This window comes from Candidatus Falkowbacteria bacterium (assembly GCA_018674305.1).
GTDB lineage: Bacteria > Patescibacteriota > Patescibacteriia > UBA11705 > JABHMO01 > JABMRF01.
In genome coordinates, this window is the sequence record JABHAL010000002.1 from 1 (window position 1) to 57671 (window position 57671).

Consider the following 57671-nt stretch of genomic DNA (forward strand, 5'->3'; position numbering starts at 1 on the left):
CCACAATTTGTTCTTTCTTCGCAATATAATCGCGCATCACTTGAAGCGCTTCTTTATCACCAGCTTCAGCTTTTACTTTAAGTTCAGCAAAGCCTAAGCCACCTGAAAGCACTTCCAACTCAGACATTAATTTATCAAAATGTCGTTGCTGACTTTCAGTGAAGTTAGCGTGGAGAGATTTTTCAGTTAATTGTTGGGATTCTGGGTTTAGCATGTGAGGTAAACGTTAACCAATCTCCTGCTGATTATCAATATACGGCTGAAGAACTTCTGGAACTTGAATTTTACCATCCTTGGTTTGATAAATTTCCATTAACGGAATCAAAACTCTTGGTGTAGCTACAACTGTATTATTTAATGTATGACAAAAATGAATTTGACCTTCACTGTCTTTATATCGAAGATTTAATCGACGTGATTGAAAGTCCAGCAAAGCTGATGCACTATGAGTTTCACCATAGCCCTCTCGACTAGGCATCCAGGTCTCAATATCATTCATATAATATTTACCTTGTCCCATGTCACCAGTACAAATATTCAAAACTCGGAATGGTAACTTTAGACTTTGCATAAACTCTTTTGAATTGTTCAATAATTCAGCATGCATTTCCATAGATACCTTCTCATCATTTTTGCAAATAACAAACTGCTCAATCTTCATAAACTGATGAACTCTGTACAAACCATGAGTATCTTTTCCATAAGAACCTGCTTCACGGCGAAAACAAACTGAAAAGCCGGCGTAACGAAGTGGTAAATCTTCTTCTTTTAAAATCTCATTAGCATGATATGAACCAATAGCAACTTCAGATGTACCAACTAAATATTTGTCATCTTTTTCCAGGTGATAGGTTTCATCCTCTGATCCAGGGAAAAAGCCAGTGCCTCTCATAGCAGCTTCATTAACAATCACTGGTACATTCATCAGAGTATAACCTTTGCGAGAAATGAAATCTTCTGCATATTTAAGAACTGCGGCTTCCAATCGCGCGCCATCACCTTTCAATAAGTAAGATCGACTACCTCCAATTTTTACAGCGCGTTCATTGTCAATAATATCCAGATCAGCACCAAGTGTCATATGATCCTTGGGAGGAAAATCAAACTTTGTCGGTTCACCCACCTTTTCAATTTCAATGTTACCACTTTCATCTGCACCAATTGGCACATTTTCATGAATATACATTGGAACACTCAACATTAAATTTTCATATTCAGTCAGAAGTGGCTTTAACTTGCCCTCAATCTCGTCTTGCAGTGCGCTAACTTCCTTCATTTCAACAAACGCTTGTTGTTTTTCACTTTCCTGCATTTGTGGAATTTGTTTACTAACCTGATTCTTGCGAGTGCGTAATTCCTCAAGTTGTTGCGTTAGCTTTCTACGTTTTTCATCTAATTGTAAAAGCTTATCAATATCAACCTGAATATTTTTATGTCGAGCAATTTGTTTCAACTGCTCCTTGTTTTCACGAATGTATTTTATGTCTAGCATATTATTTAGTTAAAAGTTAAAAAGTTTATAAAGTTAAGAGTTGAGATATTTATAAAATATCAAAAATATTATACCCCCAAGGGGAAAAATAGGAAAATATACAATATGAAATGTCCAGTCGATAATTTTCAGTAAGAATTGGGTATTTAGTATTGTTTATTAGGTGTTTTCATATGAACTATTATACTAAATATCACAAAATTTAGCAAAATAACCTTGGCCTTTCGGTCAACTCAAGGTCAACCTGCCATGCGATACTGCATGGCTGTAGAACAACAGGTTGACAAAACCAAAAATGTATGCTATATTGCTCAGTCCTCCTTAAGGGCTTGTTACAGAAAACAGGTTCGTCACGAAACTCTAAAATCCTGTGATAGAATCTTCAAAAATTCATGAGGCAATGTATTAATATTGTTGAAAGAATTTTAGGAGATAATAGCTAAAATTTGAGAATTGCAGTAGAAGCTGTATTCAGTAACAATCCCTATATGGCTGCACCTAAATCTGGAGGAGCCCCATTTGCACAGTGCATTTGGGGCATTTTTATTCAAAATGTACTAAAAAAGGCGCGAAACATTGTTTCGCGCCTTCTTGTGTATCATTTCTAGCTAAATACTTATTAGCGATCAATACTGGCCAAATGAGCAATTCTTTCCTCCCTCTCTCTGTCAGAGCCAAATTTGAACGTGGAGAATGTCGCTGCATTGCGCGCCTGAGTCCTTCTCTCACCACTCAGCTTCCCATCACAATCCTTGCACACTCCAGTCTCACTGACAATTGCAGAAAAAGACTTGCTTTTCCCGCAGTCCCGACAAATTACAACACTCATGATATTACCTCCACTAAATTAACAGCTGTCACTAGAAGAATACAGTATATAACATAAATCTTAAATTGTCAAGTACGTCGTAATGGTTCAATACCTTTGCAATATTAATGAGTTAAATTTTGCCTACTTAGCCACCTGGGGTTGAAAACCCCAGGCTATTTGTATTCTAAACCCCCATAAATGGGGCTAAGTCTCTTCAGGCTACTTTAGTAGCCTTTACAAAACTTAGCCTGGCCCTTTCAGGGCCAGGTGGCTAAATACAATAATTATGAACATTTATATCCTAGAATTAATTACATTTAACTCCACTACAAATGTTGCCAAGCTCTTGACCTTATTTCGGTACGTGATCTCACTTTACTTGTTTCATTACATATATTATAATTGATTTACAATCCTCCTCGCTCTGCCCCGAGCGGAAGGTGTGCTTCGCTACAGCCCTAACCAGACAATCGGTTAGGGCTTTTTTCTAACTAAAAACTCCGTGCTCAACATTGAACCGGAGTTTTTTATTAATAATATTTGTTTAATATTTGTACAATATTTGTGTAATATTTATTCTTTTGGTTTCATCAACGGAAAGAAAACTACATCACGAAGATTATCTTGCTCAGTCAGGATTGTTAAAATTCGATCAATTCCCATTCCCCAACCAGAAATTGGTGGCATGCCGTATTTCATTGAATCTACAAATTCTGGATCACCTTCCATGGTTTCGTCATCACCAGATTTTTTAAGTTTCGCCTGATCCTTGAATCGTTTTTCTTGATCTATTGGGTCAACTAACTCTGAATAAGCTTTGACAATTTCCCAACCACCGACAACCAACTGAAATTGGTCAACGATTTCTGAATCATCATCATTACGTCGCGCCAAGGGCTGTAATTCAATTGGATAATGATATAAAAATACTGGATCAATAATTTTTGGTCGAGAAACTTTTTTGTAAAGGTTATCAATCAAAGTTGCCAGTCCCATATGCTCCATATCATCAACTTGAATCTTCTTCTTTTTCAAATCTTTCACTAAATCTTTTGGGTTCTTATACTTAGCAACGTCTAACCCACAATCTTTCTTTACCAACTCAATAAAGTCCACTCGCTTCCACGGAGTTTTGAAATTAACTTTCCGTTTTTTGCCATCCTTACCGGTAATTTCAAGTTCATGTGGTAAATTTAATTTCTTAAAAATAAATTCAAACATCTTTTCAGTGAATTTTATATTATCTTCAAAATCCCAATAAGCACAATAATGTTCTAAATGAGTATGCTCTGGTAAATGTGATGGGTCAATACCTTCATTCCTGAATGCTTTGCCAATTTCAAAAATTTTATCATAACCACCAATGATCAATTGCTTCAATGGAAGTTCATGTGAGATTCGAAGAAACACATCAATATCTAAACCGTTATTATGGGTCTTGTAAGGTTTGGCATGCGCGCCAGTGGCACTATGCAGTAAAGTCGGAGTCTCAACTTCGAAAAAATCTTCTTGCCAATAAAACTCCCGCAGAGCTCTGATAAATTTACTACGGAGTTGAAAGCGTTGCATGGTTTCCGGATTGGAGATCAAATCCAAGTAACGCTGACGGTATGTTGCTTCCACATCTTTCAGTCCATGCCATTTTTCAGGTAATGGTTTCAAAGCTTTACCAAGAAAGGTCCATTTATTAACAAGGATAGTTAGTTCACCTTTGTGCGTTACAAAAAGCTCACCTTCCACTCCAATAAAATCACCCAGATCAATTATTTTTTGTAATTGTTTATAATCATCCTTACCTAAATCATCTTGCTTGAACGCAATTTGCATGCGACCAGAAAAGTCACTTAAGTGAGCAAAGGTTAATTTGCCCATATCACGAAACATTACTAAACGACCGGCAGTCTTTACTTTTTTGCCCTCCTTCATTTCTTTACATTCAGCCAGAGTCTGTTTCTTGTCAAACTTAGCTGGATAAGGCTCTACTCCCATTGATTGTAGTTTTTCTAATTTTTGCAGGCGAACTGCTTCTTCGTTTTGTTCCATACAATTGATTACTGAATTATACTGATTTACTGAACGTAAATATCAGCAAATCTTATTGAATTTATTTTAAATTTACAACACGTCGTATTTTAACACCTTTATTTGAAAATAAAATTAACAAACCAACTTTTTTTCCAGAAATTCTTAAATAATCATTAATTTGATCGAATTCACTTTTAGCAAGATAACTACCAACCTTCAACTCAACGACAACCCGCCCATCTATAACGAAATCAAATATTCTTCGACCAATTTTTTCTCCTTTATACAAAAGATCTACTCTAACCTGTTCCTTATACCTTATCTTATTAAGTCTAAACTCTTTAGCAAGTGCCAACTGATAATACTTTTCTCTATGCCCACTGCCTAAGCTATTTTAAACTTCAAATGCTGCACCTATTATTTTATCAGTTAATTCCGATTCTGGATAATTTTTGTTTACATTAATACTCATAAATATTCAGCATATCAGTATTATTCAGTACTCACTTACAGAATTATACCTGAATTAGCAAAATTTTGCAAAAAATAAAAAACGTCCCAGATTGCCAGAACGCTTATTGACTTCTACTCCAATGCTTCTTCACTCAGGTACCACACGTACACATAATAAGAACAACTATTCTCTGAATCCCCAATCGCGGTACTTAACTTAAATTTCTTAATGTCAGCTTTATTTCTATTAACAAACTCTTTGGCCAATCTTTGACCAGCATCAAAAGTGTCGTCATAAGTATTACCGTGATCTTTACTGTGTGTTCTGAATACACGTATCTGCCACTCTAGAGGTGTGTCTACTTTTGACATAACGCCTCCTATTTCAACTCTTCTTCAGCAAAATAGGCCAACTGAATATTCATAAAATCGTCGCCGTTGCCGTCCCTTCCATAGGTTATTGGCACTATCTTATAATCAGAACTTCCAATTCCGTGTTTATTCACAAAATCCAGAACAGCTTGCACGCAGCCGTCATTAACTTCAGCGATTCCATCTTTGCTATCTTTATTCGATCGCCAAAATGATTTACGAAACCATTGCCTATACTTGCTTTCACTCATTATTCACCTCCATATCACTTCAAAAGAGTTTATAATAAACCTTAATTTTTGTCAACCATTTTTTATCCAAACAAAAAAACAACTAAACTGCTGTTATGTGTTATGTGATACGTATTATGTAATTACTTAATTTCAATAATTTTGAAAACAATAGTTCCTCGTGGTGCTTCAAATTCAACGGTCTCACCTGGCTTCTTATTCATAAAAGCTTGCCCAATTGGCGACTCATTGGAAATTCTACCAACTGCAGGATCAGCCTCGTTAAACCCCACCACGGTGTATTCTTTTCGATTGCCAGTGGCGTCCTCGGCTATAAAACATGATCCCATCCCAACCTCATCAGTTGAAGTGTTAGGCTCAGAAATAATTGCTATTTTCAAACAACCTTCAATCTCACTGGCACGTGCCATCATTAAACCCTGCTCATCCTTAGCATCATGATACTCGGCATTTTCTGATAAATCCCCCATTTCCTTAGCTTGTTCGATTTTTTCAATAACTGCTGGTAATCTTACTTTTTTTATTTGTTCTAACTCTTTCTCTAGCTTGACTTTACCTTCTTCTGTTAAAATAATGTGGTCTGACATAATACAAATGGGATAAAGGTGACAAAGGAGATAACTTGAGTTCAAATTATCAGCAAAATCACAACTCCACTTTTTTCAAAATAAACACAGATACGTTTATTACCTGATTTAATAAAATTTGATTATATTTAAATTATAGTTCATTTTTGGTTAATATACAACAATATAGTAAATAGTAAAGTGTAAAGAGTAAATAGAATTACATTTTACCTTTTACTCGTTACTTTTTACTTATAATAGTTAAAATACCAATGCATAAACTCATAAGCAATCGGTGCTGCAATCGCACTTCCTTCGCCACCTTCTTCAACCAAAATGGTCACCACAATTTCTGCATCATTATACGGAGCAAATGAAGTAAACCAAGAATGGGGAGTTTTGTCAGTAGCCCACTGAGCAGTTCCAGTTTTAGCAGCGGCGGTGACCGGCAATGAATTTAAAATCTTAGCACTTCCTTGCGTTACGGCCTGCCTTAACCCCTGACGAATTATTTGCAAAGTTTTATCAGCCACAAACTGTTCATTGAGTATTTCTGTTTCGATTTGAACTTCTTTCTTTGCAACCTGATCATAATAACGGTCAATCAATATTGGTTTCAGTAATTTTCCACCATTGGCAAAGACTGCCGTAAAATTTGCTACTTGTAATGGTGTAACTAATAAATCACCCTGACCTATAGCCATATGATAGGTGTCACCAATATACCATTGCTCACTTTTGGCTTTTCTTTTCCACTCTGGATCTGGTAAAAATCCTGGCTTTTCATTGGGCAAACTTATATTTGTTAATTTATTTAAGCCAAACATTTCAGCAACTTGCTTGATTTGCCGAACGCCCATGCCCTCAAACTCACCATAACCACCACCAATGATATAGAAAAAGGTATTAACCGAATCAGCCAGTGCTTTTCGAACATTAGTAATACCATGACCACCAGCCTTCCAATCAGGGAAAAACCACTCGCCTATTCTAATTCCACCGGCACTCAAAAAGGAAGTATTTTCATTTATGACACCTTCTTCCAATGCACCTGCGGCCACGACCGGTTTAATTGTCGACCCAGATGGGTATTCACCACTAATTACCCTATTAAAAAGTGGGTTGTCCTTATTGTTAATCAAATAAGCAAACTCTTTGGAACTAATTCCCTCAGCAAATGAATTATTATTAAAACCAGGAAGACTAAGCAAGCTGTAAATTTTTCCAGTTTGAGGATTCATTACGACAGCAGCGGCTTTATTGGTTTTTAACTTTACTAAATATTTTTCAATTATTTCTTGTAATTTGGCTTGCATCGTCAAATCAATAGCTAAAAATAAATTATCACCCTTAACCATTTCTTCTCTAGCAATAATTTTTATAGCTTTTCCGCTGGAATCAACTTCAATCTGTTCTCGACCATATTGTCCACGAAGTTGGTTTTCAAAAGATCCTTCTATTCCAGTTTTTCCGATGGAATCATTTAACAAATAACCCTGTGAATATAACTTTGAAAATTCTTCAGGATTAATCTTACCAGGATAACCCAAAATATGTGCTAAACTACTTACTGATTGATTGTTTTTTTTGTCCAAATATTGACGTCGAGCTGCAACTTCAATGTCCACTCCGGGATGATTAGTACTCTGTATACGCATGGTAACAGCTTTTTCATAGGTCAAGCCATCAATTAACATCACTGGCTCAAAGTATTCTTTAACAGTTGCTTTTGTCTTCAAAACTTTTTCTAACTTTTCCTGATAATCAGGGTCTTCAATATTTTGTTTCAACCACGTCAACGTTTCCTCCTGATTCTTATCCGTTTCCAATTTTAAATCATACATGATTATGTAGACTGCAAAGTTAGGCACATTTTTTACCAGCTCTTGACCATTCAAATCATAAATTATTCCACGTGGAGCTGGCAAATTAATAACTCTAAGGCGATTTTGCTCAGCTAGGCCGTGATAATACTCACCACGTACTACCTGCAAAAAGAATGACTGCAAAAACAAAATAAAAAAACAGGCAAGAACAAACATCAAAAACCAAACCAGTTTTTTATTACTCAAACTTAAGCCCAAGTAATTCTTGCCTGTACGCGCTAATTCATCTTCTGAAAAATCGATATAAGCCTCTTCAACCCAAGCTGTCCTTTTTCTTTTTTTGGAATTTTCATCATTTATATTTAAACCTCCACCCAAAAACAAAAAACCGTCTTCAGGCAGGTTACTTTTATTGTGCTTTTTTCTGAAAAATAAACGCCAACGCATATTTATTGTTTGGTAGTATCTATAAAGACAGCCTTAAACCTTCGGCTAAATAAGTTAAACACTGCAAATAACAAAACAGAAAGAACTAAATTAAACAAAATTTGCCAGAGTAAATCATTTATAGAATTTACAGTTAAATGATTAATCAAAGAATAGTCCTTGACCTTTATCAGGTAATTGACAGCCGTGTACATGTAGAGAAAAGCATTATAAACAATCGTGGAAATTACAGTCAGCCCAACTAGCGTATAAAGAGATTTATTAGTAAGAAAATGTACAAATATCTTGTAGGCGACATACATTGTTAATAATAAACTAACCAGTAAAGCCCCAAAAGGCAAAGCAGAATATAAATCCAAAATTACACCTAGTATAAATGCGTAGGTAGTCCCAATTGAAAACCGACCCACCATTGAAATAAAAATCAATACTACTATCAAAACATTAATCTTGCCTAAGTTTGCAGGAAAGAGCGCTACCATTCCTAGCTGTAGACCCGCCAATAATAAAATAAAAAAAGTGTGTTTGATTAGCTTAATCATCGTCTTGATTATATTTCAAAATATTTACTATATTGATTTTATTGAAATCAACCATGGAGGCCAAAGCGGCCTCCTGAAACAACTCTTCTGGCTCATTAACAATACTCTTGATCTGACCAATTACAATATTTCCCGGCACTTTTTGTTCTAAACCTGAAGTTACTATTATATCGCCCTCTTTTATCATCTCAGTCTGTGGGATTAAACGCATTTTTATTCCCAAGCCAAACTCACCCTCTACCACCCCTATTGTTCGTGATTTATTCTGGATCCTCGCAGCTACCTTTGACAAATCATCATTAATTAACAAAACAATAGAACTATTTTTATTGACTTTGATAATTTTGCCAATCAACATATTTTGTTCTGCTAAAACAGGCTGCCCTACCTCAATTCCGACCTTACTTCCAACATCAAGGATCAAGGCATTTTGTGAACCGTCGGCACTTTGACCAATCACTCTAGCGATTTCAAACAAATATTGATTTTTGTCTACAAACTGCATTTGTTCACGCAAAAATTGATTTTCTTCTTGTTCAGACACACATCTACTTTTTTCGTTAATCAGCATTGCTAATTGATCCTTCAAATCCTTATTCTCTTGGACCAAAGCTTGTTTAGACCTAAAATTCAAATAATTATCCCCCACCCAATAAGAGATTTGGTAAACTGATCTTAATACTGGTTTAGTAGCTGACACAGCCAAATTTTCAATTGGTCTTAGAACTTTTATGTAATGTAAAAAAAACAGCAGTAGAACAATTACCACTGAAACAATAATTAATTTTGTTGATTTTCTATTTAACATTACCATGAAAACACCAGAACACGAGAACACTAGAACACCTATAGCAATTGCTTTAATGCTTTAATATTTTAATGCTTTAATGTTTTTATCAAATTACCTCACCATTTTCTCCTCATTCGCTGAAGGTAATAAAACTTGTTCCAATAATTTTTCATCATCCAAAAGTAAATTAATACCTCGAATTGTGCAGGTTGTTGGATCATCGGCTATTCTCACTGGAATTTCAGTTTCTTTACTAATAGTTTTTTCAATTCCGCGGAGCAACGATCCACCGCCACAAAGAATAATTCCTCTTTCATAAATATCAGCGACTAATTCTGGTGGAGTTATTTCCAAAACACTTTTAATTGAATCCACCACCTGGTTAACCGTTGAGGCCAATGCCTCCCTCACCTGATAATCGTTGATCATAATCTCCCTTGGCAAACCTGTGATTAAATCCCGCCCTCTCATTTCGATAGAAATTGATTCTCCTTGTTCATGAGAAGATCCAACTTTTATTTTTATTTGCTCAGCAATCTTTTCACCAATTAACAAATTAAAGTGATCTCGAGCATATTGAATAATATTTTTACTTAAATCTTCACCAGCTATTTTTAATGATTTCCAAATAACTACGCCGTGTAATGAGATAACTGCAATCTCAGTTTTACCACCACCCATATTTATCAACATACTACCCGAAGCATCCTGAACCGGCAGACGTGCACCAATAGCGGCGGCCATTATTTCTTCAACCAAGAAAACTTTTCCCGCTCCTGCACCCAGAGCTGCATCTTCGACAGCCTTTTTTTCTACCTCGGTAACGTCCAGAGGGATGCCAATAATCACACTAGGCCTAGCTGTAAAATTAAGATTCTCTTGGAAAATTTTGTCAAAAAAATACTTTAGCATTTTTTCAGTTACTTCAAAATCAGAAATAACCCCTCGAACCAAGGGATATGCCAAAGTAATATATGCTGGGTTTTTGCCAACCATCTTGCGAGCATCTTCGCCCACTGCGATAATCTGATCCAAACGATTATTCACAGCTACAATTGATGGTTCACGAATAATTATTCCTTTATCCTGCAAACACAAAATTGTATTAGCTGTGCCTAAATCAATCCCAATCTTTTTTGAAAACCTATTTAAGAATTTTCTAAACATAAACTAACTCCCTGCCCTCCTATGTCAACTTTTTAACAATTTGATTAAGTTTAATCAATTCCATTTTTTCTTGATTTCGTTGCTTGAATTCTATGCTTTCTTGGGCCAAGGTTTTTTCACTAACCACAATTCTATATGGCATACCAAGTAAATCGCTATCATTCAATTTCACGCCAGCTGATTCCTCTCTATCATCATATAAAACCTCAATTCCAGCCTGCTGCAACTCATCATAGAGTTTGTCACTAACAGCCTTAATTTTAGCGTCTTTTCCAAGGAAAAGCAAATGCACCTTGAATGGAGCAATAGACTCAGGCCAAATCATACCTTTGTCGTCATGGTGAACCTCAATTACAGACCCCATAACCCTAGATGGCCCAATACCATAACAACCCATGATCACTGGTTGTTCCTTGCCATCTTTATCAGTATATTTAAAATTAAAAGCAGTACTGTATTTGGTTTTTAATGGAAAAATATTTCCAACCTCAATGGCCTTGGCCTCTAAAATTTGACCACCACATTTAGGACATTTATCGCCAATTTTAACTTCGCAAATTTCATCATTCTGTGCAAAGTCACATTTATCGCAGTAAAAAACTGTATCTTCTCCGCTATCAGTAAAAACCTGAAACTCATGTGAGTATTTAGAAAAGTCGCCACCTGAAGCCTCCACTATTTTAGCGTTCAAACCACAACGTTTGAATACATTCAAATATGCTCCTTTGGATTTTTCATAGTATTGCCACATGTCCTCCTCATTAAGATGAAAACTGTATAAATCTTTCATGCTAAATTCTAAACCACGCAATATTCCTGATTTAGCTCTAGGTTCATTGCGGAACTTATCCTGAATTTGATAAACAGCCACAGGCAAGTCCTTATATGATTTAACAAACTTTTGTACCAATGGAGTAACCACTTCTTCGTGGGTCCAGCCTAAACCATAGTCCTTTTCACTACGACCCTTAAGCTGAAACATTACCTCAGGACCTGGACTTTCCCAACGTCCAGTTTTTTGCCAGATTTCCTTTGGTGTTAATGCCGGCATTAATATTTCCTGACCATCAATGACCTCCATTTCTTCCCTAACAATCTTTTTCACTTTATCCAAAACCCTCAATCCCAATGGTAAATATGAATAAACTCCGGCCATTAATTTATCTACAAAACCAGCTCTAATTAATAAGCTTGCATTGGTACTGACTTCATCTTTTGGTAATTCCTTAATTGTTTTGGTGAATAGTTTTGATTGACGCATAATGTTAGTAGATTCAAGTTGATAGATTCAAGTGAACAATTACCAAAATCTTTAATCTTAAATCATTAATCTGTAATCTAATTGAGTTTTTTATATGAAATGAAAAATAATTCAATAACCGTAGTGAAAGAAATTACAATCAACATCAACCACCAGGTCAAATATCTTTGACTTTGTAAAATCAAAGCCATGATGATTATAAAAGTAAATAATATTGCTTGCCTTGAAGCTAGGCTAATACTCTTTTGCGGGACTTCATCTTTTTTTAGTAATTTAATTCTGACCCAAATACCGAACAACGACAGCAAAGATCCCAAGGAAAAAGCTAAACTAATGTAAAATAAAAACAAACCTAATATCCCAGCTTCAAATGGATTTATAAAAATTAAAACCAAAATCCAGGCTGCCCAACAGATAGCACAGCAAACTGATAAAATGATTGAATACCTAGTTATGGTCATATTGCCTATATCAATTTTAGCATTAATATACTGGTCTTTCAATAGAGGTTTGTACAATTTTCAGCTTTTTTACTATTTGACCACCAAATTTCTTGTTGATAGCCTCAATTATTGAATTTTTCTTAAAATTTAGTTCCTGAGCAATAATTGAATTAGCAGTCTCAACTTTCAAGATCTGACTCTTCAATGAAATAACTCTAACCAGCTCGTGCCCCTTTTTTCCCCAAAATTCACGCATTAAACCATTGGCAAACTCAACAACCATACCGGACATTATTTGTTTAGCCAGTGGTTTTTTCTTAAATCTAGAAAGTAATATTTTTTGTAGTGAATCCGCCATAAATTTCAATTACGTAGACTAATTTTGTCTAAATTTACTTAACGACTATTGACAAAATATATAATCTATGCTATAATACTAAGATTTGATGATTGAAAAATAACTTTCCCTTAAGGAGGATACCATGAGAAAGTTCATCAATTTGTTTGTGATTTTAGGAATAATTATGTTTGCCAGCAACGTGCAAGCAAAAGATGTGGATATGTCAAACTTTGACATGCGCGTGCGATTCAGCCGTGCAATAGAGTCCTGGGCGTTTCACAACTTCGATGTCCTGTTCGAGGCCAATGCATTTATCACTGACTACCAGACGATGAATGCCATGTTTGGTCTGTTGTACCACGTCGATCGGAACAGTAAACTGGTTCTGATGATTGGTCAACAGTTGGGCGCAGGCGTGAGCAGCAACAATGTAGCTCTGACCGGTCGCTGGCATCAACGTGTAAGTCGGGTTGTAGGTTTCAAGTTGGAGGCGGATCTTTTCATTCCCATCCAGGCCAACAATGCCGAGAGCCAACCCACGGTCGGCTTCAGAACCTACGAGTCACTTGACTTTATGATCGAGCGCAGGATGTTCATCTCGCTCGGACTGGAACAGGAAAAGCTGGACAACTTCCGATATCGGTTCGGACCCAGTTTCACCTGGCAGTGGCTTCGAGTTTGGGCCGGATACCTTCATCAGGAAGAATCCGGTACAAAGCAAAGTTCCACAAATCAGCCAACGCCGGTGAACGCACAACCTCGCTGTACTGACTGCGACTGCGGAGATATGTTCTTCGCCTCAGTAGCGCTAACCTTCTAATTTCTGACCGCAACGGTCAAGAAAAACTCTTCAATGCATCTATTGGGGAGTTTTTTTGTCCATTAAAACATAAAAACATGAAAGCATTAAAGCAATTACAGTAAATGTTCTGATGTTTTTATGTTTCAATGTAATTCAGCTTCTTAAACACTGCCACTAAAATATTCTCCAAAAATTGATCTCGGGTATGAATATCAATGTCCTTATCTACACCTTCATCTTTTTCCATATAACGCCACATTTTCTTTTTCTTATCCCACAAATCAGTATTCTTCATCCGACACCAATCTATTTCACCCTCGTCTGGATCTTCAACTAACCCATGGGCCAAGCTTCCTAGAAGCTGCACCCTTGATACGTAGGAATCAGCCTCATCTGACAATTGATCATTCCACATACCCTCCGCTTCTTGGTAACTGACTTTTTTCAAGTCACGATAAACCTGCTCAGCTTTTTCTTGATTACCTAAAAAATATTCAACTATAACTTGAAGTAAATAGTTTTCAGTCATTTGACTTGAATCTTCACCAAATTCACCTACTCTATTCATCCAAACTTCTGCCTCAACGTCATATAACTCGCTTTGCTGTATCTCACTATAAAAATCCTTAGCTCTTGCCATCTGTCCATCAAACACAAATGCCAGGACGCCATAAAGCTGTGAATTACAATAAAAATTTTCTGGTCCATCAAATCTATGTTTATATAAACCATCACTCTTGCACCTAATATCAATTAAGTGCAGAAAGCTATCCGTAAAACGCTCTTGCGGCTTAATTAAATTCATATTAATTGCAGATAAAAACTGTGTAGCTGAAGTTACCCGACTGACACCTGATTCAGATTCAACGAAATCATCCCATAATCCGGTATCGCCATAAGCCGTTGTTTTAAATAACCTACCTGTATTTTCTTTGACTTCCTCTGATGGCCCGCTTCGTAGCTTTTCTAATAATTCATTTGGCTTCATCAACGGAAAAAATTCCTTAGTTTCAATAAAATTAACGATTTGTTCTTTTTTTGTTATATAGTCCCGCATTACCTGAAGTGCCTCCTTACTTCCCGCTTCCGCCTTCGCCTTAAGCTCAGCAAAACCTAAACCGCCTGAAATCACTTCTAACTCAGACATTAATTTATCAAAATGACGTTGCTGAACTTCAGTGAAGCTAGCGTGGAGTGCTTTTTCTTGTAATTCGGATTCAATTTTCATAAACCAACTTTATAATTCAATTTATTCAGGAAAATATAGCATATAATTATGTTTTCTTGAAGATAGCTCCCCAGTCTGTAATTCTGCTTCGACATGTACCCTTACTTGCTCAGGCTCATTATTAATATGCTCGACTGCTGTTATGCTTATTGATGTGACTTCTTCTTTATCAAGCAAAGATTGCAATCGACTACCGACAATGTTTTCTGGATTCCTCTTACTCTTATCAAGTTGATAATGTTTATGCAATTCTAATCCAAAAATCGACTTAACAGCCAACGTAGTGATAAAACCGTTCAAAACTTGTTGAACATGATCAGTCTTAATTAATTGATCTGAAAAAAGCCAAAGCGGAGTATTGTCAAGCATTTTTACTTTATAGAGTAATCCACGACTATCCTCTTGGGTAACTTCTTCAACTTCACACATCTTCCCATGGTATGGTTTACCTGGATGCCAAACCATCCCCTCATCACCAACACCAATAAAATATGACTTCCACTCTAAATTAGTCCCTAAAGGTATTTCTTTAGTTTCAATGAATTCAACAATCTTTTCTTTCTTAGCGATATAATCACGCATTACTTGAAGCGCCTCTTTATCCCCTGCTTCTGCCTTTGCCTTAAGCTCAGCAAACCCAAAACCATCTGAGATTACTTCCAACTCAGACATTAATTTATCAAAATGACGTTGCTGAACTTCGGTGAAGCTAGCATGAAGTGCGCGTTCTTGTATTTGCTCTAGTGATTTCATTTTATAATAGTTAATTTTTTATTTTTAATTTCTCGAAAATCGCAGTTAAAATAATATCCATTAACTCATCCGAAGTATTATAACCTTTTACACTGTTCTCTGTAGCTCGCCAACAACCAGACTCAGGCTCAACCCAACGTGGGTCTTTTTTTAATTCCTGCCATTTTTCTTTTGCCTCATAGGGACTACCCAAAATGGCTTCAGCCATGATACCCATTAGTTGATCAGTTGAAGTTCTCTCTACCTCTTCATCGTGATGATGGTAATTAGACTGTTTCCAACCAAGTTTTGGATCATAATATTCCTGTTTAAGATTTCCAAATCCCTGTCGAGCTTCTTCTTCCTGACCAAGAAAAAAGTTTACTAATTGATACAAAAGTTGATCTTTAGAATACAAACTTAAATCAGTAAAGTTTAATGTTTTATTTTGAGTTGTATCTGGGGTCACACTAGTAAACCATGAATCAAACTCTTCCATATAAAACTTAAGTTTCTTTAAATCTGACAAGCGCTGACCAGCAGTATCAGCAAGATCATTTTTGGGCTGGATCAAAACCATCAAAATACTCAAAAATTGCCCTTCAGCATCATACTCTTCAACCCCAAGACTCAGATCGGCACAATTATATAGCCTGTTTTCTCGGTTATACATTTTACTTTCCCACGGCTGTGTTATTGAAGTTTGTATGTCACCTGTCAATTGGCCTGCCAATTCAAGAAGAACACAATTCCTATGGGTCACTGCATTACCTACCCCACCAAGTTTTTGGGTTAACATTTGCTTTTGCTTATCAAAGGCTGAAGTATATAACAATACTTGTAATTTTTCTTTGGCTTTTTCAGCTGTGCCTTCATTTAAAATATTTCGCATAGTTTCAGCGTCTATATATGGCATTCGCTTGGTTTCAATAAACTCCACAATTTTTTCTTTCTTTGTAATGTAATCCCGCATAATTTGAAGTGCTTCTTTACTACCCAACTCAGCCTTTGCTTTAAGATCAGCAAATCCTAAACCACCTGAAATCACTTCTAATTCAGACATTAATTTGTCAAAATGTTGTTGCTGAGCCCTATTAAAGTCAACCTTTAGTGCACTTTCCTGAATTTGTTCTAATGTTTTCATGTTTTACAATTTTCGAAATTCACAAATATCTTTAAAGTCACAATGCCCACAAATGTGTTGACTGGGTTTAGGATCAAAATTTTGCTTTTTAATTTGTTCAATATTATCCAAAAACCTTTGTTTGAGTTTTTCCTTGTCTTTAGAGTTGCCAAGAAAAGAGACTTGGCTGTCATCATCAAGAAAATAATAGGTTAATTTTTCTAACTTTATATTCAAAACTTCTTCAGCTGCAATCTGATAGAACATTAGCTGGCGTCGGTCCTCTGTGGATAATTTTTCTTTAACTTGCCCAGTTTTGTAATCAATAATTTCAAACTGCCCTTTTTCTAATTCATCCACTCGGTCAATACGCCCAACAAAGGTGTATTCCCCAATCTTCAATCGGAACGACTGTTCCAATAATTTAACTTTTGGTTTGTTTTTTTCAAAACCTTGGTGGAAGTTTTTTAATAAATCTTTGCCTTTTTCTAAATACTCCTCTTTTTGTTTTGCATTAACATACCAATCATCCTGCCAGTTTTCATTATAAACTTCATATAACCTTTCTAACGACAATAATCTATTTTGGTTTGCTGGTTCGCGAGACATCCCTGTCTCGCTCCCTCCTACCGCAAATATATCTTGTTGGGTATGCAGTCCAACCGTAAAACATTCTTCCAAAAATTTTTGTAAAGTATTGTGAATAGTTGAACCAAATGAAAAATAGTGATTACCAAAGGTTGGAATTTTTAAAACATTGGCAAACTTGTACTTCAAAGGACAAGTTTCATAAGTCTGCATTTGTGAATAACTAAAATTGCGCGGTAGCTGATATTCAAAAGCCTTAGAGTCATCCTTTTGTACTCGCTCAACTGTAGGCTCAGCTTTTCCAGATTCTTCAGGTTTATTATACCCTAATTCTGTTAAAAAGCGAGACAATTTCTTTTTTCGTGCTCCACCATAGTCATCAGCTGAAGTGAAGAACAATCCCCTTTTTGCTCTGGTCATTGCTACATAAAATAATCTCCGTTCTTCCTCTAAATGAAAATCACCTTCTGAGGAGTCTTCTTTTATCAAAGAATCTGGAATTTCAATTACCTCTTTACGCTGATCGGTCGGAAATTTTCGATCAACCAAACAAGAAACGAACACATAATCAAATTCTAAACCCTTGGCACTGTGAATTGTCATAATACGCACCATGTCCGGACCAGTTTCCACGTCAAACGCCAATTTCCCACTTTCGCCCGATTGCATTTCCATATTCAAAAGCTCCATTAAGTCACTAAGCCTCGGATCCTCATACGACATTTCCACTTCTTGAATTTTCTTGAAAAATTGTTGAACAAAATCTAGCGTTTCTTTTGCTTTTGCTGGTTCCAAATCATTCAAATACTCCAAATAACCTGAGCCGTACAAAAAACTTAATAAAACTTCAGTCGGTTTTTTATTTTGTGCTAACTGAGTATCTTTTTCAACTTGAACTAAAATATTGTTAATTGACTTCAAAGTTTGTTCAGTTAAGCCTGGAACTGTTGAAGCCTGCTTTAATGATTCGAATATAGATATTGATTTTCTCTTAGCTAAATGAACCAATTTAACAATTTGTTCAGGCTCAATATTTAGAAATGGCAAGTTTAGAATTCGATAAACTGCCGCGCTCTCATGATAATTATCCAGCAACTTGAAATAATTAATAATATCAACCACAACTGATTTATTGTACAACCCTCGCATAGCCAGGAATTGGTACGGAATTTGAGCTTGTTCTAAATAATTAATAAAAATATTGGCGCTATCATTAGCCCTAACTAAAATTGCTATATCTGACCACTCCGCTTGCTGATCTTGTTTTAATTTTATTATTTTTTGAATTACTGCCTTTGCCTCTTCCTCAACAGACGACAAATGATAGTGAACAACCTCGCCTTTTTCAGAAACGTTAGATTTTAATTTTTTATCAATACCTAATTTTTCCTCCAATCGATATGGATTGTTTTGTAAAATAAAATTGTAGGCTAAATCTAGAATTTCCTGTGTAGATCGATAGTTTTCTATTAATACAACTTCTTTAGCCGTTGGGTAATCTTTTTTGAACTGCATTATATTAGAAATCGAAGCTCCACGAAACTTGTAAATGCTCTGATCATCATCTCCTACAACTGTGATATTGTTTTTGGGTGTGGCCAAAAGTTTAATTAACTCGTATTGAACAAAGTTTGTATCCTGAAACTCGTCAACCAAAATGTGTTTGAACTGTTGACGATATTTAGCCAAAATTAATGGGCGCTTTTTAAATAATTGAATTGTATAATTTATTAAATCAGCGAAATCCAAGCTCTCATTATCAATTAAAATTTGCTGATAAGTCTGATAGGCATTGGCAATTTCCTCAATTCGAAGAATTTCTTGTTTTAATATTTCTTTTTGATTAGCTTCGTCAACCTTACTGAAATCTATTTTGTTTACGAAATCGTGAACATCATCATTTAACTTGATTTCCTGTGCATATTTTAAATAATTTTCAGGATAAATACCTTCATCCTTGCAACGAGAGAAATGCTTTAACAGTGCGTGGATAAACTTGGTTGGATTACCTAACGGCTGATAATATTCTAATTTGAACTTGTCCAAATTTTTCCTCACCAAGAGCCAGGCCTCCGTCCCATCCACGAGTTTGTAATTATTTGGCAAACCAATATCCAGAGCATGCCGTTTCAAAATTTTGTCACAAAAAGCATGAAAAGTTGAAATCCACAAATCAACATAACCATATGGAAGCATTTGATCCACGCGCTCTTCCATTTCCTGCGCAGATTTTTCAGTAAAAGTTAAAGCTAATACTTCATCAACATTAGCATTTTTTTCAGTAATCAAATATGCAATTCTGGCAGTTACAACCCGAGTCTTCCCCGTACCAGCTCCAGCCACAATCAACTGAGGTCCATCTTCGTGAATAATGGCTTGCTTTTGTTGTTCATTTGATTCAGAAATTAGACTCATATGTGTATATATTAGCACAAAAAAGACCCGTCAGACAAGAGACCCAAATCAGGTATCTTTACATGCTCCTGTCTCTCCTAGGCCACCTTGAGACTTGACATTACTTGAAATAATTGCTAATCTATTGAAATCAAGATTGTACACATTGACACCAAAAACCATAAATGATATTTTAGAAAAGTATTTGTACAGCTAGTTCATTTAAACTCTTAGTGTGAGGAGATCAAATGTCGAGATTCTCTGATGGCCGTTTTTGCACTCAGCCCAATGGGCAAGGAGGAACATGCAATGCGTTAATGGAGGAAAAATCAGTTTTTTGGCGTTGTCCTAAAGGGCATGATATAGTTTTCATGGAAAGTGAAGAGATAAAGGAAAAACTTGCTCGTGAACAAGTACGTTCAGAGCATGGTGGTAAAATTGCTTTTCGTAGTGCTTTATCAATGGACGGAAAAGAACTCTTTGCTAGACCAAACACACGCGGTGGTGCAAAATAAGCTCATCAATGGCTCAGGAGTAAACAGTGAGCAAAATATTTGAACAAGGGAACTTTTGTCCAGAGTGTGCTCAACATGGACAGTACAAACTGATGCAGAAAGGCATAGTTGTTCTACGTTGTCCTGCTTGCCAACATGCCATGCCACTGCCTAAAGCAGAAATAAAACAACTCTCGGATCAAGCAGAACTTGAACTAGTTAGAGAAGAACGAATGAAACGAGCGATTATTAGACCAGACATCGGGGAAATTTCCTCCCGCTTTAATGGCCGAAACCCAAGACCGACCGATTCAATGACTACAGAGATGAAGAAAACAGGTTGCAAAACAAGATAGAAATACAAAACGCGGTTCGCACCTGAACCCCGTTTTTTTTATTTGAACTTTCTAAAGTTATCTAATTTTGCCCTCTTATAATGCCGATTTAATACTCTTCAAAGCTTCGGGAAACAATGGAACAAATACCGAACCAATTACTAACAACACACTCGCCACGCTAGAAATTGACATTTGCCATAATAACCAATCATTAAGCGGATATTTAAGTAAGAAATGTAAAATCACTGACAAAACAAAGATTCCTTCAACTAGACCTAGAATTAATCCCAGTAATTTATCAAAACTTGACACAAACGGCAGTATAGTAATAATTCTAAAAATCTTTCCAAACACCCAAAACATTAAACTGACTATTTTTATAGAAACGGAAAATATCAAGATAAAAGCTATCACTTTAGAAAAATTCGAATCACCAAACCAAGTAGCTACTACAGGAAAATAACGACTAGCAATAATAACTGCTACGATTATTCCAATAATAGAACCGAGAGATTCTAGAAATCCTTTTTTGAAGCCCAGCAATCCAATAACTAAGATCAAGCCTAATAAAATGTAATCTAGTGAGACCATATATGAATAATATCTAATATCCAATACCAAATATCCAATAATTTATTTTCACCTAGAGAAATTATACCATATTTTTTAAAACAAAAAAACGTCCAGATAAATTTTTATCCAGACGTTATGTTTTTTACAAACGGCGTCGTCGCCCACTGGTATTTGACTGCCAGTAAGGATCAACGGTAACTGTTGAGGTCTCATCTTCGACTAATACTTCAGACTCAAACTCATCTTCTTCGATTGCTACTTCGACCTCGTCCGCATCAACAAGGATCATACTTTCGATTTCATCAATGATAACATCCTCATCATCAAGAATAATAGGATCTAGCACTTCGACTTCATCCGCATCAACAAGGATAACACCCGCGTCATCATCGTAATCAAGAATAATCTCATCGGGATTTGGTCCGACTTCAATTTCACTTGGATGATCGTCAGTTGTGTCAACCATGACACCTTCATCTTCTTCAGGCTCAGGCGTAACTTCAGGCGCCTCAGCTCTGTTAGCCTTGGCGCCTTGGCTAAAATCCGGCGGTCCACCGTGGGCAGTCACCCCAATTGAAGTGTCTTCAGTAAAGTCAACCACCCTCCAACGTTCGCCATCAAACACGGCCAGCTTGACCCAGACAGTCAATTTGGGATGCTTGCGCTTGATGTTAGCAACAGCTTTTTCCAGATCAGCTTTGTAAGCTTTACGCTCAGCTGCTCGATCTCTGAACTTTTGAGTTCCACCATAAGCGCCACAATCATCATGAGCAACCAAGTAAACCTCAGTTACTCCATGTAGATCAACTGACAAGTTTACCATCTTCATGGTACTGTCACGAGTTATTACATCGGCCAACATTTTCTGTCCACCAGGAATTGTGACTACATCACAATCGTCCCGTAGTCCATTATCAATCATGAACTTGTGAACAGCACCTTGGATCCTAAAATCCATACATGTAACCAATAAAGAAGCACAGTTATGCGACATTTTTTCCCTCCTGTGTAAAGAACTTGACTGATTGTAAAGTTTAGCACATATTATAATATTGTCAAGTACTATTGCAAAATAACTCAAAAAAGCCCCTTTAGGGGCTTTTAACGTTTATCTTAAAGTTCCTTGATCTCAATTTCTTCATCTTCATTAAAAACAACTAGCATTTTACGTACAGCGATATCTGGATATTTTTTCTTTACTATTTCTTCTGCCGTTGTCATATCTTCGTCATATTTTGCTTTTTCAGATTCATCATCGTCAAAACTATCACTTCCACCATAGGCACCACAATCCTGATGCGCCATAAATATAACTGTATTTATACCGTGGAGTTTTACTGAAAGTTCAATTTGTTTCAAAACTGTAGCACGAGTATCTTCATCCAATAATGCTTTTTGTGCACCAGCAATAGATACTAAATCATAATCTTTTGTTAATCCGTTCTCATTTACCCAACAACAAATAGCTTTATGAAATCGAAAATCCATGCAGGTAATTAAAAGATTGTTGCAATTGTGTGACATAATTTGAATTTAAAATTATTATTATTAACCTTTATGTTCATAATCTTTAATATTTATTCCCCGCTGTTCAATGCGTCGTAAATGCTTACGACCGACTCTAATTCGAGCCAGCTCTTTTTCTATTTGTGCAGTCAGGGCTGCAAACTCTCGAGAGTCAACTGCTTTTTGTTCTCTCAAATCTGTTGCTCTCTGCATAGCAACTTTAGCTCTTTCTAAATCAATTTCCTCTGATCGCTCTGCTCTGTCTGCTAAAACTACAACTTTAGTTGACAATACTTCAAGAAAACCTCCAGCAACTGACACCGTTGTTTCACCTTCTCCCTTCCTAATAATAATTTCACCAGCTTTTAAAATAGAAATTAGCGGAATATGATTTGGCAAAATTGTAATTTCACCCATTTCTGTAGGAACAGTAACCGAATCAACGTCGTCTTTGTAAACGACTTTTTCTGGTGTAGCAATTTTAAAATTAATTTTCATGTGTTTTTTATTTTTCTACTTCGTCAATTGAACCTTTCATGTAGAATTGTTGCTCTGGTTTATCATCATGCTTACCTTCCAAGATTTCTTTAAAACCACGGATAGTATCTTTCAACGAAACATATTTCCCTTCCATTCCGGTAAATGTTTCAGCTACAAAAAACGGTTGTGATAAGTATTTTTGTACCTTCCGCGCACGAGCAACAAGCACTTTGTCTTCTTCTGATAACTCGTCAACTCCAAGGATTGCAATTATATCTTGTAAATCCTTATATCTTTGTAAAACTCTTTGAACTTCGCGTGCTACTTGATAATGTTCCTCTCCAACAATATTCGGATCTAAAATACTTGACGTAGAATCAAGCGGGTCCACAGCTGGATAAATTCCAAGTTCTGCTAAACTTCTCGCCAACACAACAGTAGAATCCAAATGTGCAAACGTAGTCGCTGGCGCAGGATCTGTTAGATCATCCGCTGGCACATAAACGGCTTGCACTGAAGTGATTGACCCCTTATTTGTAGAAGTAATTCTTTCCTGCATCAAACCCATTTCAGTTGCTAAGGTTGGTTGGTATCCAACGGCTGATGGCATACGCCCCAGCAAGGCAGAAACTTCTGATCCAGCCTGAGTAAACCGGAAAATATTATCAACAAATAACAAAACGTCCTGATTTTGATCACGAAAATACTCAGCCATTGTTAAACCAGTTAAACCAACACGAGCACGAGCGCCAGGTGGTTCATTCATCTGACCAAAAACCAATGTTGTTTTATCCAAAACTCCAGAGTCCTTCATTTCATGATATAGATCATTTCCTTCCCGAGTTCTCTCTCCCACTCCAGCAAAAACTGACTTCCCACCATGCTCCTGAGCAATGCTACGAATTAATTCCATAATCACGACAGTTTTTCCAACTCCAGCGCCACCAAACAAACCGATCTTACCACCCTTTACAAAGGGACAAATCAAATCAATTACTTTGATACCTGTTTCAAAAATCTCAATTTTGGTTGACTGTTCACTAAATTCTGGGGCTTTGCGATGAATAGGATAAGTTTGTTTTACTTTTACTTTTTCCTTCCCATCTATAACATTACCTAAAACGTCAAACATCCTACCTAAAGTTTCATCACCAACTGGCACACTGATTGGGGAGCCAAGATCAATAGCTTCTTGTCCACGCTTCAGTCCATCAGTTGAGTCCATAGCCACCGTTCTCACCTGTTTATCGCCCAAATGCTGTTGTACTTCTAAGGTCAACTTTTTATCTTTAATTTTGGTTTCCAACGCGTGATAAATTGAAGGCAATTCATCAGTGAATTCAACATCCACAACTGGACCAATAACTTGTTTAATAATTCCTTTGTTCATATTTGTTTATTAGATTAAAGATTTATAATTATATAATTACACAAAATTAATTTTCAATTTAAGACTTTGACGCCGCAGCCCCAGAACTAATCTCGGCGATCTCCTGAGTAATGGCAGCTTGTCTGGCTTGATTAAAAGACAAAGTCAAATCACTAATCATATCCTCTGCAGCATCAGAGGCATTTTTCATCGCCATCATTCGAGCACTATGCTCTGAAGCTTCTGACTCCAAAACAGCTTGATAAACCTGTACTTCAATTAAACGTGGGAGTAACTGTTCCAATACTTTCTCTGCGCTTGGTTCAAAAAGATATTCATAACTGTACTTGCCTTTAATTAAATATCTTTTTCTTTTTTCGTCAATAAACTGTTTTCTGGTTCCAACACCAGCACCTTCACTTTTACCTACAACACCTAAATACTCATCTGGTTCTGACTCAATTGGCAAAAGCTGTTTTACTCGTACTGTTTGTTTCATACTTGACTCAAAATCTGTAAAAGCCACAAACACTTTATCATACTTGCCACTACTAAAATCTTTTATGGCAATTGAAGCAACCGGCGCCACCTCATCAGCGGTTAAAGTTAAATCTTGCTTTTGGAAATCTGCCACGATATTATATCCAGCGCTTTTAATTATATCCCTTGGTTTCGAGCCCAAAGTTATAACTTCCGTAGTTTTTATATTTTTTTCATGTTTTTTTATTGAAGCAATTGCTTTTTGTACAACTTGAAGATTAAATCCACCACATAAGCCACGATTTGATCCAATCAAAACCAAAGCGACATTTTCAATCTTATGACGGTTAACCAATAGCACATGCTTATCCGAGTCTGTTCGCTCAGCTAAATTCAATACTGTTGCCCAGGCTAAATTTGAATAGTCACGTGTTGCCAAAACTGAATCAACCGCTTTGCGCATTTTTGCAGCAGCGACCATTTCCATAGCCTTGGTAATTTTCCTAGTATTACCGACTGATTTTAATCGACGTTTAATTTCTCTTGTACCTTTTGCCATAGATATTATGCTTTTTCTGTTTTTATTAACATTTCCTCAACAGTTCCCTTATAATCTTTAACAATTTTAACGATATCTTTTTCTAATTTTTCATCAAGTGCACCCTTCTTTTTTAGATCTAGCAATACATCCTTAGCATTATTATCAAAGTATTTATATAAACCATTTTCAAATTCGCTAACTTTTGCTACTTGTATATCATCCAAATGACCATTAATTACTGAATAAATAATAATAACTTGCTTTTCAACTTCTACTGGTTGATATTGGCCTTGTTTTAGAATTTCTGTAATTCTCTTTCCAGTTTCCAATTGCTTTTGAGTTGATTCATCCAGATCAGATCCAAATTGAGCAAAAGCTGCTAATTCACGATATTGAGCAACTTCTAATCGTAATTTCCCAGCCACTTTTTTCATGGCTTTGATTTGAGCACTTGACCCAACACGAGAAACTGACAAACCAACGTTAACAGCAGGTCTAATACCTTGATTAAATAAATCATTTTCTAAAAATATTTGACCGTCAGTAATAGAAATAACATTTGTTGGGATGTAAGCTGAAATATCGCCTGCCTGTGTTTCAATTATTGGTAAAGCAGTAATAGAACCACCACCAAAATCTTCATTCAATTTAGCAGACCGCTCAAGTAGACGTGAATGTAAGTAAAACACATCACCAGGATAAGCTTCACGCCCAGGTGGACGTTTTAGAAGCAAGGAAATCTCACGATAAGCTACGGCATGCTTGGATAAATCATCATACACAATCAAAACGTCTTTGCCTTGATCCAAAAAGTACTCAGCCATGGCACAGCCCGCCTGTGGCGCGATATAACTAATTGAAGCTGGCATAGATGCTCCAGCTAATACAATAATTGTGTGCTCCATTGCACCTTCTTCTTCCAGCTTAGCAACAATCTTTGCAATTTTTGATTCTTTCTGACCGATAGCCACGTATACACAAATTAAGTCCTTACCTTTTTGATTAATAATAGTATCAATAGCAATTGCGGTTTTTCCTGTTTGCCTATCACCAATAATTAATTCTCGTTGTCCACGTCCAATTGGAATCATTGAATCAATAGCTTTAATTCCTGTTTGAACAGGCTGATGCACTGATTTTCTAGTAATAACTCCCGGCGCGATCTTTTCAACAGGATAAAAAGTTTCTGTTTGAATTTTTCCTTTACCGTCTAATGGAGCTCCCAAAGGATCAAGAACACGACCGATAGTTGCTTCCCCTACTGGAACTTGCAAAATTTTACCTGTACTTTTAACAATTGTCCCTTCCTTAATTTCAAGACAGTCACCCAAAATCATTGCTCCAACTAATTCTTCCTCTAAATTCAAAGCAACTCCAAATACACCATTGCCAAAATCCAACATTTCAGCAGACATAACCTCAGAAAGACCAGCTATTTTTGCAATTCCATCACCAACTTCAACAACTCGTCCTGTTTCTTCAACTGACATGTTCTCATCAAAATCAGCAATCTGTTTTTTTAATGTTTCAACTACAAAGTCTTTATTTTTCGACATAATAAATAAAATTATTAAAAATTAATGTTTATATATTTATTCAAAGTTTTCTATTTTTTTCTCAAGACGATTTATTTTTCCGTAAACACTACCATCAATAACCATATCACCAATAATTATTTTCAATCCCCCCAACAAGCTTTCATTTATAACATTTCGCAAAACAACACTTGAACCGATCTTCTTTTTTACAATTTGGTTTATTGCCTTCTCCATTTCTGGGGTTAATGGGATAACTGACTCCACTACTATTTCTTCAATTTCATTATTTTTCAGGTTAGATTTTTTAGTTTGTTGTAAAATTTGGGAAAGATATATTAACTTATTATTTTTGATTAAGAGATACAAAAAATTATAAGTTCTTTTACTTAGAAAATCCTGGAAAATATTACTTAATGCTTCCTTTTTTTGAGCAAAAGTAACCTGCTTATTCATTAAATATTTTTTAAAATCCAAATTCTCTGCCAGCTTTTCTTCTACATTCTTTAATTCGTCAATTATTTGATCGTAGCAGTTGTGTTCCACCCCTAGCTCAATCAACGATTTTGCGTAATGTTTTATTTTGGCAATTTTCATAGTTATTTCAAATCCGCATTTTTCAAGTCCGCGATTGTTTGCTCAATTAATTTCTTATGTTTTTTTTCATCAATTGACCCAGATGCAATTTTATCCAACGCCAAGGCTATTAGTCCGCCAAGTTCATCTTTAACATCCTTCAACATCAATGTTCGCTCAGCACCGATCTGTGAGCGTGCATCAGTAATAATTTTTTCGACTTCCTTTTGTGCTTTAGTTACTTTTTCTGCTCGCACCTCTTCTCCCTGTTTTTCTGACTTAGAAATAATGCCCTGAGCTTCCTTTCTTCCCTTTTTTACTTCCACTTCTCTTTCTTCTTCAATCTCTAACATTTTTCCCTCAATTTTTTCTGCATCAGTAATACCTTTTTTGATTTTTTCCTCACGTTCTTTCATTAACTTAACCAAAGGCTTCAAAGCAAAGACTCCAAGCACTACAATAACAATTACAAAATTAACACTTTGCGCTATTAATAATCGCCAGTCAATGTGAAATGTTTTTATTAAATCATCCATATAAAATAGTTAAAAGTTAAAAGTTTATAAAGCTATAAAGATAATACTCTTGGACCTGCTCCGAATAATTTCGAAGCAGAACAAAAATATTACTTGATTGAAAATGCAATAACTAAAGCATAAATCGCAATCGCTTCAGCAAAAGCAGATGCTAATAGCATTGGAACCAAAATCTTACTTGCTGATTCTGGATTTCTTCCAATTGATTCCATTGCTTTAGCTCCGATTTTTCCAATAGCTAGAGCAGGAGCAAATCCACCAATGGCAATAGCAAGCGCCTTGGCAATAAGAGAAATTTCCATAGAATTATATTAACTTTCAAATCGACTGGATTGTTTCTTGTTTAAAGTCGTTATTCAGTTAATTATATTAATAATTAATTAATGTTCGTCACTCATGGCAATAGAAAAATATACTAAACTCAACATAGCAAATATCAAGGCTTGAATTACACCAACGATTATCTCCAAGAACATAAACGGAATTGGCAGACCAAATGCAAAAATAACGGCAATTGACGACAATAGCACTTCACCTGCAAAAACATTCCCAAATAAACGAAATGACAAAGAAGCAACTTTAGCAATCTCTCCAATTATTTCAACCAACCCAACGAAAAACTTAATTGGATTGACCACCACAATAGTTGGGTCTTTTCTAATTTTCATTGGAATATGCGCCAACGCCTTCAAATTAACAAATTTATTCAAATGCTTAAATGTGCCAACTGAGATCATACCAAAAATGTTGGCCACAACTACAGATATTAGAGCAAGGGCTAAAGTAGTATTCAAATCAGCTGTTCCTCCCCGAAAAAGTGGTACAAAAACTTTATGACCAAGGCCCTCTTGAATAAATCCAATAGACCCGATTCCAGGCAGTAAGCCCAACCAATTATTCATCAAAATAAAAACGAAAAAGGTTAAGACAATTGGGAACACTTTCATGGATTTTTTATGATCACCGGTAACTGAATCACAAAGATTTACACCTCCCTCAACAATCATCTCAAAAATATTTTGAATCCCTTTTGGTATTTGTTTAAGTTTTATTCTTATTGCAACGGCCAAAACAACCAAAACCACAACCACAATCCAGGTATTTAACAATGAATTAGTAATAGTAAAATTTCCAACATTAAGAATTGGCTCAGCACCAAGGGTTATTTCATGCCCTATATGTTCTTTAGTGGCATGTGTCTCCTGATTTCCAACCTCCTCATTATTAATGATTACCTGGAGATTTTCATTCTCATGATTTTCTTCTAGTTGCAAATTCATATTTCTTTAGTTTCCTTCGATTTGTTCGGTTTATCCATCTTCTTCATTTCTCGGATTGTTATTACAATCAAACCAATATTGGTAATTAAAAAAGCCACTGCTAAACAAACGATTAGGTAGAGTGGCTCGCTTTCAAACTTAGTATCAATCCAGCGCCCTAAATAAAGCCCCGCTATAATTGGGAAAACAATCCATCCTGAAACCTGCGCAAAAAATTCAATTGCCGGTTTCCACCATAATTTGTCTTGTTTTTTATCTTTAAGCATATGAAAGCAACTTCATTCTATCATTAAATTGAAAAAGGGTCAAGAGTTTTGTACACATGCCAGAAATGTAATAAAAAACCTGTTTTTTACATAAACAGGTTTTCTTATATTTTATTATAACTTGAACAATTTCTTAGCATTTTCATCAGTTTGTTTTTCAACTTGTTGAACGGACAAACCCTTCAATTCAGCAATCTTGGCAATCACATATTCCACAAAGGCCGGTTCGTTCCTTTTTCCCCTATGTGGAACAGGAGTTAAATACGGACAATCTGTTTCTGTAACAATTTTTTCTAGTGAGGTTTGTTTAATCACTTCATGATATTTTTCTGCCTTGTTAAATGTGATCACACCATTAAACCCTAAATAAAAACCTAAATCAACTAATTCAACAGCTTGTTCGGCTGAACCAATAAAACAGTGAATAACTCCCCCCTTTTTAATTCGATTATTTTTCAAAATCTGAATTAAATCCTCATACGCTTCACGACAATGAAGAATCATAGGTAAATCCAATTCATTCGCCAATTCTATATGTTTGATTAGAACTTGTTTTTGTTTTGTAATCTGCTCATCTTTATCATCTTCTGTTAAATGGTAATAATCCAACCCCGTTTCACCGATAGCGACTATTTTATCTGAACTTTTTCCAAGTTGTAAATATTTATCATAATCAAATTCTTCCGCCCGAGAAACAAACTCCACTTTTTCTTTATTATCAACTTGATGAGAGACTTCCCTTTCTTGTAAATGAATTGGATGCAAGGCAACAGCAACATAAACACCAGATTCATACTTTTCTGCCATTTGAACTGCTCGTTCACTGGTCGAGTACTGCGAACCAACCAAAATCATTCCAACGCCTTTTTCTTGCGCGCGTTTAATCACTTCGTCTGAGTCTTCTTTGTATGCGCTAAAGTTTACATGCGCATGAGTATCGAACATACAATTAATAAGGCTAAATATGGCGAAACAAGGTAATAAGGCACAACATAAAGTTATTTACGGATAAATAGTGGTTCACCTTTTTCAACCTTAGTTCCGGGTTTAATTCGGCCGACTTTTGTAGCTTCTTCATAAGCTAATTCGTCTTCGCCGAGACGCATTAGAATTTCCGCGCTCGTTTCTGGAAGAATTGGCTTAAGTAACCAACCTAAGTGACGAAGTATTTCTAGAAGATTATATATCACTTGATCAAGTTCGGTTTGCTTATTTTCCTTTCCAAGAACCCACGGCTTTGTTTTATCAATGTATCCATCACACCAGCTAATTACATCCCAAACTTCTCTCAGGTTTTCAAAAATCTTATAATCCGTAAAACCTTTATCAATTTTTTGCCAGGTTTTTTTTAAATCCAAGTTAGTGTCAAACTTTTTGTTCGGAACCTTTGAATCACAATACTTTTCAGCCATACTTAAAACACGACTAGTAAGATTACCGATGCCATTCGCCAAATCAGCATTAAACTTAACTGGAAACTCATCAACTTTCACATCACCGTCCTGGCCAAATACAAATTGAGAAATTATTAAATAACGAGCCGCATCAGCTCCGTATTCCTCAACCAGGTCATTGGGGTCAATGACATTACCCAACGTTTTACTCATTTTTTTTCCGTTTAAGGTAAAGAAGCCATGCACAAACAGTTCTTTTGGTTGTTCAATCTCAGCAGCCAGAAGCATTACCGGCCAAATAATACAATGAAATTTCAAAATGTCCTTTGCTAATAAATGCGTATCAGCCGGCCAAAACTCTTTGAAGTTTTCTCCCGAAGGAAACCCAAGAGCTGAGATATAATTGATCAAAGCGTCAACCCAAACATAAATTGTTTGCTTTTTATCAAACGGGACCGGAATTCCCCAATCAACATTTGCGCGACTAACAGCAATATCTTCCAAACCGTGTTCAATAAAACTTAACACCTCTTTCTTTTTGTCAGCCGGTAAAATCTTAATCTCATCTGACTCAATCTTTTTCTTTAATACATCTGCATAGTCAGACAACTTTATATACCAATTTTCTTCAGACAATGTTTGAGGTTCTTTGTTATGATCAGGACATTTACCTTCTACCAAATCATCTTCTTTTTTATATGCCTCACAACCAACACAATACAATCCTTCATAAGTGTCCTTGAAAATAAAATCGTTACCCTTCGGCGTTTTTGCGGATTTTAACTTTGTCAGAACCTCACCAACCACTTTTTCATGTCGATCTTCAGTTGTACGAATAAAATCATCAAATGAAATATTTAATTTTCCCCAAGCCGACTTAAACTCAGCAGAGACCTCATCCACAAAAATCTGTGGCTCCTTGTTTTCTGCTTTTGCTGACTGAGCGACCTTGGCACCATGTTCATCAGTCCCAGTCAAAAACCAAACCTTATCGCTTCCAAGTTTGAAACGATTATAGCGAGCCAACACATCTGCAACAATTGTAGTATAGGCATGTCCAATGTGTGGCTTGTCATTTACATAGTAAATGGGAGTTGTAATGTAAAATTTATTTTTTTCCATATTATTTTTTTGGCGAAATAACAACTGTAAACTCACCTTTTTCTTTTACTTGTTCTAGAATTTCTTCAGCTGTACCTCTATATATTGTTTCAAATTTTTTAGTTAATTCACGAGCAACTACAATTTGTCGATCTTCTTCAAGTTCAGTTTTCAACTTTTCTAGTGTTTTAATGATTCTGTGTGGTGATTCATAAAAACAAACTGTATATTTTGAATTTTTCATTAAGTCTAACGTCTTTTGTTGCCCCTTGCGAGGCATAAATCCTAGAAACAGGAACTTATCGGTTGGATAACCTGAAATTGATAAAGCAGAAGCTACTGCGCTTGGTCCTGGAATTGGACAAACTTCATACCCAGCTTCAATTGCTAATTGAACTAATTTACCACCAGGATCAGAAATTCCTGGGGTTCCAGCATCGGACACATAAGCGATGTCTTCATATTCAGCAATCAGCCTTTCAATTTTTTCTTCTGATGAATGCTGATGTAAGCTGATTAGCTTTTTCTTCAATTCAAACTTTTCAACCAACTTTCTAGTTTGCCGGGTATCTTCACAAAGAATAACATCTACATTTTTCAATACTTCAATTGCACGTAATGTCATATCCTGTAAATTTCCAATTGGGGTTCCAACAATGTAAATCATATTAACTAAATTATAGCAAAATTTAGCAATTTGTCCATGTATCCCACGGCACTTGACAAGATTATAGATTTATGCTATAATGTGGCTACATGTTTCATAGAAAAAACTATTGTCGAAAAAAGGAGGTGAACCATGGGGGCATGGCGGAGAAATACCGCAGTTGGTCAAAGTTAACTCGGTGTAACGAGTCACAGGCCAATAAGCCCAACAATCTACAGAAACAACACATCGCGCCCCGATCAACGTCGGGGCGCACTATTTTTAAATTATCCACAATCGTATTGACTCTCGTAATTTGACATGATATTATATAAAAGCCTTTTGAGGAGAAAGGCAAAGGTAAAACTGATTTTGAAAACTGAAGGAGGGAATCACGCTTAAACCTACAATTAGAGCGAGTAATTAAGGTCAAATGGCCTTACCACTACGAGTTGACGTCAACGTAACGTCCCGTAGGGAAAAAAACAAAGCACCGCGCTAGGCACACAATCTTTGGAAAGAGGAATAGACAGCTTGTCTGTCAATCCCGATAAGGCAACCTGTCATCCACAAGATGAAAGGAAAACAAGATTGGTCCAATAAAGCCGGTGCATTTTTTTACAAAAAATTAAAAGGAGACTTTTTGTTGCAAAAAGCCTCCCTTGATAACGTATCATTCACCTAGCACATTCTTCACACTGACCACAATCACATTCGTTAACATTAATTTCCCTGATTGGCCGAATCATTACAGTTTCTTCAATATTAACTAGCGCACCTGTTTCGACATGAACAGCACAACAAACTTCACCTGTTTCTCCATCAATCAACTGATGACGTTCCGGAATTTTCAGAAACAAATCCTCCTGAGTGCCAGACTCATTAAGCTTAAACAACGTTGTACCATGCTCCTCCGCGTCAAGATCAGCAAAACAGATCATTCAATTCCTCCGAAAAAAGGTTAACCTTGCTTTTAAAACATATCTGAGTAATACCTAATACTAACAGGTTTCTAAGAAAATGTCAACTCTTTTAAAATCAATCAGACTTGCTATAATAAAGACACTATGAAATCCAAGCGTAACAAAACTATAAGCGTCACAAAAGAGGATGAAAAAAACTTTCCAGTTTTTAAAATACACAATACCCAACCTCCAAGACCAAATTTAATCAACAAACTTTTTTATGGAGACTGCATTAAAGAGATGTCTAAATTACCAGACAGTTTTGTTGACTTAATCGTAACTGACCCACCCTACACCATACGCAAAGATTTCGGTAAAGGCACCGTCACCACGAAAGAAAAAGAATTTATAACCTGGTGCGAAAACTGGATTGAACAATGTTTTCGAATACTCAAGCCAAACGGTTCAATTTATATTTGCATAAACTGGGAAGCTTCAACTATTATTGAAGCTATCTTAAAAAACCATTTCATAATTCGCAATCGCATTACATGGAAGAGAGACAAAGGGCGCGGCGCCAAAAAGAATTGGAAAAATAACATGGAAGATATCTGGTTTGCAACCAAGGGCGATGATTACACTTTTAATTTAGAGGCTGTTAAAGTTAAAAAAGCTGTTATCGCCCCATACGTTGACAAAAAAGGAAAACCAAAAGATTGGCAGGAAGTTGATGGCAAGAAATTTCGTATGACTCACCCATCCAACATTTGGACTGATTTAACGGTCCCCTTTTGGTCAATGCCGGAAAACACTGAACATCCTACCCAAAAACCGGAAAAACTTATTGAAAGAATTATACTAGCAAGTTCGAACAAAGGGGAATTAATTTTTGATCCATTCATGGGCTCTGGAACAACCGCTGTAGTTGCTAAACGACTAGAACGAAACTACTTAGGCTTTGAAATTGAAAAACGGTTTTATATTTTGGCTCAGAAACGACTCAAAGCATTGAATCAACTCCGCGAAAGCATAGGCATTTAGAAGTTCAAAACAATAAACAATTTATTACTTGGGGTCTAGGGCGGAGTTCGCCGAAGCAGACGCTTCAAACATGCCAAGACCCACGCGATTTGAGCCCCAGCGCTTTTTGCGCTACTTTTTGGCGCCAAAAAGTAGCAAAATAAAAAACGACTCTGCCTCTTCAAATAAAAAACACTTTTTATATCCTGAAACAAGTTCAGGATGACAAAAAGTGTTTTTTTGTTGCTGAAAACTAAACTTACTCTGGTTCAGGACCTACTGGATCTGGACTTATAAAATCTTCTGCTTTCTCCTTTAATTCCTGTATGTCCTCGTAAGTATCCTTGGCTTTTTCATAGCCCTCTTGTACATCCTCAATTGTCTCTTTGGCCTGTTCATACTTCTGCTGAAGATCCTCAAAATTTTCTTTAGTCTCGCCAATCAACTGTTCTCCCTGCTCAATCCCCTGTTTAACATCTTCTTTTCCTTGTGGTAAAATCTTTTCAATCTGTTCCTTTTTATTATAGTAATCATCCACTATGTTAGTTTTTATACTCCGCACAAAATAAAAGATAACAAGAATAGCAAGACACAACACAATAAATATCATCCAGCAACACATCTTGTTCGTTGAATGTTTTCTTTTTTCTTTCTTGCTATCATTCGACTCACGTTTCGAATCTTTCAAATGCTTTCTCTTTTCTTCCAAATACTGATGGTTTTCCACTGCAAAATCTATCTCTCGTTTTATTTTTTCATTTGAATGTTTCATTTTTCACGAATACTTAAATCATAAAGAATTTGTTGCGCTTTTTGTAATGACCGTTTAGCTTGATCAAACTTAGTTCGCAAGTAACCCCCGTAATTGTACTGCATAAGTTCATGAATAATACCATCTATAACTTCAGAGGCCTTTTTCACTTTTTCAATCTCACCTCTAGTCGTCCAAAGAATCATCATTCGAACAATTTCCCCAGTCAAATCTGACAAACCCCCAATATATTCATCTGGCAACACAAAAAATTCTTCAACACCATCAATTTTTCTCCCTTCAATAAAGTCACTAAATAATTTAGCTTCTACATATTCTTCTACTGCCGCCTTCCAAGCACCTTCAATTCGGAGCTTACCATCTTTCCCAAAACGCTCTTCTAAACTAATAAGTCCTTTTTTTGACTCTTTAATTTTTTCTTCGGCTTCAGCCTTATTATCTCTTTGTAAAGCAAAAATTGCCTGTTTCGCTGATTGTAAGGCACCTGAACTTTCACCGATAATCTTTCGTCTGGAGATGTCATATTCAGTTTGACCTTGCAACACACCTTGCCAGAATTTTTTATTAAGCATAATAATTATGAGTAGTAAGTGATGAGCCCGCCTAATGACAGGCAGGTAGTGAGTGATATATTTAAACCAGTTACTATTTACACTTTACTCTTTACTTTAAATATTTATATTTATTAGTTACATGTTCATCGTGATTTTTACTGTAAATTATATCGCCTTCAGGAGTATTCAAAAAATACCAATAATTAGTTTTTTCAGGATACACCACCGCCTTAATTGCTTCAATACTAGGATTACAGATTGGACCTGGTGGCAATCCTGGATATTTGTATGTGTTATACAAACTATCAACCTGAGTATCCACTAAACTCGGAGCAGCAATCCCCTTGTCAGTTACAAAATTTACAGTAGCATCGGACTGCAAGGCCATACCAATCTCCAATCGCTTATTAAAAATATCAGCAACCACTTGCCGGTTCTTATAACCAAACATTTCTTTCTCAACTATACTTGCCAAAGTCACAACTTCAAAAACAGTCTTGCCCTGTCTTTTTATTTCTTTTCGTATTTCATCAGTTAATTTTGAGTCAAAGTTACTCAACATTTTTTCAGCAATCTTACCCACAGAACTATTTTGATACACTCGATAAGTATCAGGATATAAATATCCTTGTAAGTCAGCGGACCTTGGCTTATCAATCAAAAAGAAAAAACTTTTGTCATTAAATTTATCACTATATTCAATTAACTCACCGGCTTTAATTAAACCTTCACTTGCCAGAGACTCGTCCATTTGTTCCACACTCCATCCTTCCAGTAACGTAAATTCAGTTTCTTTTGCGGCACCCATTGTTTCAGTTAAAAAATTCGCAATTTCTTTCAAGCTAAGGTCTGTACGTAGCTCAAAAGTACCGTCAACAAACTCAGATCTTTTGCCCGAAGAGGCTACATAGACCTTGAACCAAAATGGGCTCTTAATAAAACCTTGGGACTGTAAATTGTCTGCAATAGCTTCAACACCCTGCCCTTTTTCAATAATAAACTGCCTTTCTCCAAAAGCATTATCATGTGTAGTATTAACCTGCTGATAAAAATAAATTATAAAAATTAAGAATATGACGACAATTACACCAACAACTTTTCTCATATATTATAAATATTTATTCATGTTATTTTCTTTAAGTTTTTCCACAACCTTTTTTACCTTTTGAGCTTTTCCTTTGGGACAGATCATCAGCACATCCTCTGTGTCAACTACAACTAAGTCCTCGATTTCAATGCCCACAATTAGTTTATCACTCTTGCTATAAATCAAACAGTTTGCACTATCTTGACTGATATAATTACCATTTATCACATTACCATTTTTGTCACTTTTAGATTTCTGAGATTCATGTAACACATCAAAAGCACCAACATCACTCCAACCAAAATCACCCTTAATAATCAAAACATCTTTAACATCAATCTTTTCAGTTATAGCATAGTCAAAAGAAGTTTTTTCCATTTGTGAAAAAGCCAAATTAACTTTACCTAAATCATTTTGCTTAAAAGCTTCTACCATTTGTTCTAAGTATAAATAATGTCCTGGACAATATTTCTCAAAAGCCTGTAAAATTTTTCTTGGTGTCCACATGTAATAATTAGCATGCCATAAATAATCTCCAGCTGCTAAATATTCTTTTGCCACCTCAAATTCTGGCTTTTCAACATGTCCTTTGAATTCATAAACCTCAATCCCATTATTAGCCTCAACTTTTTTACCAATTCGGGTATAACCAAGAACTGTGCTAGGGAAAGTTGGCCAAACAGCAATGTCCAACATTTTTCCAGTATCACGAATCAACTGATCCGCCCGTTTAATCATCCTAATAAATTTAGTAGTATAACTAATATAATGATCTGAAGGAATAAAAGCAATTGGTTCATCCGGAAATTCAATTGACAACTTTGCGGCCACAAAGCCCATAGCAGCAGCAGTATCCCTTTTTTCTGGTTCAATAATGTAGTTTTGTTCTGGAATATCTGGAACCAAACTTTTTGCTTGGCTCAACAGCTTATCATTTAAACAAACATAAATATCATTGACATCAAAATCATTACGAAACCGGTCAATGGTTGTTTCATACAAAGTTTTGTCGCCTACAAGACGACTGAACTGCTTGGGTTTATTTTGTCGACTAAGCGGCCAAAGTCGGGTTCCTCCACCTCCAGCCAAAATGACTATTTTCATATATATAAAATTTACTGTAAATTTAAGAAAAAATCAAGTTTTTATTTAACTAATAGCCAAATTAACAACAATAATGCTAACCCTAATCTATACCAAGCAAACACATTTAGCTTGTTCTTCTGCAAGAATTTCATCAAAAACTTTATTACTATATAACCGACAACAAATGAACTCAAAAAGCCAATAATAAACAAAGCCATTTCAACTGGCGGTAGTTCGCCCCATTCTATATCCAAAAACTTAAATAAACCCGCGCCTAAAACCACAGGCACACTCAAAAGGAAGGAAAATCGAGCGGCTTCATAACGCTTCATTTTTGTACTCATTCCTGCTACAATAGTTATACCAGAACGAGAAACGCCAGGAATTAGAGCCAAGGCCTGGGCACAACCGATATAAAATGCCTGCCAAAATCCAATTTCCGAAAAATTCTTTTTCTGTCTAGAAAATCTTTCAGCTGCAAAAAACAGTACTGAAACTAACACTAACGTAATAACAACTGTCCAGGAATTCCGAAAAACATTTTTAATCTGCTCTTCAAAAAGAAAACCAATTATGGCTGCCGGGATTGTGCCATAAATCAAAAGGCCAACTTCGCTTAAATCCTTTTTATTAACCTGGCGATTCGGAATAAATAGCTCCAAAACTGCTACTATATACTTCAGTAATTCAACTCGAAAGTAAATCACCACTGCCAACAATGTCCCCAAATGCAAAGCCACATCAAACGCCAAACTATCTTGAAGATTAAATTTTAACAAATCGTGAAGAATCACCAAATGCCCAGAACTGGAAACTGGAATAAACTCAGTTATCCCTTGAACTATTCCTAAAATTAAAGAGTAAAAATATAACATATTATACTATCAGCAAGACATGTAAGACGAGCAAGACGAGTTTGATCAAAAAACTTGTAACGCTTGTTTCACTTGTCTCGCTTGTCTCGCTCGTATGAACTATCAACTTATTATTGTGCCGCTAATGGCGGCAATTATTGCTCAACTTATTAAATTAATTATCAACGGAATTCAAGACAAATTTTCCTGGAAAGACTTGAACAGTTATGGTGGGATGCCCTCATCTCACGCAGCCCTAGTCACAGCATTATTTGCTATCACCGGCCATTTCGAAGGCTGGGATAGTGCTGCTGCCGCATTAGCTTTAATTCTAGCAGTAATTGTAATTCGCGACGCAGGTGGCTTTAGAATGGTATTAGGTCGACACGCACAAGAACTAAATCTTTTAGTTCATGGCCTTAAGTCAGCCGAAGGCGCCAAGTTCAACCACTTAAAAGAAAGACTTGGCCACACTCCACTTGAACTATTTTTCGGTGCCTTAACTGGGGTATTGATTGTAGTTTTATATATTCTAATTTTTTAGCTTCCTTATTTCTGACATTCAGGACAATAGCTGGACGTACGTCCGGCTATTTTTATTCTTCTCAACTCAGAGTTCTCACACATCAAACAAGGTTTTCCAACTCTACCGTAAACTTTCAAAAACTTTTGAAATCCTCCAAGTTGTCCTTCACTATTCAGATAATTGCTAAACGAAGTTCCTTGATATTTTATAGCTTTTTGTAAAATTTTTGTTGTATTAATAAATATTTTTTTTCTTTCAACCTTGCTCAAGGTTTTTATCCGTCTTTGTGGTTTAACGCCTGCGGCGAAACAAGTTTCATCAACGTAAATATTACCTAAGCCTGAAATGTCCTTTTGTTCAAGAAGCAGTACTTTAATCATTTGGTTTGGGCGTTTACTCAAGACTTTATTAAAATATTCAAAAGTATAATCTTTATCAATTGGTTCAACCCCATACCGTGCTTTTGCTTGTTCCATTTCAAGTTTATCAACTAATTTCAAATAACCAAATTTTCTTACATCATTAAAATATAGTCGCGAACCATCAATAAAGTCAAACTGTACTCGCGTAAATTTATTTGGCAAAACTTCTTGATTTTGAATAGGATGCCCACCTGCCACCAGACTACCCTTACTCGACTGGTAAACTAATTGCCCAGTCATTATCAAATGAACTAGTATAAAATCGTCGCTTGTTATTTTAAAAATCAACAACTTTCCCTTTCTTTCGATATCTTTAATTTTCTCATCTTTCAATAATTTAATAAACTTCCCGGCATTTGGGGAAATTTTATTTTTAAAACTGGATTCAATCCAAACTCTTTTAATTTTTTTATTTAAAACTTTAGAAACTAAACCCAGACGAATTGTTTCAACTTCTGGCAATTCTGGCATAGAACACAAATATCGCACAAATATTGCACCAATATTACGCAAATATTATTACAATATTGGTTAAATATCTGTCTAATCTCTGTTTAATATTTCATAAACTTAAAGCCTAAATTAACGACCGCCCTGACATTTCATCAGGAATATCAATATTCATCATTTTTAAAATCGTTGGTGCAACATCAGACAAAAGACCAATCGGCTGAACTAAACTTAAATCATTGCCTACCAACTGAACATCCTCGATTGTTTTTCCTTCAAATTGTTTGCCAATCACTAGACACGGCACAGGATTAGTACTATGCTCCTTGTCTTTTTCACCTGTTTGTAAGTTCACTAACTCTTCAGCATTACCGTGGTCTGCAACTATCATTGCCTGCCCGCCTTTTGATAAAATTAAATTCACAACATCGCCCAACAATTTATCAGTATACTCAATTGATTGAACTGTTGGCTTAATTTCACCAGTGTGACTAACCATGTCAGGATTGGCATAATTAACCACAATAAAATCATGTTTCTCACTCATAATCTCTTTCATCAAATCATCAGTAACTTTCTTGGCTGACATTTCCGGCTTTTCTGAATATGTTGCCACCTTTGGAGAAGGAATTACAATTCTGTCTTCGCCTTCGTATGGATCCTCCGTTCCACCACTAAAGAAAAAAGTAACATGGGCATACTTTTCAGTTTCCGCAATATGCAACTGTTTGTACCCTTTTTGACTTAAAATTTTTGGTAGTGACATCTTGATTTCTTCTTTTGGAAAAATAACTTCTACTGGTAGGCCCTCCTCATATTCTGTCATTGTAGCAAAAAACAAATTTGCAATTTTTTCACTTCTCTGAAACTTATCAAAATCATCCATAACAAAAGCTTTAGTCAACTGCCTAGCACGATCAGCTCGATAATTGAAATATATCACCGCATCGTTTTTTTCAACTACAGAAGTTGGCCTTCCATCTTTACCAATTACAACTGGCTCAAACTCTTCATCATAAACTTTATGCTTATAAGAACCCTGAACTGCTTTTACTGGATTTTTGTAATACTCTTCACTTTTTCCTTCGACCATTGCTCGATATGTTTTTTCTATCCTTTCCCAACGATTATCACGATCCATAGCAAACATACGTCCATGCAGAGAAGCCACTACGCCAACACCAATTTCCTTGAATTTTTCCTCAAGTTCTTGAATGAATCCTTCACCACTATTATATGGTGAATCACGGCCATCTAAAAATGCATGTACATACACTTCTTTAACTTTATTTTTCTTGGCTAATTCCAAAAGACCATAACAATGACTGTTCATACCATGAACCTTACCTTCACTCATCAACCCCACAAGATGCAATTTTGAATTATGTTTTTGTACATGAGCAATTGCCTTCTTGAGAGTTTCATTTTCAAAGATTGTCTCATCCTCAATTGCCTTGCTAATCCTAGGTAAGTTTTGATAAAAAATCTTCCCTACACCTAAATTCAAATGACCAACTTCCGAATTCCCCATTTCACCCCAGGATAACCCCACAGCCTCACCTGAAGCTAACAAAGTCATAGCAGGATAATTTGCTACTAATTTATCAAAATTAGGTGTTTTGGCCAAAGTCACACCATTACCTTCTGACGCTGGAGCAATTCCCCAACCATCAAGAATTATAAGTACAACTGGTTTAGGTATTTTTTGCATATTTTGTTTATTTTATTAGAGATTTTTTTATTTTTTTTGAAATATTTTCTTGATTATATAAATCATATACTGTTGGCGCAATATCACCTAGAATACCTTTTCTTAATTTAACCCCCTTGTGTTCATCAGAAACTAGAACAAACGGGACTGGATTAGTAGTATGCCCAGTCCAAATCTCATTTGTTTTTAAATCAATCATTTTTTCAGCATTACCATGGTCAGCAGTTATAATTATAACACCTTTATTTTTTAATACTAGCTTAGTCAATTCACCAATACATTTATCTACATGGTTGACTGCCTCCACGACTGCCTTCAAATTACCCGTATGACCTATCATGTCTGGATTAGCAAAATTAATTGCAAAGAAATCGAATTTTTTTCTTTCAATAAATTGTTTTACTTTGTTAGTTATTTTGTAAACACTCATTTCAGGTTTAAGTGCATAACTTTTCACTCGAGGTGAATTAATTTTAAGCCTTGCTTCACCGTTTACCGGATCAGCTGAACCTCCATTCATAAAGTAAGTAACATGGGCATATTTTTCTGTTTCTGCAATATAAAGCTGTTTTTTGTCATCCAAAATTATTGGCAAAGTTGCATTTAATTCAGCAGCAGGATAGGCAGTTAAAATATGATCTAAATCTGGGCCAAAATCAGTTAAAGCACAAAACTCCAACCCTTTGTATACTTTAGATCGACGAAAAGCACCTTTATTCATTCTATTAAAATCATGTTGAACAAAACATTTGCTCAACTGCCTGGAGCGATCAGAACGCGCATTGAAAAATATCACTCCATCTTTTTCTTTTATTCTAGTCTTTTCTGTCTGCTTTTTGTCTTTACCAATAACACACGGCTCGATAAACTCATCCGTTTGCTTTTGATTATAAGCATGTACGATCGCATCACGATAATCATTAAAAAATGCTCCTTTTCCAATAGTCATGCAGTCGTAAGCTTTTTGAGTTCGTTTCCAGTTTTTACCTCGATCCATAGCATAAAACCTACCAATCAAACTAACAATTACAGCTTTACCGTAAACATTTTTCAATACTTCATCAACAATTTTCAAAGCATGAAACTGCGGCGCATCACGCCCATCCGTAAACAAGTGTAAATATATTTTCCGAAGCCCTTTACTGTAAGCTAAATCAACCAAAGAATACAAATGATCCAAAGATGAATGTGGACTTTCTCCATCTGAAACCATTCCCATCAAGTGCAAGGCTGATTTATTTTTTTTGACTACTTCAATTGTTTGATTTAAAGCTGAATTTTTCTTAAATCGTCCATTCAAAATGTCTTCGGAAATCTCAACTGCGTCGTCTTTGACAACTCTTCCTGCGCCTATATTAATATGCCCAGCCTCAGAATTCCCAACATAATGTTTTGGTAAACCAACATTAAGACCATGAGCTTTTAATTCTGTATGCGGATACTTTTTCCAAAGCAAATCAAAGTTTGGCTTTTTCGCCAACTCAATTGCATTGCCTTTGCTTTTTGGTGCAATTCCCCATCCATCTAGAATTAATAATACTACAGGTCCCATAGAATAATCTTACATTTGTGAATCAAAACCACTGATGGTATTAATAAAATCTTCTTCAATTTGTTCAGCAGCTTCCGGATTCGTCTTTTTTAGTTCATCAATCGCCCTGTGTCTGGCACTTTCTGATGCTCTCAAAGCTTCTTTTAACATCGTCATTTTTTCCATCACCAAGGCTTTAGCTTTTTCAACTAAAACATCTAAAGTAACTCCCTCTTTTCCTTCAACTGTTCTTGGTATTTCCATCTCTGTATTCATATTTTTTTTGGAACTTATTAATTATTTTAAGTCTAATTCAATCGACATTAAACGATTATACTTAGCCACTCGCTCACTGCGAGACAAAGATCCGGTTTTGATAAAATCTGCATTAACCGCAACTGCCAAATCAGCAATAAAGGTATCACAAGTTTCACCTGATCGATGTGAAATGCTAACTTTATACTTATGTTTTTTTGCTAAGTAAATTGCATTAATGGTCTCTGTTAAACTACCAATCTGATTTAGCTTGATTAAAATCCCATTACCAACTCCCATATCTATCCCCTTTTGCAGACGTTCAACATTTGTAACAAACAAATCATCGCCAATTAAAGTTACTTGAGAACCAATAAAACCAGTTGCTTTCATCCAGTTAATCCAATCATCCTCATCTAATGGATCTTCAAGTGAGATTATTGGATATTTTTTCAACCATTTATCAAGAGTTTTTATAACTTCATCTGCTGAAACTTTTTTCTTTCCGGATTTATCATTCAATGAATAATTTCCGGATTTTTTATCATAATATTCAGACAAGGCCAAATCAGATGCTAGAAACGCATCCTTTCCAGGTTTATATCCTGCTTTTTTAATTGCTTTTATAATAAATTCAAAAGCCTCTTCATTTGATTTTAAATTAGGCGCGAACCCACCTTCATCACCAACCAACGTTTGGTAACCTGCGTCTTTTAATAACTTTTTAAGAGAATGGAAAACTTCTGCACCAATTCGAACTCGCTTTGCAAAAGAAGGCGCCTTTGGCACAACCATAAACTCCTGAACTGTGACTGAATTATCAGCATGTTTTCCGCCGTTGATAATATTCATGGTTGGCAATGGCATCTTCCATCCCTTTTCTTTCAGCTTGTAAGTTTCTCGAATATAACGATAAAGTGGTTTTTTCTTTGCTCTAGCGCCTGCTCGAGCGCACGCTAAAGAGACAGCTAAAATTGCATTAGCACCAAGTTTTGCTTTGTTCGGTGTACCATCAAGATCAAGCATCAACTGATCAATCTTTTTCTGTAGAGTAACATTGATACCTTTTAACTTAGGTGCGATTTTTCTATTTACATTGTTAACAGCTTTTAATACGCCCTTCCCGTTGTATCTTTTTTTGTCACCATCTCTTAATTCTAATGCTTCATGAATTCCAGTAGAAGCTCCGGATGGGACAAAGGCCCTAGCTTTTATCCCGTTAGTTAATTCTACCTGTGCTAACACAGTTGGATTACCACGAGAGTCCAAAATTTCACGAGCAAAAACTTTTTTGATTTTCATAATATTATTTTAATAATGATTTAACACCTGGTAAATTTTTTCCAGCTAAAAACTCTAACATGGCCCCACCGCCAGTAGAAATGAAGTCATAATACCGACCCATTCCTGACATTTCAATTGCCAAGGTTGTTTCGCCACCTCCAGCAATACCAATATTTTTTCCCGATGACCGTGCACCAATTAATTTAGCTAATGCTATAGTGCCATGACTAAATTTTTTATTTTCCAGCAAGCCCATTGGACCGCCCCACACAATAGTTCTGGCTTCACGAATATGTTTTGAAAATAATTTAATTGTTTCAGGTCCAATATCTAAAATCATTTCATTTCTATTGCATAAATTCTTATCTTTTCCGATTTTCTTGACAACAATTTTTCGCATTGATTTATCAGAAATAATAACATCTTTTGGTAATAATATTTTTCTTGAATTCAACATTTTTTTTGCTTTTGATATTTTTGACACTTCAACCAAAGAATCTCCAATTTTGAAACCTTTCGCTAACAAAAATGTATTTGCCACACCTCCGGCCACCATAACTTTCGAATAAGTTTTTAGAAAGTTTTCTACTACATCAAACTTTGTTTTTACTTTTGCTCCGCCAATCAAAGCAACTGCCGGCTTTTTCGGATTCAATGCCTTACTTAAATACTTTACTTCATTCTCAAAATTCAATCCCGCGTAACTTGGTAAAAACTTAGTGATTCCAACAGTAGAAGCAGTTTTGCGATGACTAACAGCAAACGCCTCGTTTACAAAAACATCACCAAGTTTTGCCAATTCCTTCGCAAGCACTAAGTTATTTTCATCTTCTCTTTTATCGTAGCGAACATTTTCAAGTAACAACACTGTGGCAGTCCCAGACTTGAATTTGACATCAACACCTTTTAACTGCTTTTTCAAAACCTTGTAAACTGGCTCCAAACTTAGACTTTTCACACGTCGACCTTCAGGTCTTCCAAAATGAGAGATCAAAACTATTTTACATTTTTGCTTTATTAAATATTTAATAGTAGGTAAAGCTCTCTCAATCTTAAAATCATCCTGGACCTTGCCTTTAATTATTGGGACATTAAAATCTACACGAAGGACAATTCGTTTATTTTTCAAATCCTCCTCCGGCATTCGCCGAACTTTGTTTTTAATTGATTTTAATTTCATTTTTTTATTTTAATCCCCTGCAATCGAAATCAATTCCCAGGAGCTACCGTCAACTTTGTTAATTTTAACTTTTGCGCCCTCGGCAACTGTATTTCTACTCAACATCTGTAAATTGAACTCTAAATTTTCAGAACTAATATCTGCACCATGTTCGATCACTGAACCCAAATCAATCAAAATCTTCTTAACCTGCTTGAGGTTATTTTTTTTCGCTTGTTCCAGCACAAGCTTGTGGATTTTGTCCGCTACATGAAGATCATGCATAATTTTTTGATATATTAATTATAGCATAATATTTATTGTAATTAAAATTACTTTATTGACAAAAGAGGTCTTTATTGTTATATTAATAAAAATGAACGTTAACAAGCAGAAATGCTTTATATAGGAGGAGGTTATGGTCTGGACAAGTGCAGATGAAAGCCGAGCACGCAGAGAGGGGTTCAGTGTTGAGCAAGAAAGAAATCGCCAACGGTATATAGATCACATTAAGGCGAATAATGCTCTACAAGAGAAAGAAAAAGAAAGAAAAAAAAGAGAAAAAGAAAAAGATGATGATAAGATGAAAGTCCAGTTAGTATTGATGTTCTTTGTTGCTCCAGTTGTGATTATTTTTATGATTGTCCTTTTAATCATTCAAATATCTGGCAACGGTCACATCCTCACCGGTGATTCCAAAATTGCTTCTGAGTATAAGCAAAAGAGAAAGGAAGTAGTAGAACTGCAAGAAAAATTGTCCGAAAAAATAACTAAACTGGGAGTTGCTGAAACAGAATTCAAAGCAACAATCGCTAGCAATGTTGGGACAATTCAGAGTAACATTAGACGTGGGCAAATCAGGAGCTTCAATGATGCAGTAAGGAATCAAGAAAGCAACACCAAACTCAAGATAATTGCCAAAGCACAAGCTTATCTCGAAATCGTGACTGCTGAGAAAAGAGCAGTTGCCAGAGCGGGTGTTGAGCTTCAAGGAATACGGGCTAATCTTGACCTTGATCTAACAATGCTAAAAGCGACAGATCAAGAAGAAATGGACGATTTGATTAAAAAGCTTGATAATGTCATCACAAAAATCAAGCCTGTAGCAGAGGAATACGTAATCAATGATTACAACAGAGGTTCCTCAGATCTCAAAAGCACTTGGAATAAATATTTTATTCAGAAGTAGACGTGGACTCGACAATCTTATTGTCGAGTTTTTAAATTCAGAAAACATTGACAAATAACTAGAAATAAGGGAAAATAACCTAATTGAACTTTAACAACAAAACAAGGGGGAAACATGCGACATCATACAATATGTTTTTTTACATTAATATTTCTTCTTTGTTTACCCACCTGCAACAAAAGAGATGCAAAAAAGGAAACTAAGGAAAAATATGAAACTGTAATTTCCTTAATGGAAAAACTACATGAGAAGCATGTCAACATTGACAACACAATAAAAAAGTTCAAAGACAAAAAAACTGAATTCAAAAAAGCCATCAAAGGGATTAAATCCAAACGTGGAATTTCGTCTTATGCTGAGGCAGAAAACAACAAGCCTTTAATGATCCATCTAACAGCCTACCAAAAAGTTGAAGCATATTTAAAAATACTTAAGGAAGAAGATAAAAAAACTGAACAAGCCGCCATTGAATTATATGGTATTCAGATGCAACTTGAGCTTGACATTGAAATGCTTGAAAGCATAGAAAATGCCGACCTGGAAGAAACACTTAAGCAATTGAATTTAGTGATTGACAAAATCCAGCCTACAGCAGATAACCTGGTATTAAATGATGAAAACACACCCAAAACGCCACTAGAAAAACTTTTCAATGAACTTTGAAAACAACTCATCAAAACCAGCACCACACCGTGCTGGTTTTTTCATTGACAAATCATAAAAAATAAGGGAAAATAACCTAATTGGACTTTGACAACAACCCATTGAGGAGGCCTTAATGAAACATTACTTGAATACAATAGTTCTCCTACTTGTTATTATTTTCTTCTCGGTGACCTGCAGTAAAAATGAACAGCCAAATGAAGTCATAGATTCAAAACCCAACAGCTCCGCTAAACTACTTGCTAAATTCAAGCACACACAAGCAGTTTATGGAATTGACTGGCATCCTGATGGAAAACTAATTGCATCTAGACACTACCGAGACACAGCTTTCATCTGGAACACTGAAAACAAAACTCGACAATTTGTTCATGATGGCAAGCAACTCACCGACATAAAATTCAGTACTGATGGTAGTTACTTAGCCTTTATTGATCACGAAATTTCTAAATATAGCTGTCAGCGCGAATGTCGTTACTCTGACTATGAACGTTGCAATGACTGCAAGAAAAAACACGAGAACGATTACGATGTGAGATTCTTGTCAAAAGTCTACGACCTTAGACTAAAACATTACTTAAAAGAAATAGCAAGTGGCTCCGCTCAAACAATCTCAGCTGACCTCAAGGTATATGTCACCCACGCTCTCGATTCAAAAATAATCTACTTTGATGGGACATACTTCTTTTCCTCCAGCAGTCGTGCAGGGATGGAGACTTTCATAGAGTCTAGTTCGAAAAATCACTTTTTTCATGAAGTAAAAAGTTATTCTGTGCGAAAAACAGAAGAAACAAAAGAAGGAAATACACACCTCGGCGCAATGACAATTTTCTTGTCCACAAAAGGAAATCTGTTAAAGATTTTCAATCAAGCCGACGACGGGAAGGGGCCTCATTGTTCCATAAAACAATGCAGTCATGATTACAAAATTATGGCTGCAGAGTGGCAACCCGGAACTAAGAAAATAACAGTTTTAAGTTCTGACAACATTCTAAGTCTTTGGGATAGTTGTTTCTCAGGTAAACAGCTTTACACCTACAATCACTCTGGCAGTGAAGCAGTGACCCTAAAATGGAATGTATCAGGTGATGTTCTGGCAGTTCAATTCATGAACAATATTTTACTGTTCAATGAAAAATTGGAACTCCAAAAAACACTGGATATTATGAGTAATGATATTGCCTGGAACAAAGATGGCAATATTTTAGCAGTCATTACCAAAAATAAAATTTATTTTTGGGACAACCTGAATTCGAATCTAACTTTTCATGAAAGTTCAGAAAAAATTAATGATTTTGCCTGGAATCCGGAATTCAATCAATTCGCCCTGGCGACTGAAGTGAATGACGACGAAGGCTTTGTAGAAATTTGGGAGATTGACTCTTCTTATAGAATCATCGTCGCCAACAAAAAGAGAACTTCCAATAATACAGAACATCAGCTGACAATCAAAGAAGAAACAGTAAAAAAATTAACCACTGTTCGCTCTCTCATAAAACAATTACAAAAAAAGGAAGAATCACTATCAGATGATCTTCGATCCTTCCAAACTGACGTAGACAGATACAAATCAACAATCACTGACTTGAAACTACACAACAATATTGCAAGCTATAAAGAAGCGGTCAAGAATGACCGGATAAACAATTATCTTGTAGCGATGCAAAAAGCTTTGGCCTACATGGACTTTATTAAACATGAGCTTTTAACTACTAGCAAAAGTTTAGTGGAGTCTGAAGGCACTCAATTACAACTGGAGCTTGATGCAAAAATTCTGGACAGCTTAGACGAGAACAAATTGGACCAGATGATTGCTCAATTGGACTTGGTTATCACAAAAATTCAACCAAACGCCCAGGAACTCGTGATTAAAGAAAATGACACACAAAAAATACCATTAGAAAAACTATACAATGAGTATTTTGAAGATGAGTAGATAACACAAACCAGCACCACACCGTGCTGGTTTTATTATTGACAATAACGTAAAATATTAGTAAGATACAATGATTATGAACTTTTACAACAAAATGACAAGGAGGCCCAAATGTCCAGATGGCTAAAGACAATTATTACTGTTATTATTATCATTTTTGCTTGTTCTTGTAACAAAGACAAAAAGGCCAAGAAAAATAAGTCAACTCGTCCTGAAGTCGCTGAAAAAAACTCCCCTAACTCCAATACTGAACCAGCTCCCCTCTCACAAGAAAAAGAAGCTCCACCAAAGTCAAAAAAAGAAATTTCCGAAGAAAAGCTTGAACATGTAAAGCATCTTCGCAGAAAACTCGAAAGAAAAGAAAGAACCTTGGCTGGCGCACTTATTACATACAAAGACAAAATTTCTATTTTTGTTCAAGAAATCAAACAAGAACGTAACCGTAGAAACTTGGTTGAATACAATCAGGCAATTTCAAGTAATTCAATCAAGCATAATCTCGAGGCAATTCAAAAAGCTGAGGCCTACTGGGGAATTACTAATAGGGAAAAAGTAAAAACAAAACTGGCAATTGTCGACGCAGAAGGAACTGAAAAACTACTTGATCTAGACATCACCATGTTTAGCACCATGCCTGAAGATGAAATCGACAAACTACTTGATGAACTTGACCTTGTAATTAATAGAATCCAACCGACAGCCAGAGATCTTGTTATCACAGACAAGGAAACTGTGCTTACTCCTCTTGATGAGATTTACGAAAAACATATTCGTAAAGAGGAACGTGAGCGAGAAAAAAAGGAAATTGAGCGTAAAAAAAAAGCTGAAGCTGACCGGTTAGAACGAGAGCGTCAGGTAAAACTAGCAAAAGAAAAAGCGTTAGCAGATACCCAGGCTCGTGCAGCCCTTAATGCTGAAGCTCGTCGCCAAGCGTTAATTGCTAGGAAACAAGCCGATGAAGAGGCTGCTAGTCAAGAGAGGACTGCCAGACTACAAGCAATCGCCGAGGCTACACGCCAAGCAAAAATTGCCAGACAGCAAATAACAGCCGAAGAAAACCGCATAGCTGATGAAGTAGTAAAACAAATTGAGTATAAGAAACGCGAAGCTGAAAATCGTGCCCGAGAAAAAGCTGCTGAACTTGCTAGTAAGCAAAAAACAGCAGCAGCGATTGCTAACATCAAAATTATCAAACCCACTATCTGGACTTCTATTGCATATTACAGACCTGGGGGTGATGGTGCAGGTTACATCCGTTGGTCAAATGATAGCAAAGCAGTGGCTATCACCACCTCATCAAAAATGACTATTAAGGGTGTTCCTCAAAGCACAACTTATGAGCTTGAATCTAATTACGATAACAGCGACTATATAACCGACATGATCTGGTCTCAAAGCAAAACCAAAATTGCAATCTATTATTCACATTCTTGTGCACTGGAAAGAGGAAACGCCAAGATTGCAATTTACTCGTTAACAAATGATAAAGAGCTCTGGAGGGTGGAAGTCGAATGCTCCCAAGCCGCTAGTTTCCTTGGTTGGTTTGGTGATTATATTGTCCTTAAAGCATCCGCTGGGTACAGTAGAAATTTTCACATTTACATTATCAATACGAAAACCAAGAAAACTCAATCATTCACAGCTGACGCGATAACCCCAGTAAACAACTCCTCTGTCTTTGCTGCAAGCTCAAAAAGAATAATCCAAGTCAGTCTTTCTGACAGAACAATTCTAAAAGAGTTTAAGTTTTGTCGAGATGATGACGAGTCTCTTTATTATTCTTTTTGCCCAGGAGAGATTGACATTCATAAACTCGCCTACACGAGCGGGCATCTAATTTCATCAGAGTCGCCACAAAACGGAGAAAGTAGCTTCTCCATTTGGGACACAACTTCTGGAAATAAACTCCACTGGTTTAAAGGTGACGAACCAAGAGATCTTTGGTGGCTAAAAGACGGCAAAACAGCAGTTATTGCTTTGTCGTCTGGCACAATTTTTACAGTAAATGCGAAAAGTGGATCAATTTACGAGAAAAAGCTCGTAGATGGTGCGATTGGCTTTTATGGCTATAATGTAAACACTTGGTCCACTAAAAAACCTCATCTTGTTATCAATAAAAATTCTCCTCAGCACGAAACAGCTCTTAATGAAAAAGCAGGTTCGTACAATACTCTCTTTGTCATGGATATTAGGGACCAACAAACAAAGGCCGTCTTGGTTATGGAGTCAGATATCTCAGATTCTGTCAGACTTTCATGGAGCCCAAACGGCAAGTACCTCGCAATTGGAGACAAGGGACTCCTTCATGTTTTCAATGTAAGCAATATTTGACAATAAACCCACCTTCGACAAGGTGGGTTTTTACTTGACAAAACCATTAAAATGTATAAAACTAGTATGAAAGGTTGATCTTTAACAGAAGGAGGTCGTGATGACGAAAAGATTAAAATTCTCCAGACTTATCCTAGGTATTATCTGTATCGCACTTGCAATTCTGATTTTCATGGCCTTAATTCGTTTTGGCACTGTATTTGCTTTTCTCATGATCTATCCGTGGATTTCCGACGCCTTGCAATCCTCTGCTGGAATGAATCACTGGCTAGCAAGTATAATCGCCTTTGTTCCGGCAGTCGTCGGGGTAATCGGCATTGGGATGCTTTTCTCCTGGAATAGGAAAAGACGAACTATCGGCATGGTCATGGCGGGTATCGCCTATCTCACCACGTGCGCCTTTATGTACTCCATTGAGGCAGATCGCTCATTTGACCCCATTACAGGAAAAGCAAATAAATGCTATGCTGCAGGCTTAAACGGTTATGAAGAAATTTCTTGTGAATGGAAATTCCATCCCGAGACTGGCAATCCCGTCATCACAGACCTTGGTGAAATTAAAAAAATCATCACCTCAATGAATGTTTCAGAAAGTGAACCAAGGATCTCCAATAAGGTCCGTCCAAACAAAAACCTACGTTTCTTCTCTGTTGATGGAACACCTATGTATTGGTACTATGAATTTCCAGATGGCGTAATTGACATGTTTGACTCCCCTGGTAGACATCCACACTTCAACACAGTACTGCAGCCCATCACGCCAGAAATTGTAAAAATCGTTCTTTATCCTCAAGATAATTGGGATATTGAAAGAGTTAATTTGCCAGACTCAAAGCCCATCAGCCAGGGTGACCCAAAAGCGCTTTCATCTGCCAACAGCGGAAACGATAGCGCTATGGAAGAACTTCGCGATCTCTATATCGAGAGAAAAAAGCAACTAAAACAGTAAATCACAAACACAAGGCCCACCGTAACACGGAGGGTCTTTTTTATACTTGGTAATTAAAATTTAATGCGTCGCGCAACTGATACATGGATCGTATGCCCGAATCAAAGTTTTTATTAACGAATCTCTCTTCTTATCTGACAACTTTTTAATTTGCGGCAAATATTTCTCAAGATCTTTTTCCAAATTAGCCAAAAACATAGCGGTTGGTGTAATTACATTGCAATGAATAATTTCGCCCACCTTGTTAAATTCATATTCATGATACAAGATCCCACGAGGTGCCTCCATCACAGCATAACCCTTACCAGCCTTAACTATGAAATCAACTTTTAGGTTTTTCATAAACTTCGGTTTTGCTCGCAGTTTCTCATATTGGACAAAAAGTTTATTTATCTCCTCAATTGAATTAATAATCTCAGTTGTCTGGGCTACTATATTATAGAATGAATTATAACACGGCAAGTTCACTTTTAGCTTATTCCAAGAAGCTTTTGCCTCTTTGTTCAGCTGAGCATAATTATTGTTCACTCGAGCAAGAGCGCCAACCATGAACGTTTCTTTCATATGATGTGAGCGTTTAACTTTTTCATATGGTAAAACAGTTTCTTGCACGTCACTTAGGAAATCCTCGACTTTATCATAACTATCATTATCTGAGAAATAAATGCTCCCATCATAAACTGCATATTCATTTTTATTTTTCAAAGAAACATAATTTGTTGGTCTTTGAAACTTTGGTAATTTATATTTCAAAACCACATCATGAATTTGCCTAGCTTGTAATAGAACTTGCTTTTGTTTTTGCATTAATTCTTTAAGTTCAACAAAGTCTGGCTCAACATTAAATCCACCAACTACACTATTAATCGGATGAACGGTTCGACCTCCAACAACTCGCGCTAACTGCACTCCCCAATCACGAACTTGAAGAGCAATTTTTGACTCTTTGGTATACTTATTTATCAAAGCAAAATTATTACTAACACCTACGATATCAGGAAACGAGAAAAAGAAAGCATGTACTGCATGACTATGAATTATTTGCGCATTTTCTAGGATCTTACGAAGCAATATTATTTCCGGAGTTACCCTGACACTAAAAGCTGCCTCAACGGCCTTAATTGAAGTTAAATTATGCACAATCGGGCATACACCACAAATCCGCGAAGTTACAATCGGAGCTTCGTAATATTTTCTATTTAATAATATTCCTTCGATCAAACGAGCTCCCTCTTCTGTGTCCACGCGAGCTTGAGCAAAATCATTACCAAGCAAAGCCCCAACGAAACTCAGGTGGCCTTCAGTTTTGGCGATGTGATTTATTTTAATAGTTTTCATAAAGGATATTTTATTTTACCTGTATTAACAATTAACATTTTTTTATCTTTCGGTAATTTGTTTTTCAATTGAAGCATCAACGCCAACCCAGCAATACCAGAGGCCTCACAATCTATTTGTTGGCACGCAGCAACTCTCAAGGCCTCATCAATAAATTGTTCTTTAACGTTATAAACATCCGATTTCGAACCACAATAACCAGCATAGCGATAAAGTTTAATCCACTGCTCATCATAATTAACAAAGGGCAAATGAGGGGAAAACAATTTATTAGCCTTAGTCTTCGGATTGTTAGTGGTCGACCCAAAAAAATTACAAGCTCTCAATTTATTCACTCTACCCCTAAACCTTGGGTCATGATGACTTGTCACAACCTCCCGTTTATTAATATTTAAAATATTTTCAAATAAATGTCCCGACCCAAACGGAACAAAACAATAGTCAGGAGAACTGTTAATAATTTCATAACTTAACCAGTCATAATATCTAGTTGTCGGATCAAGTGCTTCACTTGACGTAATATCGAAACCATTTTTATTTTTTGTTAATCGCAAAATTTCATTCCAAGAAAACGCTTTTTCACTTAAATCAGTTTTAAATATCTTGCAACCAGTTTTATACAAAAATTTCAGAATTTCATCATCAATGTGATTATCAACTAGTACTCGCAAATTAGGTAATTTATACTTTTTCAATTGCACCTGAATGGCAATCGCTGCTGAACCTGATGAGATTATTGAAACATCGGGTAATTTACTTATTTGTCCCCCTTTTTTTGACAACAAGAAATCACGATAAGTCACTACCATTTCCCAAGCCATTCTATCTTTATGCGTCCCCGTTGGATTATGACTTTCATCCTTCAACCAAACATTATTAAATCCAGGTACTTTTATTTTGTAAGTTGGAGTAGCGGGAAACTTCGGATCATCAACTGGAAATTCGGGCTTTTCTGGATTATTTTCCGATGCAATTACAATTGACTTTAATATTTTTTCTTCTTGCTTGGTTAATGCCATAAATAATTTCTAATTATTTTCTAAGTTTATTTCTTTTCTTCCAAACTAACTCTTTAACGCCAAAAACTTCAAAAAATTTAGAGATTTCTTTATCTGAATATTTTTCTTTTAATTTTTTGATTAAATTATCTACTTCCGCATCTTCAACTAAACCACGACAACCCCAACAGCCTTGCATTGATTTTGTACAAATAGCATCACATCCGCCTTGCGTAATTGGCCCCATACAGACCTCACCATATTGCAAAACACACTTTTGTCCCCTCACTTGGCACTCATAACAAACTGGATTTTGAGTAATAGCTGGTTCTTTGCCAATTAATAGCTGGTATACAAAATCATAAAATTCTTCTCCTGTTATTGGACATCCTGGGATAGAAAAATCCACCTTAACGTATGCACTTAGTGGCTTGACATCCAAATTCTCAATTCCCTTTTCACCTTGATAAACATAATCATGAATTTTGTTTTTATCTTGATACATTTTTAAATGATAAATTCCACCCATATGTGCGCAACTACCAATTGAGATGACATACTTTGAATTTTTCCTAACCAACTTTAACTGTTTGATATCTCGCGTGGTCAAAGGGCTACCTTCAACAAAAACAATATCGTACTTTTCATCTGGTGAGTGTTCGTCCTCTTCAAATAAACGAAAATTTACTATTTCAATTTTTTCATTCAATTCAAGTAACTTATTTGGTAAATCTAAAATCGCAACACAGCAACCTTCACAGCCGGTCAATGGGAATATTCCTACTTTTATTTTGTTATTCATAGTAATAAGTAAAATGTAAAAGGTAAAAAGTAATCACAACTGTTTTTGAATTGATTTTATCAAACCATTTATAAGTCTTTTCACCTCATCTGCATGATTTACTAACTCTTCACAAAAACTGCTTTCTAATATATTAAGACCTCTTGAAACAAGTAAAAAACTTTGCACTTCTGACAACGAACCCCTCGCTTGATAATAAAATCGAATCTTATCTTTGAAATAATAGCGAGAAAATCCTTCAGCAATGTTGGCGGTGATCGATATTGAAGCTCTTCGGATTTGACTTATAAGTCCAAATTTTTCTTCAGCAGGAAAATCCGATGTCACCTCATAAACTTTTAAAGTAAATTTATATGCACGTTGCCAAGCCTTTAAATCGTAATAATTATTTATTTTATTCATAACAGTCCCTTATTACCCTTTACACTTTACTGGTTACTTTTTACGTTGTTCCAAAATTGCCTTTAATTCTTCAGGTCGATTGGTTACAAAAAAGTATGGTCGTCTTTGGCCAGCAACTGTAATAACTAAACCTTTACCTCCCCGAGGCACATAACCAACTGTTTTGTCACGACCAAATCGAATACCGTAACCTAAATAATTTTGAAACTTATACTCACTAAATTCTATTTTTTTTATTTTACTTATTAAAATACGCTTGCGGAATTTCATAAACCCGAAGATTAAATGCGTATCACTTACCTTGATGTTTAACTCTCGAAAAGACGCCAAAATGAAAACATTCAACAATAAAATAATTGCTAATACAGTTTTTGAAGCGTTGTCCAAAGCAATTGGTTTATCTGTGTACTGCGACATTAGAATTATAAGAAAAATCAAACAGGTGATTACCAGAATCGCAGTAATTAAATGATAAGTTTGAACCTTGTCTTTGAAAATTGTTGGCATATTTTTTATCTATTCACTCATTAAAAATAATTTACACTTCTTAAAAATTCATAATTAAACACAGGACCATCTTTGCAAATATACTTGGACCCAATAGCACAATGCTGACACACTCCTACTCCGCAATGCATTCTTTTTTCCAATGAAAAATACATATTAGCTGGCTCAACCT

The 57671-nt window shown here is 35.9% G+C and carries 63 protein-coding genes (1 of these 63 running past the window's edge); 10 read left to right on the forward strand and 53 right to left on the reverse strand.

Annotated elements, in window-relative coordinates; genetic code table 11:
• From HN643_00675 to HN643_00745, 15 genes are all read right to left on the reverse strand, one after another.
• Window positions 1–214: hypothetical protein (locus tag HN643_00675; protein ID MBT7500171.1), on the reverse strand; the 214-nt coding region annotated here is incomplete at its 3' end.
• 12 nt (window positions 215–226) lie between these two features.
• Window positions 227–1492: a serine--tRNA ligase gene (gene serS / locus HN643_00680; protein MBT7500172.1), complete on the reverse strand. Its 1266-nt coding sequence runs from the start codon at window positions 1490–1492 to the stop codon at window positions 227–229.
• 619 nt (window positions 1493–2111) lie between these two features.
• Window positions 2112–2321, reverse strand: coding sequence for a hypothetical protein (locus tag HN643_00685; protein ID MBT7500173.1), 210 nt, complete (start codon window positions 2319–2321; stop codon window positions 2112–2114).
• Window positions 2322–2876: 555 nt separating this feature from the next.
• On the reverse strand, window positions 2877–4346 hold the full coding sequence (lysS, locus tag HN643_00690; GenBank protein ID MBT7500174.1) for a lysine--tRNA ligase: 1470 nt from the start codon (window positions 4344–4346) through the stop codon (window positions 2877–2879).
• Between the two features lie 61 nt (window positions 4347–4407).
• Entirely contained in the window at window positions 4408–4683 is a 276-nt protein-coding gene (locus tag HN643_00695; GenBank protein MBT7500175.1) for a GxxExxY protein, read from the reverse strand.
• A gap of 230 nt (window positions 4684–4913) precedes the next feature.
• Entirely contained in the window at window positions 4914–5153 is a 240-nt protein-coding gene (locus HN643_00700) for a hypothetical protein (protein ID MBT7500176.1), read from the reverse strand.
• 8 nt (window positions 5154–5161) lie between these two features.
• Window positions 5162–5404 (reverse strand): hypothetical protein, encoded by a 243-nt coding sequence (locus HN643_00705; protein ID MBT7500177.1) that lies wholly within the window; start codon window positions 5402–5404, stop codon window positions 5162–5164.
• 122 nt (window positions 5405–5526) lie between these two features.
• Window positions 5527–5991 (reverse strand): transcription elongation factor GreA, encoded by a 465-nt coding sequence (gene greA, locus HN643_00710; GenBank protein ID MBT7500178.1) that lies wholly within the window; start codon window positions 5989–5991, stop codon window positions 5527–5529.
• Between the two features lie 227 nt (window positions 5992–6218).
• A complete protein-coding gene (gene mrdA / locus HN643_00715) occupies window positions 6219–8243 on the reverse strand; it encodes a penicillin-binding protein 2 (protein ID MBT7500179.1) in 2025 nt (674 codons plus the stop codon).
• 2 nt (window positions 8244–8245) lie between these two features.
• Window positions 8246–8785: a rod shape-determining protein MreD gene (gene mreD / locus HN643_00720; GenBank protein ID MBT7500180.1), complete on the reverse strand. Its 540-nt coding sequence runs from the start codon at window positions 8783–8785 to the stop codon at window positions 8246–8248.
• The gene (gene mreC, locus HN643_00725) at window positions 8778–9593 is read right to left on the reverse strand and encodes a rod shape-determining protein MreC (GenBank protein ID MBT7500181.1); all 816 of its coding nucleotides are present in this window, start codon (window positions 9591–9593) and stop codon (window positions 8778–8780) included. Before mreC ends, mreD begins: the two co-directional genes overlap by 8 nt.
• Before the next feature lie 93 nt (window positions 9594–9686).
• On the reverse strand, window positions 9687–10742 hold the full coding sequence (locus HN643_00730) for a rod shape-determining protein (protein MBT7500182.1): 1056 nt from the start codon (window positions 10740–10742) through the stop codon (window positions 9687–9689).
• A 19-nt stretch (window positions 10743–10761) separates the two neighbouring features.
• On the reverse strand, window positions 10762–12003 hold the full coding sequence (locus HN643_00735; protein MBT7500183.1) for a hypothetical protein: 1242 nt from the start codon (window positions 12001–12003) through the stop codon (window positions 10762–10764).
• A gap of 77 nt (window positions 12004–12080) precedes the next feature.
• Window positions 12081–12464: a hypothetical protein gene (locus HN643_00740; GenBank protein ID MBT7500184.1), complete on the reverse strand. Its 384-nt coding sequence runs from the start codon at window positions 12462–12464 to the stop codon at window positions 12081–12083.
• A 22-nt stretch (window positions 12465–12486) separates the two neighbouring features.
• The gene (locus HN643_00745) at window positions 12487–12804 is read right to left on the reverse strand and encodes a DUF721 domain-containing protein (protein MBT7500185.1); all 318 of its coding nucleotides are present in this window, start codon (window positions 12802–12804) and stop codon (window positions 12487–12489) included.
• Window positions 12805–12928: 124 nt separating this feature from the next.
• Between HN643_00745 and HN643_00750 the strand changes: the two genes are divergently transcribed.
• A complete protein-coding gene (locus HN643_00750) occupies window positions 12929–13606 on the forward strand; it encodes a hypothetical protein (protein ID MBT7500186.1) in 678 nt (225 codons plus the stop codon).
• A 118-nt stretch (window positions 13607–13724) separates the two neighbouring features.
• Here HN643_00750 and HN643_00755 read toward each other — a convergent pair whose 3' ends face one another.
• The 4 genes from HN643_00755 to HN643_00770 are packed head-to-tail and all read right to left on the reverse strand — an operon-like array spanning window position 13725 to window position 19674.
• Window positions 13725–14816, reverse strand: coding sequence for a hypothetical protein (locus tag HN643_00755; protein MBT7500187.1), 1092 nt, complete (start codon window positions 14814–14816; stop codon window positions 13725–13727).
• A 21-nt stretch (window positions 14817–14837) separates the two neighbouring features.
• Window positions 14838–15569, reverse strand: a complete 732-nt coding sequence (locus tag HN643_00760) for a hypothetical protein (GenBank protein MBT7500188.1) — start codon at window positions 15567–15569, stop codon at window positions 14838–14840.
• A 10-nt stretch (window positions 15570–15579) separates the two neighbouring features.
• Window positions 15580–16692 (reverse strand): hypothetical protein, encoded by a 1113-nt coding sequence (locus tag HN643_00765; protein MBT7500189.1) that lies wholly within the window; start codon window positions 16690–16692, stop codon window positions 15580–15582.
• A 3-nt stretch (window positions 16693–16695) separates the two neighbouring features.
• Window positions 16696–19674 carry a UvrD-helicase domain-containing protein gene (locus HN643_00770; protein MBT7500190.1) on the reverse strand — a complete coding sequence of 993 codons (2979 nt, stop codon included), beginning with the start codon at window positions 19672–19674 and terminating at the stop codon, window positions 16696–16698.
• Between the two features lie 227 nt (window positions 19675–19901).
• Between HN643_00770 and HN643_00775 the strand changes: the two genes are divergently transcribed.
• Window positions 19902–20168, forward strand: a complete 267-nt coding sequence (locus HN643_00775; protein ID MBT7500191.1) for a hypothetical protein — start codon at window positions 19902–19904, stop codon at window positions 20166–20168.
• Window positions 20169–20260: 92 nt separating this feature from the next.
• On the forward strand, window positions 20261–20503 hold the full coding sequence (locus HN643_00780; protein MBT7500192.1) for a hypothetical protein: 243 nt from the start codon (window positions 20261–20263) through the stop codon (window positions 20501–20503).
• Between the two features lie 75 nt (window positions 20504–20578).
• Here HN643_00780 and HN643_00785 read toward each other — a convergent pair whose 3' ends face one another.
• The 16 genes from HN643_00785 to HN643_00860 form a co-directional block, all read right to left on the reverse strand.
• Complete coding sequence (locus HN643_00785; GenBank protein MBT7500193.1) at window positions 20579–21076, reverse strand: CvpA family protein; 498 nt, start codon at window positions 21074–21076, stop codon at window positions 20579–20581.
• A gap of 124 nt (window positions 21077–21200) precedes the next feature.
• On the reverse strand, window positions 21201–22016 hold the full coding sequence (locus HN643_00790; protein MBT7500194.1) for a hypothetical protein: 816 nt from the start codon (window positions 22014–22016) through the stop codon (window positions 21201–21203).
• A gap of 155 nt (window positions 22017–22171) precedes the next feature.
• Entirely contained in the window at window positions 22172–22582 is a 411-nt protein-coding gene (locus HN643_00795; GenBank protein MBT7500195.1) for a hypothetical protein, read from the reverse strand.
• Between the two features lie 24 nt (window positions 22583–22606).
• Window positions 22607–23062 carry an ATP synthase F1 subunit epsilon gene (gene atpC / locus HN643_00800; protein MBT7500196.1) on the reverse strand — a complete coding sequence of 152 codons (456 nt, stop codon included), beginning with the start codon at window positions 23060–23062 and terminating at the stop codon, window positions 22607–22609.
• A gap of 7 nt (window positions 23063–23069) precedes the next feature.
• Window positions 23070–24434 (reverse strand): F0F1 ATP synthase subunit beta, encoded by a 1365-nt coding sequence (atpD, locus tag HN643_00805; protein MBT7500197.1) that lies wholly within the window; start codon window positions 24432–24434, stop codon window positions 23070–23072.
• 58 nt (window positions 24435–24492) lie between these two features.
• A complete protein-coding gene (atpG, locus tag HN643_00810; protein ID MBT7500198.1) occupies window positions 24493–25452 on the reverse strand; it encodes an ATP synthase F1 subunit gamma in 960 nt (319 codons plus the stop codon).
• Between the two features lie 5 nt (window positions 25453–25457).
• Window positions 25458–26990: a F0F1 ATP synthase subunit alpha gene (locus HN643_00815; protein MBT7500199.1), complete on the reverse strand. Its 1533-nt coding sequence runs from the start codon at window positions 26988–26990 to the stop codon at window positions 25458–25460.
• A 36-nt stretch (window positions 26991–27026) separates the two neighbouring features.
• Window positions 27027–27566, reverse strand: coding sequence for an ATP synthase F1 subunit delta (gene atpH, locus HN643_00820; protein MBT7500200.1), 540 nt, complete (start codon window positions 27564–27566; stop codon window positions 27027–27029).
• Window positions 27567–27568: 2 nt separating this feature from the next.
• The gene (gene atpF / locus HN643_00825) at window positions 27569–28081 is read right to left on the reverse strand and encodes a F0F1 ATP synthase subunit B (GenBank protein ID MBT7500201.1); all 513 of its coding nucleotides are present in this window, start codon (window positions 28079–28081) and stop codon (window positions 27569–27571) included.
• Between the two features lie 89 nt (window positions 28082–28170).
• Complete coding sequence (locus tag HN643_00830; GenBank protein MBT7500202.1) at window positions 28171–28383, reverse strand: ATP synthase F0 subunit C; 213 nt, start codon at window positions 28381–28383, stop codon at window positions 28171–28173.
• A 78-nt stretch (window positions 28384–28461) separates the two neighbouring features.
• The gene (locus HN643_00835) at window positions 28462–29361 is read right to left on the reverse strand and encodes a F0F1 ATP synthase subunit A (protein ID MBT7500203.1); all 900 of its coding nucleotides are present in this window, start codon (window positions 29359–29361) and stop codon (window positions 28462–28464) included.
• Window positions 29358–29627, reverse strand: coding sequence for an AtpZ/AtpI family protein (locus HN643_00840; GenBank protein ID MBT7500204.1), 270 nt, complete (start codon window positions 29625–29627; stop codon window positions 29358–29360). Before HN643_00840 ends, HN643_00835 begins: the two co-directional genes overlap by 4 nt.
• 114 nt (window positions 29628–29741) lie before the next feature.
• Entirely contained in the window at window positions 29742–30572 is an 831-nt protein-coding gene (locus HN643_00845; protein ID MBT7500205.1) for a TatD family hydrolase, read from the reverse strand.
• Window positions 30573–30625: 53 nt separating this feature from the next.
• Window positions 30626–32143, reverse strand: a complete 1518-nt coding sequence (gene metG, locus HN643_00850) for a methionine--tRNA ligase (protein ID MBT7500206.1) — start codon at window positions 32141–32143, stop codon at window positions 30626–30628.
• 1 nt (window position 32144) lies between these two features.
• The gene (gene rsmI, locus HN643_00855; GenBank protein MBT7500207.1) at window positions 32145–32789 is read right to left on the reverse strand and encodes a 16S rRNA (cytidine(1402)-2'-O)-methyltransferase; all 645 of its coding nucleotides are present in this window, start codon (window positions 32787–32789) and stop codon (window positions 32145–32147) included.
• Between the two features lie 656 nt (window positions 32790–33445).
• A complete protein-coding gene (locus tag HN643_00860; protein ID MBT7500208.1) occupies window positions 33446–33709 on the reverse strand; it encodes a hypothetical protein in 264 nt (87 codons plus the stop codon).
• A 126-nt stretch (window positions 33710–33835) separates the two neighbouring features.
• Here HN643_00860 and HN643_00865 point away from each other — a divergent pair, with 126 nt between their 5' ends.
• On the forward strand, window positions 33836–34714 hold the full coding sequence (locus HN643_00865) for a site-specific DNA-methyltransferase (GenBank protein ID MBT7500209.1): 879 nt from the start codon (window positions 33836–33838) through the stop codon (window positions 34712–34714).
• 238 nt (window positions 34715–34952) lie between these two features.
• Here the strand turns inward: HN643_00865 and HN643_00870 are convergent, their stop codons facing one another.
• The 5 genes from HN643_00870 to uppP form a co-directional block, all read right to left on the reverse strand.
• Entirely contained in the window at window positions 34953–35465 is a 513-nt protein-coding gene (locus HN643_00870) for a hypothetical protein (protein ID MBT7500210.1), read from the reverse strand.
• Window positions 35462–36037, reverse strand: a complete 576-nt coding sequence (locus HN643_00875) for a hypothetical protein (protein ID MBT7500211.1) — start codon at window positions 36035–36037, stop codon at window positions 35462–35464. The genes HN643_00870 and HN643_00875 overlap by 4 nt, the downstream gene beginning before the upstream one ends.
• 91 nt (window positions 36038–36128) lie before the next feature.
• Window positions 36129–37124: an endolytic transglycosylase MltG gene (gene mltG, locus HN643_00880; protein ID MBT7500212.1), complete on the reverse strand. Its 996-nt coding sequence runs from the start codon at window positions 37122–37124 to the stop codon at window positions 36129–36131.
• 3 nt (window positions 37125–37127) lie between these two features.
• Complete coding sequence (locus HN643_00885; GenBank protein ID MBT7500213.1) at window positions 37128–38210, reverse strand: mannose-1-phosphate guanylyltransferase; 1083 nt, start codon at window positions 38208–38210, stop codon at window positions 37128–37130.
• Between the two features lie 41 nt (window positions 38211–38251).
• Entirely contained in the window at window positions 38252–39067 is an 816-nt protein-coding gene (gene uppP / locus HN643_00890; GenBank protein ID MBT7500214.1) for an undecaprenyl-diphosphatase UppP, read from the reverse strand.
• A gap of 94 nt (window positions 39068–39161) precedes the next feature.
• On the opposite strand from uppP, the gene HN643_00895 reads away from it, so the two are divergent.
• Complete coding sequence (locus HN643_00895; protein MBT7500215.1) at window positions 39162–39590, forward strand: divergent PAP2 family protein; 429 nt, start codon at window positions 39162–39164, stop codon at window positions 39588–39590.
• Window positions 39591–39595: 5 nt separating this feature from the next.
• On the opposite strand, the gene mutM is transcribed toward HN643_00895, so the two are convergent.
• From mutM to HN643_00930, 7 genes are all read right to left on the reverse strand, one after another.
• Window positions 39596–40465: a bifunctional DNA-formamidopyrimidine glycosylase/DNA-(apurinic or apyrimidinic site) lyase gene (gene mutM, locus HN643_00900; GenBank protein ID MBT7500216.1), complete on the reverse strand. Its 870-nt coding sequence runs from the start codon at window positions 40463–40465 to the stop codon at window positions 39596–39598.
• A 106-nt stretch (window positions 40466–40571) separates the two neighbouring features.
• On the reverse strand, window positions 40572–42155 hold the full coding sequence (locus HN643_00905; protein MBT7500217.1) for a 2,3-bisphosphoglycerate-independent phosphoglycerate mutase: 1584 nt from the start codon (window positions 42153–42155) through the stop codon (window positions 40572–40574).
• Window positions 42156–42162: 7 nt separating this feature from the next.
• Entirely contained in the window at window positions 42163–43707 is a 1545-nt protein-coding gene (locus HN643_00910; protein ID MBT7500218.1) for a 2,3-bisphosphoglycerate-independent phosphoglycerate mutase, read from the reverse strand.
• Between the two features lie 9 nt (window positions 43708–43716).
• Entirely contained in the window at window positions 43717–43962 is a 246-nt protein-coding gene (locus tag HN643_00915; GenBank protein MBT7500219.1) for a hypothetical protein, read from the reverse strand.
• A 21-nt stretch (window positions 43963–43983) separates the two neighbouring features.
• Complete coding sequence (gene eno, locus HN643_00920; protein ID MBT7500220.1) at window positions 43984–45243, reverse strand: phosphopyruvate hydratase; 1260 nt, start codon at window positions 45241–45243, stop codon at window positions 43984–43986.
• 4 nt (window positions 45244–45247) lie between these two features.
• The gene (locus tag HN643_00925) at window positions 45248–46405 is read right to left on the reverse strand and encodes a phosphoglycerate kinase (GenBank protein ID MBT7500221.1); all 1158 of its coding nucleotides are present in this window, start codon (window positions 46403–46405) and stop codon (window positions 45248–45250) included.
• A 9-nt stretch (window positions 46406–46414) separates the two neighbouring features.
• The gene (locus tag HN643_00930; protein MBT7500222.1) at window positions 46415–46669 is read right to left on the reverse strand and encodes a hypothetical protein; all 255 of its coding nucleotides are present in this window, start codon (window positions 46667–46669) and stop codon (window positions 46415–46417) included.
• A 133-nt stretch (window positions 46670–46802) separates the two neighbouring features.
• Here HN643_00930 and HN643_00935 point away from each other — a divergent pair, with 133 nt between their 5' ends.
• From HN643_00935 to HN643_00955, 5 genes are all read left to right on the forward strand, one after another.
• Complete coding sequence (locus HN643_00935; protein MBT7500223.1) at window positions 46803–47573, forward strand: hypothetical protein; 771 nt, start codon at window positions 46803–46805, stop codon at window positions 47571–47573.
• 231 nt (window positions 47574–47804) lie between these two features.
• Window positions 47805–48236: a hypothetical protein gene (locus HN643_00940; GenBank protein MBT7500224.1), complete on the forward strand. Its 432-nt coding sequence runs from the start codon at window positions 47805–47807 to the stop codon at window positions 48234–48236.
• Window positions 48237–48351: 115 nt separating this feature from the next.
• The gene (locus HN643_00945; GenBank protein MBT7500225.1) at window positions 48352–50172 is read left to right on the forward strand and encodes a WD40 repeat domain-containing protein; all 1821 of its coding nucleotides are present in this window, start codon (window positions 48352–48354) and stop codon (window positions 50170–50172) included.
• 111 nt (window positions 50173–50283) lie between these two features.
• Entirely contained in the window at window positions 50284–52503 is a 2220-nt protein-coding gene (locus HN643_00950) for a hypothetical protein (protein ID MBT7500226.1), read from the forward strand.
• 100 nt (window positions 52504–52603) lie between these two features.
• The gene (locus tag HN643_00955; GenBank protein ID MBT7500227.1) at window positions 52604–53452 is read left to right on the forward strand and encodes a hypothetical protein; all 849 of its coding nucleotides are present in this window, start codon (window positions 52604–52606) and stop codon (window positions 53450–53452) included.
• Between the two features lie 60 nt (window positions 53453–53512).
• Here the strand turns inward: HN643_00955 and HN643_00960 are convergent, their stop codons facing one another.
• The 6 genes in view from HN643_00960 to HN643_00985 are tightly spaced (at most 33 nt apart) and all read right to left on the reverse strand, a layout consistent with a single transcriptional unit that may run on beyond the window.
• Entirely contained in the window at window positions 53513–54790 is a 1278-nt protein-coding gene (locus HN643_00960) for a hypothetical protein (protein ID MBT7500228.1), read from the reverse strand.
• Window positions 54787–55809 (reverse strand): pyridoxal-phosphate dependent enzyme, encoded by a 1023-nt coding sequence (locus HN643_00965; GenBank protein MBT7500229.1) that lies wholly within the window; start codon window positions 55807–55809, stop codon window positions 54787–54789. Before HN643_00965 ends, HN643_00960 begins: the two co-directional genes overlap by 4 nt.
• 13 nt (window positions 55810–55822) lie before the next feature.
• A complete protein-coding gene (locus tag HN643_00970; protein MBT7500230.1) occupies window positions 55823–56590 on the reverse strand; it encodes an NADH:ubiquinone oxidoreductase in 768 nt (255 codons plus the stop codon).
• 33 nt (window positions 56591–56623) lie between these two features.
• The gene (locus HN643_00975) at window positions 56624–56992 is read right to left on the reverse strand and encodes a four helix bundle protein (GenBank protein ID MBT7500231.1); all 369 of its coding nucleotides are present in this window, start codon (window positions 56990–56992) and stop codon (window positions 56624–56626) included.
• 33 nt (window positions 56993–57025) lie between these two features.
• Window positions 57026–57499, reverse strand: coding sequence for a hypothetical protein (locus HN643_00980; protein ID MBT7500232.1), 474 nt, complete (start codon window positions 57497–57499; stop codon window positions 57026–57028).
• Between the two features lie 20 nt (window positions 57500–57519).
• Window positions 57520–57671 carry the end of an FAD/NAD(P)-binding protein gene (locus tag HN643_00985; GenBank protein ID MBT7500233.1) on the reverse strand. The gene runs 646 nt beyond the window's last position, so the window shows 152 of its 798 coding nt (coding positions 647–798); its start codon lies beyond the right edge, outside the window — the gene reads right to left on this strand; its stop codon occupies window positions 57520–57522.

What these genes read in the sequence shown, in the direction of transcription:
- serS (MBT7500172.1), bottom strand. Translation starts at nt 1,492, where the DNA reads ATGCTAGACATAAAATACATTCGTGAAAACAAGGAGCAGTTGAAACAA.
- HN643_00685 (MBT7500173.1), bottom strand. Translation starts at nt 2,321, where the DNA reads ATGAGTGTTGTAATTTGTCGGGACTGCGGGAAAAGCAAGTCTTTTTCT.
- lysS (MBT7500174.1), bottom strand. Translation starts at nt 4,346, where the DNA reads ATGGAACAAAACGAAGAAGCAGTTCGCCTGCAAAAATTAGAAAAACTA.
- HN643_00700 (MBT7500176.1), bottom strand. Translation starts at nt 5,153, where the DNA reads ATGTCAAAAGTAGACACACCTCTAGAGTGGCAGATACGTGTATTCAGA.
- HN643_00705 (MBT7500177.1), bottom strand. Translation starts at nt 5,404, where the DNA reads ATGAGTGAAAGCAAGTATAGGCAATGGTTTCGTAAATCATTTTGGCGA.
- greA (MBT7500178.1), bottom strand. Translation starts at nt 5,991, where the DNA reads ATGTCAGACCACATTATTTTAACAGAAGAAGGTAAAGTCAAGCTAGAG.
- mrdA (MBT7500179.1), bottom strand. Translation starts at nt 8,243, where the DNA reads ATGCGTTGGCGTTTATTTTTCAGAAAAAAGCACAATAAAAGTAACCTG.
- mreD (MBT7500180.1), bottom strand. Translation starts at nt 8,785, where the DNA reads ATGATTAAGCTAATCAAACACACTTTTTTTATTTTATTATTGGCGGGT.
- mreC (MBT7500181.1), bottom strand. Translation starts at nt 9,593, where the DNA reads ATGTTAAATAGAAAATCAACAAAATTAATTATTGTTTCAGTGGTAATT.
- HN643_00730 (MBT7500182.1), bottom strand. Translation starts at nt 10,742, where the DNA reads ATGTTTAGAAAATTCTTAAATAGGTTTTCAAAAAAGATTGGGATTGAT.
- HN643_00735 (MBT7500183.1), bottom strand. Translation starts at nt 12,003, where the DNA reads ATGCGTCAATCAAAACTATTCACCAAAACAATTAAGGAATTACCAAAA.
- HN643_00740 (MBT7500184.1), bottom strand. Translation starts at nt 12,464, where the DNA reads ATGACCATAACTAGGTATTCAATCATTTTATCAGTTTGCTGTGCTATC.
- HN643_00745 (MBT7500185.1), bottom strand. Translation starts at nt 12,804, where the DNA reads ATGGCGGATTCACTACAAAAAATATTACTTTCTAGATTTAAGAAAAAA.
- HN643_00750 (MBT7500186.1), top strand. Translation starts at nt 12,929, where the DNA reads ATGAGAAAGTTCATCAATTTGTTTGTGATTTTAGGAATAATTATGTTT.
- HN643_00755 (MBT7500187.1), bottom strand. Translation starts at nt 14,816, where the DNA reads ATGAAAATTGAATCCGAATTACAAGAAAAAGCACTCCACGCTAGCTTC.
- HN643_00760 (MBT7500188.1), bottom strand. Translation starts at nt 15,569, where the DNA reads ATGAAATCACTAGAGCAAATACAAGAACGCGCACTTCATGCTAGCTTC.
- HN643_00765 (MBT7500189.1), bottom strand. Translation starts at nt 16,692, where the DNA reads ATGAAAACATTAGAACAAATTCAGGAAAGTGCACTAAAGGTTGACTTT.
- HN643_00770 (MBT7500190.1), bottom strand. Translation starts at nt 19,674, where the DNA reads ATGAGTCTAATTTCTGAATCAAATGAACAACAAAAGCAAGCCATTATT.
- HN643_00775 (MBT7500191.1), top strand. Translation starts at nt 19,902, where the DNA reads ATGTCGAGATTCTCTGATGGCCGTTTTTGCACTCAGCCCAATGGGCAA.
- HN643_00780 (MBT7500192.1), top strand. Translation starts at nt 20,261, where the DNA reads ATGCAGAAAGGCATAGTTGTTCTACGTTGTCCTGCTTGCCAACATGCC.
- HN643_00785 (MBT7500193.1), bottom strand. Translation starts at nt 21,076, where the DNA reads ATGGTCTCACTAGATTACATTTTATTAGGCTTGATCTTAGTTATTGGA.
- HN643_00790 (MBT7500194.1), bottom strand. Translation starts at nt 22,016, where the DNA reads ATGGATTTTAGGATCCAAGGTGCTGTTCACAAGTTCATGATTGATAAT.
- HN643_00795 (MBT7500195.1), bottom strand. Translation starts at nt 22,582, where the DNA reads ATGTCACACAATTGCAACAATCTTTTAATTACCTGCATGGATTTTCGA.
- atpC (MBT7500196.1), bottom strand. Translation starts at nt 23,062, where the DNA reads ATGAAAATTAATTTTAAAATTGCTACACCAGAAAAAGTCGTTTACAAA.
- atpD (MBT7500197.1), bottom strand. Translation starts at nt 24,434, where the DNA reads ATGAACAAAGGAATTATTAAACAAGTTATTGGTCCAGTTGTGGATGTT.
- atpG (MBT7500198.1), bottom strand. Translation starts at nt 25,452, where the DNA reads ATGGCAAAAGGTACAAGAGAAATTAAACGTCGATTAAAATCAGTCGGT.
- HN643_00815 (MBT7500199.1), bottom strand. Translation starts at nt 26,990, where the DNA reads ATGTCGAAAAATAAAGACTTTGTAGTTGAAACATTAAAAAAACAGATT.
- atpH (MBT7500200.1), bottom strand. Translation starts at nt 27,566, where the DNA reads ATGAAAATTGCCAAAATAAAACATTACGCAAAATCGTTGATTGAGCTA.
- atpF (MBT7500201.1), bottom strand. Translation starts at nt 28,081, where the DNA reads ATGGATGATTTAATAAAAACATTTCACATTGACTGGCGATTATTAATA.
- HN643_00830 (MBT7500202.1), bottom strand. Translation starts at nt 28,383, where the DNA reads ATGGAAATTTCTCTTATTGCCAAGGCGCTTGCTATTGCCATTGGTGGA.
- HN643_00835 (MBT7500203.1), bottom strand. Translation starts at nt 29,361, where the DNA reads ATGAATTTGCAACTAGAAGAAAATCATGAGAATGAAAATCTCCAGGTA.
- HN643_00840 (MBT7500204.1), bottom strand. Translation starts at nt 29,627, where the DNA reads ATGCTTAAAGATAAAAAACAAGACAAATTATGGTGGAAACCGGCAATT.
- HN643_00845 (MBT7500205.1), bottom strand. Translation starts at nt 30,572, where the DNA reads ATGTTCGATACTCATGCGCATGTAAACTTTAGCGCATACAAAGAAGAC.
- metG (MBT7500206.1), bottom strand. Translation starts at nt 32,143, where the DNA reads ATGGAAAAAAATAAATTTTACATTACAACTCCCATTTACTATGTAAAT.
- rsmI (MBT7500207.1), bottom strand. Translation starts at nt 32,789, where the DNA reads ATGATTTACATTGTTGGAACCCCAATTGGAAATTTACAGGATATGACA.
- HN643_00860 (MBT7500208.1), bottom strand. Translation starts at nt 33,709, where the DNA reads ATGATCTGTTTTGCTGATCTTGACGCGGAGGAGCATGGTACAACGTTG.
- HN643_00865 (MBT7500209.1), top strand. Translation starts at nt 33,836, where the DNA reads ATGAAATCCAAGCGTAACAAAACTATAAGCGTCACAAAAGAGGATGAA.
- HN643_00870 (MBT7500210.1), bottom strand. Translation starts at nt 35,465, where the DNA reads ATGAAACATTCAAATGAAAAAATAAAACGAGAGATAGATTTTGCAGTG.
- HN643_00875 (MBT7500211.1), bottom strand. Translation starts at nt 36,037, where the DNA reads ATGCTTAATAAAAAATTCTGGCAAGGTGTGTTGCAAGGTCAAACTGAA.
- mltG (MBT7500212.1), bottom strand. Translation starts at nt 37,124, where the DNA reads ATGAGAAAAGTTGTTGGTGTAATTGTCGTCATATTCTTAATTTTTATA.
- HN643_00885 (MBT7500213.1), bottom strand. Translation starts at nt 38,210, where the DNA reads ATGAAAATAGTCATTTTGGCTGGAGGTGGAGGAACCCGACTTTGGCCG.
- uppP (MBT7500214.1), bottom strand. Translation starts at nt 39,067, where the DNA reads ATGTTATATTTTTACTCTTTAATTTTAGGAATAGTTCAAGGGATAACT.
- HN643_00895 (MBT7500215.1), top strand. Translation starts at nt 39,162, where the DNA reads ATGAACTATCAACTTATTATTGTGCCGCTAATGGCGGCAATTATTGCT.
- mutM (MBT7500216.1), bottom strand. Translation starts at nt 40,465, where the DNA reads ATGCCAGAATTGCCAGAAGTTGAAACAATTCGTCTGGGTTTAGTTTCT.
- HN643_00905 (MBT7500217.1), bottom strand. Translation starts at nt 42,155, where the DNA reads ATGCAAAAAATACCTAAACCAGTTGTACTTATAATTCTTGATGGTTGG.
- HN643_00910 (MBT7500218.1), bottom strand. Translation starts at nt 43,707, where the DNA reads ATGGGACCTGTAGTATTATTAATTCTAGATGGATGGGGAATTGCACCA.
- HN643_00915 (MBT7500219.1), bottom strand. Translation starts at nt 43,962, where the DNA reads ATGAATACAGAGATGGAAATACCAAGAACAGTTGAAGGAAAAGAGGGA.
- eno (MBT7500220.1), bottom strand. Translation starts at nt 45,243, where the DNA reads ATGAAAATCAAAAAAGTTTTTGCTCGTGAAATTTTGGACTCTCGTGGT.
- HN643_00925 (MBT7500221.1), bottom strand. Translation starts at nt 46,405, where the DNA reads ATGAAATTAAAATCAATTAAAAACAAAGTTCGGCGAATGCCGGAGGAG.
- HN643_00930 (MBT7500222.1), bottom strand. Translation starts at nt 46,669, where the DNA reads ATGCATGATCTTCATGTAGCGGACAAAATCCACAAGCTTGTGCTGGAA.
- HN643_00935 (MBT7500223.1), top strand. Translation starts at nt 46,803, where the DNA reads ATGGTCTGGACAAGTGCAGATGAAAGCCGAGCACGCAGAGAGGGGTTC.
- HN643_00940 (MBT7500224.1), top strand. Translation starts at nt 47,805, where the DNA reads ATGGAAAAACTACATGAGAAGCATGTCAACATTGACAACACAATAAAA.
- HN643_00945 (MBT7500225.1), top strand. Translation starts at nt 48,352, where the DNA reads ATGAAACATTACTTGAATACAATAGTTCTCCTACTTGTTATTATTTTC.
- HN643_00950 (MBT7500226.1), top strand. Translation starts at nt 50,284, where the DNA reads ATGTCCAGATGGCTAAAGACAATTATTACTGTTATTATTATCATTTTT.
- HN643_00955 (MBT7500227.1), top strand. Translation starts at nt 52,604, where the DNA reads ATGACGAAAAGATTAAAATTCTCCAGACTTATCCTAGGTATTATCTGT.
- HN643_00960 (MBT7500228.1), bottom strand. Translation starts at nt 54,790, where the DNA reads ATGAAAACTATTAAAATAAATCACATCGCCAAAACTGAAGGCCACCTG.
- HN643_00965 (MBT7500229.1), bottom strand. Translation starts at nt 55,809, where the DNA reads ATGGCATTAACCAAGCAAGAAGAAAAAATATTAAAGTCAATTGTAATT.
- HN643_00970 (MBT7500230.1), bottom strand. Translation starts at nt 56,590, where the DNA reads ATGAATAACAAAATAAAAGTAGGAATATTCCCATTGACCGGCTGTGAA.
- HN643_00975 (MBT7500231.1), bottom strand. Translation starts at nt 56,992, where the DNA reads ATGAATAAAATAAATAATTATTACGATTTAAAGGCTTGGCAACGTGCA.
- HN643_00980 (MBT7500232.1), bottom strand. Translation starts at nt 57,499, where the DNA reads ATGCCAACAATTTTCAAAGACAAGGTTCAAACTTATCATTTAATTACT.